This is a genomic window from Parabacteroides sp. MSK.9.14 (assembly GCF_019041495.1).
GTDB lineage: Bacteria > Bacteroidota > Bacteroidia > Bacteroidales > Tannerellaceae > Parabacteroides > Parabacteroides merdae.
The window spans coordinates 1-52,030 of the sequence record NZ_JAHPXO010000035.1 but is presented as its reverse complement, the minus strand read 5'-3'; the positions used below and the strand labels follow the sequence as shown (position 1 = coordinate 52,030).

At 43.8% G+C, this 52,030-nt stretch carries 40 protein-coding genes, 2 tRNA genes and 1 other RNA gene; 22 read left to right on the top strand and 21 right to left on the bottom strand.

The window, feature by feature from the left end; all coding sequences use genetic code 11:
- Positions 1–183: hypothetical protein (locus KTG12_RS16740; RefSeq protein ID WP_216945484.1), on the top strand; the 183-nt coding region annotated here is incomplete at its 5' end.
- On the opposite strand, the gene KTG12_RS16735 is transcribed toward KTG12_RS16740, so the two are convergent.
- Positions 164–1,024, bottom strand: a complete 861-nt coding sequence (locus KTG12_RS16735; RefSeq protein ID WP_005641668.1) for an RNA polymerase sigma factor RpoD/SigA — start codon at positions 1,022–1,024, stop codon at positions 164–166. The genes KTG12_RS16740 and KTG12_RS16735 overlap by 20 nt on opposite strands.
- Before the next feature lie 143 nt (positions 1,025–1,167).
- The gene (locus tag KTG12_RS16730) at positions 1,168–2,739 is read right to left on the bottom strand and encodes a Do family serine endopeptidase (protein WP_022322950.1); all 1,572 of its coding nucleotides are present in this window, start codon (positions 2,737–2,739) and stop codon (positions 1,168–1,170) included.
- Between the two features lie 419 nt (positions 2,740–3,158).
- Here KTG12_RS16730 and rnpB point away from each other — a divergent pair.
- The 3 genes from rnpB to KTG12_RS16715 all read left to right on the top strand — a co-directional run bounded on the left by rnpB (position 3,159) and on the right by KTG12_RS16715 (position 6,360).
- Positions 3,159–3,516: RNase P RNA component class A (gene rnpB / locus KTG12_RS16725), an RNA gene on the top strand.
- A 94-nt stretch (positions 3,517–3,610) separates the two neighbouring features.
- The gene (locus KTG12_RS16720) at positions 3,611–4,969 is read left to right on the top strand and encodes a YihY/virulence factor BrkB family protein (protein ID WP_005647727.1); all 1,359 of its coding nucleotides are present in this window, start codon (positions 3,611–3,613) and stop codon (positions 4,967–4,969) included.
- Between the two features lie 35 nt (positions 4,970–5,004).
- The gene (locus KTG12_RS16715; protein ID WP_005647729.1) at positions 5,005–6,360 is read left to right on the top strand and encodes an MATE family efflux transporter; all 1,356 of its coding nucleotides are present in this window, start codon (positions 5,005–5,007) and stop codon (positions 6,358–6,360) included.
- A 37-nt stretch (positions 6,361–6,397) separates the two neighbouring features.
- On the opposite strand, the gene KTG12_RS16710 is transcribed toward KTG12_RS16715, so the two are convergent.
- Positions 6,398–6,943, bottom strand: a complete 546-nt coding sequence (locus KTG12_RS16710; RefSeq protein WP_022322947.1) for a nitroreductase family protein — start codon at positions 6,941–6,943, stop codon at positions 6,398–6,400.
- Complete coding sequence (locus KTG12_RS16705; protein ID WP_005640882.1) at positions 6,940–7,542, bottom strand: riboflavin synthase; 603 nt, start codon at positions 7,540–7,542, stop codon at positions 6,940–6,942. Before KTG12_RS16705 ends, KTG12_RS16710 begins: the two co-directional genes overlap by 4 nt.
- Before the next feature lie 86 nt (positions 7,543–7,628).
- On the opposite strand from KTG12_RS16705, the gene KTG12_RS16700 reads away from it, so the two are divergent.
- Positions 7,629–7,967 carry a TM2 domain-containing protein gene (locus tag KTG12_RS16700; RefSeq protein WP_005640883.1) on the top strand — a complete coding sequence of 113 codons (339 nt, stop codon included), beginning with the start codon at positions 7,629–7,631 and terminating at the stop codon, positions 7,965–7,967.
- 450 nt (positions 7,968–8,417) lie between these two features.
- On the opposite strand, the gene KTG12_RS16695 is transcribed toward KTG12_RS16700, so the two are convergent.
- The 11 genes from KTG12_RS16695 to KTG12_RS16645 all read right to left on the bottom strand — a co-directional run bounded on the left by KTG12_RS16695 (position 8,418) and on the right by KTG12_RS16645 (position 31,914).
- Positions 8,418–10,064: a diphosphate--fructose-6-phosphate 1-phosphotransferase gene (locus KTG12_RS16695; RefSeq protein WP_022322946.1), complete on the bottom strand. Its 1,647-nt coding sequence runs from the start codon at positions 10,062–10,064 to the stop codon at positions 8,418–8,420.
- A 250-nt stretch (positions 10,065–10,314) separates the two neighbouring features.
- Positions 10,315–10,905: a hypothetical protein gene (locus KTG12_RS16690; protein ID WP_227226101.1), complete on the bottom strand. Its 591-nt coding sequence runs from the start codon at positions 10,903–10,905 to the stop codon at positions 10,315–10,317.
- A 1-nt stretch (position 10,906) separates the two neighbouring features.
- Positions 10,907–11,929, bottom strand: coding sequence for an AAA family ATPase (locus KTG12_RS16685; RefSeq protein WP_122343500.1), 1,023 nt, complete (start codon positions 11,927–11,929; stop codon positions 10,907–10,909).
- On the bottom strand, positions 11,926–13,074 hold the full coding sequence (locus tag KTG12_RS16680) for a DUF262 domain-containing protein (protein ID WP_046451955.1): 1,149 nt from the start codon (positions 13,072–13,074) through the stop codon (positions 11,926–11,928). The genes KTG12_RS16685 and KTG12_RS16680 overlap by 4 nt, the downstream gene beginning before the upstream one ends.
- 118 nt (positions 13,075–13,192) lie before the next feature.
- On the bottom strand, positions 13,193–15,517 hold the full coding sequence (locus KTG12_RS16675; protein WP_005640893.1) for a GH92 family glycosyl hydrolase: 2,325 nt from the start codon (positions 15,515–15,517) through the stop codon (positions 13,193–13,195).
- A 146-nt stretch (positions 15,518–15,663) separates the two neighbouring features.
- Entirely contained in the window at positions 15,664–17,952 is a 2,289-nt protein-coding gene (locus KTG12_RS16670) for a GH92 family glycosyl hydrolase (protein ID WP_005640895.1), read from the bottom strand.
- A gap of 17 nt (positions 17,953–17,969) precedes the next feature.
- Positions 17,970–20,297 (bottom strand): GH92 family glycosyl hydrolase, encoded by a 2,328-nt coding sequence (locus KTG12_RS16665; protein ID WP_005640897.1) that lies wholly within the window; start codon positions 20,295–20,297, stop codon positions 17,970–17,972.
- Between the two features lie 18 nt (positions 20,298–20,315).
- Complete coding sequence (locus KTG12_RS16660) at positions 20,316–21,422, bottom strand: basic secretory protein-like protein (protein ID WP_005651287.1); 1,107 nt, start codon at positions 21,420–21,422, stop codon at positions 20,316–20,318.
- A 1,155-nt stretch (positions 21,423–22,577) separates the two neighbouring features.
- Positions 22,578–24,371, bottom strand: a complete 1,794-nt coding sequence (locus KTG12_RS16655) for a RagB/SusD family nutrient uptake outer membrane protein (protein ID WP_005640904.1) — start codon at positions 24,369–24,371, stop codon at positions 22,578–22,580.
- Between the two features lie 19 nt (positions 24,372–24,390).
- Positions 24,391–27,387: a SusC/RagA family TonB-linked outer membrane protein gene (locus KTG12_RS16650; protein ID WP_005640906.1), complete on the bottom strand. Its 2,997-nt coding sequence runs from the start codon at positions 27,385–27,387 to the stop codon at positions 24,391–24,393.
- Positions 27,388–27,858: 471 nt separating this feature from the next.
- Complete coding sequence (locus tag KTG12_RS16645; protein ID WP_155144333.1) at positions 27,859–31,914, bottom strand: response regulator; 4,056 nt, start codon at positions 31,912–31,914, stop codon at positions 27,859–27,861.
- A 110-nt stretch (positions 31,915–32,024) separates the two neighbouring features.
- On the opposite strand from KTG12_RS16645, the gene KTG12_RS16640 reads away from it, so the two are divergent.
- The 5 genes from KTG12_RS16640 to KTG12_RS16620 all read left to right on the top strand — a co-directional run bounded on the left by KTG12_RS16640 (position 32,025) and on the right by KTG12_RS16620 (position 35,945).
- Positions 32,025–33,143, top strand: a complete 1,119-nt coding sequence (locus tag KTG12_RS16640) for a redoxin domain-containing protein (protein WP_005640914.1) — start codon at positions 32,025–32,027, stop codon at positions 33,141–33,143.
- Positions 33,144–33,261: 118 nt separating this feature from the next.
- Positions 33,262–33,954, top strand: a complete 693-nt coding sequence (locus KTG12_RS16635) for an iron-sulfur cluster assembly scaffold protein (protein ID WP_005640918.1) — start codon at positions 33,262–33,264, stop codon at positions 33,952–33,954.
- Entirely contained in the window at positions 33,947–34,138 is a 192-nt protein-coding gene (locus KTG12_RS16630) for a hypothetical protein (protein ID WP_005640920.1), read from the top strand. Before KTG12_RS16635 ends, KTG12_RS16630 begins: the two co-directional genes overlap by 8 nt.
- Before the next feature lie 8 nt (positions 34,139–34,146).
- The gene (locus KTG12_RS16625; RefSeq protein WP_005640922.1) at positions 34,147–35,148 is read left to right on the top strand and encodes a GGGtGRT protein; all 1,002 of its coding nucleotides are present in this window, start codon (positions 34,147–34,149) and stop codon (positions 35,146–35,148) included.
- A gap of 323 nt (positions 35,149–35,471) precedes the next feature.
- Positions 35,472–35,945, top strand: a complete 474-nt coding sequence (locus KTG12_RS16620) for an Arm DNA-binding domain-containing protein (RefSeq protein WP_224204359.1) — start codon at positions 35,472–35,474, stop codon at positions 35,943–35,945.
- 18 nt (positions 35,946–35,963) lie between these two features.
- On the opposite strand, the gene KTG12_RS16615 is transcribed toward KTG12_RS16620, so the two are convergent.
- Both KTG12_RS16615 and KTG12_RS16610 read right to left on the bottom strand, forming a co-directional pair.
- Positions 35,964–36,398 carry a hypothetical protein gene (locus tag KTG12_RS16615; protein WP_138273309.1) on the bottom strand — a complete coding sequence of 145 codons (435 nt, stop codon included), beginning with the start codon at positions 36,396–36,398 and terminating at the stop codon, positions 35,964–35,966.
- Between the two features lie 9 nt (positions 36,399–36,407).
- Positions 36,408–38,135, bottom strand: a complete 1,728-nt coding sequence (locus KTG12_RS16610) for a serine protease (protein WP_138273306.1) — start codon at positions 38,133–38,135, stop codon at positions 36,408–36,410.
- A 296-nt stretch (positions 38,136–38,431) separates the two neighbouring features.
- On the opposite strand from KTG12_RS16610, the gene dnaG reads away from it, so the two are divergent.
- Genes dnaG through KTG12_RS16595 form a run of 3 tightly spaced genes read left to right on the top strand, consistent with a single transcriptional unit; the run spans position 38,432 to position 42,806 of the window.
- Complete coding sequence (gene dnaG, locus KTG12_RS16605; protein ID WP_138273304.1) at positions 38,432–40,558, top strand: DNA primase; 2,127 nt, start codon at positions 38,432–38,434, stop codon at positions 40,556–40,558.
- 5 nt (positions 40,559–40,563) lie between these two features.
- The gene (locus tag KTG12_RS16600; RefSeq protein ID WP_005647752.1) at positions 40,564–41,490 is read left to right on the top strand and encodes an ABC transporter ATP-binding protein; all 927 of its coding nucleotides are present in this window, start codon (positions 40,564–40,566) and stop codon (positions 41,488–41,490) included.
- Positions 41,487–42,806, top strand: a complete 1,320-nt coding sequence (locus KTG12_RS16595) for an ABC transporter permease (RefSeq protein ID WP_005640935.1) — start codon at positions 41,487–41,489, stop codon at positions 42,804–42,806. The genes KTG12_RS16600 and KTG12_RS16595 overlap by 4 nt, the downstream gene beginning before the upstream one ends.
- Positions 42,807–42,896: 90 nt before the next feature.
- On the opposite strand, the gene KTG12_RS16590 is transcribed toward KTG12_RS16595, so the two are convergent.
- Both KTG12_RS16590 and KTG12_RS16585 read right to left on the bottom strand, forming a co-directional pair.
- Positions 42,897–42,967, bottom strand: a tRNA-Gln gene (locus KTG12_RS16590).
- 36 nt (positions 42,968–43,003) lie between these two features.
- Positions 43,004–43,074 (bottom strand) — tRNA-Gln (locus tag KTG12_RS16585).
- A gap of 224 nt (positions 43,075–43,298) precedes the next feature.
- Here KTG12_RS16585 and rsfS point away from each other — a divergent pair.
- The 3 genes from rsfS (at position 43,299) to KTG12_RS16570 (ending at position 46,635) form a co-directional block, all read left to right on the top strand.
- Positions 43,299–43,658 (top strand): ribosome silencing factor, encoded by a 360-nt coding sequence (rsfS, locus tag KTG12_RS16580; RefSeq protein ID WP_005640937.1) that lies wholly within the window; start codon positions 43,299–43,301, stop codon positions 43,656–43,658.
- A gap of 34 nt (positions 43,659–43,692) precedes the next feature.
- Entirely contained in the window at positions 43,693–45,687 is a 1,995-nt protein-coding gene (gene ftsH / locus KTG12_RS16575; protein WP_119216609.1) for an ATP-dependent zinc metalloprotease FtsH, read from the top strand.
- A gap of 114 nt (positions 45,688–45,801) precedes the next feature.
- Positions 45,802–46,635 (top strand): phosphatidate cytidylyltransferase, encoded by an 834-nt coding sequence (locus KTG12_RS16570; RefSeq protein ID WP_005640940.1) that lies wholly within the window; start codon positions 45,802–45,804, stop codon positions 46,633–46,635.
- Here the strand turns inward: KTG12_RS16570 and KTG12_RS16565 are convergent.
- Positions 46,622–47,356: a porin family protein gene (locus tag KTG12_RS16565; protein WP_022322930.1), complete on the bottom strand. Its 735-nt coding sequence runs from the start codon at positions 47,354–47,356 to the stop codon at positions 46,622–46,624. The two genes, KTG12_RS16570 and KTG12_RS16565, sit on opposite strands and share 14 nt — an antisense overlap.
- A gap of 153 nt (positions 47,357–47,509) precedes the next feature.
- Here KTG12_RS16565 and KTG12_RS16560 point away from each other — a divergent pair, with 153 nt between their 5' ends.
- Complete coding sequence (locus KTG12_RS16560) at positions 47,510–47,680, top strand: DUF362 domain-containing protein (RefSeq protein WP_005640945.1); 171 nt, start codon at positions 47,510–47,512, stop codon at positions 47,678–47,680.
- Between the two features lie 101 nt (positions 47,681–47,781).
- Here KTG12_RS16560 and KTG12_RS16555 read toward each other — a convergent pair whose 3' ends face one another.
- Positions 47,782–48,144, bottom strand: a complete 363-nt coding sequence (locus KTG12_RS16555) for a DUF3276 family protein (protein WP_036724656.1) — start codon at positions 48,142–48,144, stop codon at positions 47,782–47,784.
- A gap of 224 nt (positions 48,145–48,368) precedes the next feature.
- On the opposite strand from KTG12_RS16555, the gene nusB reads away from it, so the two are divergent.
- The 5 genes from nusB (at position 48,369) to KTG12_RS16530 (ending at position 51,890) form a co-directional block, all read left to right on the top strand.
- Positions 48,369–49,295, top strand: coding sequence for a transcription antitermination factor NusB (gene nusB / locus KTG12_RS16550; RefSeq protein WP_005640949.1), 927 nt, complete (start codon positions 48,369–48,371; stop codon positions 49,293–49,295).
- A 62-nt stretch (positions 49,296–49,357) separates the two neighbouring features.
- On the top strand, positions 49,358–49,669 hold the full coding sequence (yajC, locus tag KTG12_RS16545; protein WP_138273301.1) for a preprotein translocase subunit YajC: 312 nt from the start codon (positions 49,358–49,360) through the stop codon (positions 49,667–49,669).
- A 12-nt stretch (positions 49,670–49,681) separates the two neighbouring features.
- The gene (locus tag KTG12_RS16540; protein ID WP_005640954.1) at positions 49,682–50,695 is read left to right on the top strand and encodes a hypothetical protein; all 1,014 of its coding nucleotides are present in this window, start codon (positions 49,682–49,684) and stop codon (positions 50,693–50,695) included.
- Positions 50,688–51,317, top strand: coding sequence for a dephospho-CoA kinase (coaE, locus tag KTG12_RS16535; protein WP_138273300.1), 630 nt, complete (start codon positions 50,688–50,690; stop codon positions 51,315–51,317). The genes KTG12_RS16540 and coaE overlap by 8 nt, the downstream gene beginning before the upstream one ends.
- 129 nt (positions 51,318–51,446) lie before the next feature.
- On the top strand, positions 51,447–51,890 hold the full coding sequence (locus KTG12_RS16530) for a DUF5606 domain-containing protein (RefSeq protein WP_022322926.1): 444 nt from the start codon (positions 51,447–51,449) through the stop codon (positions 51,888–51,890).
- Positions 51,891–52,030 lie beyond the last annotated feature (140 nt).

Genomic DNA, 52,030 nt, shown 5'->3' with positions numbered 1-52,030 from the left:
TTTTTATCTCTCACTTTACAACAGTTTATGGATATACGGAATGATTTTATAGATCTTTATAATGTACATGACAACCATAAGCCTAAACCTAAAAAAACAAGGAAAGCCCCTATCCTGACGGATAAAGGGCTTTTTAAATCCTTTTGTCTTCCTCCGGAGGAGGTTAACCTAAATACGATTTGAGGAGCTTGCTACGCGTACCTTGTCTTAGTCTTCTAATTGCTTTTTCCTTGATCTGGCGGACACGCTCTCTTGTGAGGCCAAATTTGTCGCCAATCTCTTCCAATGTCATTTCCTGACAGCCTATACCGAAAAACATTTTGATTATCTCACATTCTCTTTCGGTTAATGTAGCAAGGGCTCGATCAATTTCTTTTGCCAATGACTCGTTCATTAACGACCGGTCTGCGATAGGAGCATCATCGTTAACAAGCACATCCAAAAGACTGTTGTCTTCGCCTTCCACAAACGGAGCATCTACCGAGATATGTCTTCCTGACACTTTTAACGTATCAGAAATCTTATCCACCGGAATATCCAGTTCGTCTGCAAGTTCTTCAGGAGAAGGTCTGCGTTCGTTTTCCTGTTCGAATTTAGAGAAGGCTTTGCTGATTTTATTCAACGACCCCACTTGATTCAACGGAAGACGTACAATTCTTGACTGTTCTGCCAAAGCTTGCAAAATAGACTGACGAATCCACCACACAGCATAGGAAATAAACTTAAAACCTCTGGTCTCGTCAAATTTTTCAGCCGCCTTAATCAACCCCAGGTTACCTTCATTTATAAGGTCCGGTAAACTTAACCCCTGATTTTGATATTGCTTAGCTACAGATACAACAAAACGCAGATTCGCTCTGGTCAATTTTTCCAATGCTCTCCGGTCGCCTCTTTTGATAGCCTGTGCCAATTCTACTTCTTCTTCTACTGTGATCAGATCTTCACGGCCTATTTCCTGAAGATACTTGTCTAGAGAAGCGCTTTCGCGATTGGTAATGGACTTTGTGATCTTTAACTGTCTCATCCAATGTTTTTATATTGAGAATATCAGGGTGCAAAGATAATATTATTTTTATTGACAGAATTGGCTGGATGCACCCTACACCCAGCCAATTATAAACCTTTAACAATCTTCCCGCCAAATAAGACAAATATAACGTTATTTTATTATTCAGCCAGGTCTATAGCATATACTTTCGTACGTCCATTCGGGTAGAAACCTTTTACTACGATATAACGATCGTCCTCATTTCCTTTCAAAACCTTGTCAACTATTTTCTCAAGTTGTTCAGGAGATGAAATCTTCTGATCGTTTACAACCATGATAATGAAGCCTTTTTTGATACCGGCATCTTTCAGTTTACCATTCAACAAACCAGTCACTTCAATACCATAACTTACACCTAATTCACGTTTCTGTTCGTTTGTCAACGCGCTAAAAGCGGCTCCTAAAACTTCAGCACTGTCGGCGGCTCCTTTCACTACAGCCGTACTACCCTGTGCGTTACGAAGTTCCACATTAAATGTCTTGGTGCTACCATTACGGTCTACAGTAACCTGTACCTTGTCACCCGGACGATATTTACTAATCTGTTCCTGCAAAGCATTCGCAGATTTCACTTTTGCACCATTTACAGCAACAATCACGTCACCTTTTTCAATTCCGGCTTCCTTGGCAGTACTGCGATCTGCGAAATCAGCCACACACGCACCTTCGGAAACTTTTATCTTGGATTTCAAGGTGCTCAGCTCTTCTTTCTGTTTAGCCGGCAAGTTCGGATAGCCCAGCATGTCGGCGATGTCACCCACACTCATAATTTGGACACCCAGGATTGCACGCTGCACCGTACCATACTGCTTCAAGTCGTTTGCCACTTTCCCTGCAATACTGATAGGCACTGCAAACGAATAACCTGCAAAGTTTCCTGTTTCGGAATAAATAGCAGTATTAATACCGACCAACTCACCTTTCGTATTCACCAGCGCTCCCCCACTATTACCGGGGTTCACGGCTGCATCGGTCTGGATAAAGGACTCGATCTTGCTCTTGTCTCCACCTCCCATCGAGATACCACGCCCTTTTGCGCTCACAATGCCAGCCGTAACCGTAGAAGTCAAATTAAACGGGTTACCGACAGCCAACACCCATTCCCCAACTTTCAGTTTTTCAGAATCACCGAACGGAATGGTTGGAAGATCTTTCGCATCGATCTTAAGCAAAGCGATATCTGTCGTCGGATCGGTTCCAACCAATTTGGCTGCAAACTTACGATTGTCATTCAATGTCACTTCCAGCTCATCCGCTCCATCGATCACATGATTGTTCGTTATAATATATCCATCGGTCGAAATGATCACCCCGGAACCGGCCCCGACCCGTGGTTGCGGTTGCGGGCGTTGGAACCCTCCACGTCCTCCGAATCCGAAGAAATACTCGAATGGATCGACATACTGCGGCTGATTGCCTCCGTCGGCATATTGTTTGGCATTTGTCGTGGCCTTAATATGCACAACGCCATGAACCGTACTTTCTGCAGCCGTAGTAAAATCCGTATTCTCTGCAGCAACCGTGTTATAACCGGCTAACCGGATCGGCTGGTTGAAGGTATTTGCTGAGCCGGAAGTGCCAAATACCGGTTGATTCTTATTAATCAGGTAAGCACTCGTCCCAACAGCCGCCCCCGCACTGATTGCAGCCACGAGAACTATACCAAGCACATTTTTCCACATCTTTTTCATACTCTCATTATTTTATCAAACATTTAAATTTAACATTTTTCTTTCGACAAAGAAAAGTCAAAAATCGTGCGATTATTCCATTTGCAACTATTTTTTTATCACTTTTAACGGCACTCTGCAAGGGCTTAACTGCGATTAACAGTACTGTGTAATGCAAAGTACCTTTTTAACAATCAACTGTCTGCCAAATGGTCATACATTCAATAATATAACAGCAGGAAAGGCAGAATGTTTCCCATGAACCTGCCATCAGATATCTATGTAATTTATTTTCAACAATGTCGAACATATACATAGCATTATCGAAAACAAATTAGACTGGAAGAAAAGTAAAAGAGAACTATATCGAACCATTTTGATGTGGTTATCCCTATTTTCAATTTTCAATTGTCGATTAAAAGAATTACCTTTGTCGCATTGCAGTCTGCCGGTCTGTCGCTCGTCCTTCAGGACGGGAGGAACGTCCGGGCAACAAAGAGCACCATACTTCTTAACGGGAAGCTGTCCGTAAGGGTAGAGTAGCGTAACAGAAAACGACCGCCGGCCTGTCCGGTAAGGGTGAAAAGGTGAGGTAAGAGCTCACCGGGTCTTATAGCAATATAGGATGCCGTACGCCTTATGGGTTGTAAGGTCATGTATACCGGCGCATGTAGGATTGCTCGTCCGATGCCGGGGGGTAGACCGCTAAAGCTTACTGGTGACAGTAAGACGAGATAAATGACAGACGCTCCCGTGCAAACGGGAGTACAGAACCCGGCTTATAGGCAGGCTGCTTTTTTATAATGTGCCAGTATACCAATTCAACAATATGCCAATTAAATGGTTTTCTATCGGTATATTGGCACATTTAATTTATTGGCACATCATATATATGAAAACAACCGGTAAAAAGACGCTCGGAGAACGGATCAACGCCCTACTGACAAGAATGATCCGTTTCGTCACTTACGACATTTGGCGGATCACCGAAAATGAAGTAAGCGGACTGAAAGAGCTTTATATCAACATCATCAAGACAATAATTCTTGCAGTCAGGGGGTTTCAGAGCGAGAATCTTCAAACGAAAGCCTCCGCCCTCACCTACAGCACCTTGCTATCCATCGTGCCTCTCCTAGCGGTTCTGTTGGGGATAGCCAAAGGGTTCGGCTTCCAAAACACCGTACGCCAGGAATTGTTCGACTATTTCCCCGGACATGAAGTGGAATTGACCAAGGCTTTCGAATTCGTGGAAAGTTATCTGGAGCAAGCACAAGGCGGCGTAATCATCGGGGTCGGCCTGATCCTGCTATTTTATACAGTTGTCAACCTGATCTCATCCATAGAAGACACGTTCAACGACATCTGGCAGATACAGAAATCACGTCCGTGGTATCGGAAGTTATCCGATTATCTGGCCTTGTTCCTGATTTTACCGGTACTGATGACGGCTTCCAGCGGTTTATCCATCTTCCTGTCCACTTTGCAGAACTCATTTATCAGCCAGTACTTTTTCTTTACTCCACTGGTCGAACTGATACTGAACATAACTCCCTACCTCATTACGATCCTGGCATTCACAGGACTTTATATTTCATTACCCAATACGAAAGTACGGTTTGTAAACGGCCTCGTGGCTGGAATCCTGTCAGGCATCGCATTCCAATTCTTCCAGTTTATCTACATCAGCGGGCAGATCTGGGTGAGCAAATACAACGCGATCTACGGTAGTTTTGCCGCCTTGCCCCTGTTGTTGCTGTGGTTACAATTGTCATGGCTGATCTGCCTGTTCGGGGCGGAAATCTCGTATGCTTCCCAAAACGTGAAGAAATTCAGTTTCGAGCGTGACAGCAAGAACATCAGCCGGCGATATAAGGATTTCCTCACGCTGCTGATAGCGTCCCTGATCGTAAAACGGTTCGTAAAAGGAGAAAAGCCTTATACGGCAGATGAATTGTCAGACGCTTACCGCATACCGATCCGTATCACGACACAGATACTCTATCAACTGACCGAACTGCACATCATTATCGAAGTCAATTACGGAGATGACGAACGCGTCGTTCACTACCAGCCGGCCATCGACGTAAACAAGATCACTGTCAGTTATCTACTGACACGCATGGACGAATACGGCTCGGAGAACTTCAAGATCGACACGTCCAAATTGTTCAGCAAGGAATGGAAAGCCTTGCTGAAAACCCGCGAGGACATGATTAAGGCGAATGACAACATTTTGTTGAAAGACCTTTGAACAATTGACAATGGATTATTGACAATTATTAAGGGATGGATAAAAGAAAAGGGAATACAGATCTGACAGAAGGGAAAGTATGGAAAGTGATCGTTCGCTTTGCAGTGCCGTTGCTGGTCGGAAATCTGCTGCAACAGTTCTATAACATAACGGACAGCATTATTGTCGGACAGTTTCTGGGAAAGGAGGCACTGGCAGCGGTATCGGCTTCCTTTTTCATCTATTACTTCATCATTTCGCTCGTGATCGGTGTAGGAAGCGGTACTACGGTAGTCATTTCACAACTTTTCGGAGCCAAACAGTATCAAAAGGTACAACTTGCGTTTTCCTCCTTCTTCATATTCATGTTAGTCGGAGGAATAATACTATCCATTGCAGGGATTATTTTCGCCGAGCCGGTTTTCCGCCTGACCAATACGCCGGAAGAGGTTATTCCGCAAGCGGTAGCCTATTTTCGCATTTACATAGGAGGAACATTCCTGTTCGTAACCTTCAATAGCATCATTTCGATTTTGCGAGGCGTGGGCGAGTCTGTTCGCCCAATGCTGTTCATTCTGATTACGACAGTCCTGAACATTGCGTTCGACTTGCTCTTCATACTCGTATTCAAATGGGGTATAGAGGGAGCTGCTCGTGCGACTGTCGTTTCGCAGGGAATCGGTATGTGTATAGCCCTGGCGTATGTAAACAATACGCACCCCTTGCTATCCATCAAAAAGCAAGATATGCTGTTCGACTGGAAACTGTTCAAAGAGAGCTTAAAAATCGGACTGCCGACAAGCGTACAGCAATGTGCGATCGCCCTCGGACTGATCGCATTGCTGGGAATCGTGAATAGTTTCGGAACCAATACACTGACAGCTTACGGTGCCGCCGGAAAGATAGACACGATCATCACTCAGGCTATCCTCACCCTATCAGGAGCGTTAGCAGCTTTCTGCGGACAAAATATCGGAGCCGGGAGACTGGACCGGGTGAAAAAGGGAGTACAGTTTACGATGTACACGAATATAGCCCTGGGACTATTAACTTTTGCCGCCGTCTATCTATTCGGCAACGAGATGATGAGAATTTTCACGAAAGACATAGATGTCGTGGCGATTGGAAAAGAATATCTGCTAATTATCGGTGGTTTCTTCATTGTACATGGGGCACTGAACGTGTACAACGGAGCACTCAGGGGAGCTGGAGATACCTTGTTCCCAATGATAACCAGCCTGGTCTGCCTCTGGCTGATCCGTATTCCCCTCGCCTATTATCTCAGTTCATGGTTGGGACGCAACGGAATCTGGTGGGCGATCGGTATCAGCATCACAATCGGACTAATCGTGACCTTCGTTTATTATAAGATGGGGTTCTGGAAGAGAAGAAGGAGGATTTATGAATTATGATTTCCTGTTACACTGCATAAATCATAATCCATAAATCTCAGTACCGATTATAGCTAATCACTTCTTTCAGATCTTTGCGTTTCTTAGGTCTGTCCGGTTGGGTAGAATAGCCGATAACGATGTCCAGCAAAACACGTTTGCCGGAAGGGATATCCAATAGTTTACGAACTTTCGTTTCATCAAACCAGCCGACAATACAACTCCCCAACCCTTCATCTTCGGCAGCCAGCACAAGGTGAGCGGCCGTTATGCCGATATCCAGATGGGAGAAATTCTTGTCCTTGATCCACGAGCCGATACCTGCTGTCAGATTCGGCCTCTCCTCCACGACCAAGATATGTACGGGCGCCTGTTTGGTGAAATGGTTCATTCCCAAAACACGGTTCGAAGTTGCGTCTGCCACCCGATTCTTCAGTTCGGGATCATCCACCACAATAAAATGCCAAGGTTGGGAATTACAAGCAGACGGCGCGATACACGCCGCCTCCAGAATACGCTGTAATTTTTCCTTTTCCACCGGACGCTGCGGATCAAAAGCCCGGTCACTTTGGCGCCGGCTTGCTAAAGAGAGGAAATCTTTCATTTGAACTGCATCATCTTACTGATATACTTACCGACAATGTCGAACTCAAGATTGACGACCGTACCTTTTTCGATCTGGCAGAAGTTGGTGTTGTCATGCGTATACGGAATGATCGCTACCTGAAAACTATTCTGCTTCGAATTACAGACAGTCAGGCTCACACCATTGACACAGACGGAACCTTTCTCGACAGTTATATATCCCTGCTGCGCCATCTCTTGGTCGAACGGATATTCGAACGTATAATACCAGCTTCCATTTGCATCTTCCACACTTGTACAAACGGCAGTCTGGTCGACATGCCCCTGCACGATATGTCCGTCCAGACGTCCGTTCATCATCATACTGCGTTCCAAATTCACGAGTGAACCTGGTTTCAGCAGCCCCAAGTTGGAACGTTCCAGAGTTTCTCGCATGGCTGTAGTTGTGAATGTATCCCTATCTTTGCGAACCACAGTCAGGCAAACGCCATTGTGGGCCACACTCTGATCTATTTTCAATTCATCGACAAAAGAACACTTCATAGTGATATGAATGTTGTCTTTATCATGCTCAATCGCCACGACCTGAGCTGTTTCTTCTACAATTCCTGAAAACATAAGATTGTTGTTTTAATGATTATCGAAGTCCAAAGATACGGAAAAACCTTATATTTGCCACATATAACAATAATACTTAATATTATATGGAAGCAGATAAAGTAGACAAATTTCTTCTTGCCAATGAAAGCAAATTTCCTGATTATGAAATTCCTATCCATCGACTGCTCGACCTTCCTCCTGAAAAAGAGGCGATTTTAGCAAAAAACCATTTCAAAAGCCCGATCTGTATGTTGTCCGTTTCTTGTTTCTTAGGATACTTCGGTTTGGATCGTTTCCTGATCGGGGACTGGGGTAAAGGTATCATTAAACTGCTCACAGGCGGTGGTCTGGGAATCTGGTACATCATCGACTGGTTCCTGATCGTGAGAGCGACAAAGAGGAAGAATATGGAAAGATTAGAAGAGATCATAAATCACCCCTAACTATCATTTTAGCTGTTTTACCAGACATAGAAGTACGCTAAAAGCATTAAAAGTGGAACGTTTTCAGAAAAGAATAAGCCTTTTCTGTCGAAACACGTTACTTTTTAGACAAAAGATGCCTGATGTTTTTCTCAAAACGCCCGTCAGAGCGCCTTTTACACCCCCATCTGAAAGCTATCGAAACCCTGGTCTGCAGATAACTGAGATCCGGATCTCGACAGACAAAAGCAACTACATATCTGATAATAAACCATATAGTACGCGTAAAAAAGCGATCACACCCATGATAGTACAATCATAGAAAAACAACTGTCATGCCAACTATCATTTTATGTAGGGCTTGACATTCATAGTTTCAACAGCAAAGCATGATAGTATGACAATAAAATAGAGGTAAAGCTAAGTGCCTTACCTCTATCATTATTGATTGATTATATATCGTCAGATATATTATTGAGCTTGTTCCAACTGCAATGTCTTAGTCGGTTCGTCGCAAACTTCAGTCGGACCAAAATACTGGATAGGACCAGGATAAACATAGCTTGTCGTCATAGCCCATTCATCGCGGTTAGCAGCAAATTTCTTGAAAGGAGCACCGTCGAGCTTAACCAAAGCTTTCTGGATAACAGGTTTCATTTCGCCGTGGCGTTTTTCCATGTTCATCATCATAGTTACAGGGATACCACCAGCGATCCACTTGTCAGCCGGAGCTGTCGTGTTGCGTACGGAAGACATATAACCTGTCTTGCCGGCGGCGATCAGGCAAGAAGCCGTATAACCCAAAGAATAGCAGTAGTCCGCATCATAGTTGGATGGAGCAGCGCAACGGCCTTCGTAACCGAAGAAGTGGTGCTGTGCAGCAAACTTGCCGACATATTTGCCTTCGGCCTTCCATTCTGCCAACTTCTTGCCAACCATTTCTGACAGCAATTTTTCTGTTTCGATCAGAGAAACCTGTACGTTTCCATGCGGGTCGCGATCGAGTGACAACTGACGTGCCACACCTTCCGGCAGGGAAGCATACAAGTCGGAATTTTCTTTTGTCAACTTGCTGATGATGTAAGCACGTTGTTCGCTCTTCTTGATCATCTTGAATTCGGCATCGTGTTTAGCAAGGAAGTCGTTCAGCTCAGCGATCAGGCGTTTCATAGCCGGAACGAATTCGATCAGACCTTCGGGAATCAGCACCGTACCGAAGTTGTGGCCTTCGGCAGCACGTTTTGCTACAATTCCGGCGATGTAAGTCACGATATCGTCCAAAGACATGTTCTTTTCCTCAACTTCTTCGGAGATGATACAAATATTCGGCTGAGTCTGCAAAGCGCATTCCAAAGCGATGTGAGAAGCAGAACGTCCCATCAGCTTGATGAAGTGCCAGTACTTCTGTGCCGAGTTGCAGTCACGCTGGATATTACCGATAACTTCGGAATAAACCTTACAAGCCGTGTCGAAACCGAAAGAAGTTTCGATCTGCTCGTTCTTCAGGTCACCGTCGATCGTCTTCGGACAGCCGATTACCTGAACACCGGCCCCCGTAGCCTTGTAGTATTCGGCCAGTACGCAAGCATTTGTGTTGGAGTCGTCGCCACCAATGATAACCAGTGCCTTGATGTCCAGTTCTTTCAGAATTTCCAGCCCCTTGTCGAACTGTTCTTTTGTTTCCAGTTTGGTACGGCCTGAACCAATCATATCAAAACCACCCGTGTTGCGGTACTCGTCAATAATGTCAGCAGTCAGTTCCATATATTTATGATCGATCAGACCACCAGGTCCGAGGATAAAGCCATACAGACGAGAAGCTGCGTTGTTAGCCTTGATACCGTCGAACAGACCTGCAATCACGTTATGACCACCAGGAGCCTGACCACCGGAAAGGATCACACCGACATTCATTGCCGGCAGTTCTTTCTTTTCGTTGCTCTTTTCAAAAGTAACGACAGGCATTCCGTACGTGTTCGGGAATAACTTTTTGATTTCGTCCTGATCGGCAACTGATTGTGTATACTCACCATCTACGGCTTTTACAGCTCCTTTCAATGCAGCGGGAACCTTTGGCTGGTAAGCTGCTCTTGCAATTTGTAATGCACTCTTTGTCATTTCTTAATCTGATTTATTTAGAAAGTATCTGATTCCTAATTAAAGGCGGTGCAAATATAGAAATTTTTCTGTATTCGCGAAAGAAGATAATACGATATAGCCCTTTATTCCGCATTTTTCTTCAGCCATTCACCAACAGCCTGTTTTCCTGAACAGGCCTAACCACATAAGTCAGTTCCTTACCCGTCAATTCCAAATACATAAAACCGCTGGATAAGATGATTTCCATTTTATTATCAATCACGATATATCAATCATGATGGGTCAACAGTGAATCATCCAAGGAAAAAGACCATTGAGGATTATACTTTTGCAAATCAGCAACAGCACTATCATTCAAATGCTTCGAATGATAGACGAGTTCTACTTTTTTGTTTGGCAAAATCAATTTCAAGACATCCTTGCAGGCATTCAGGTATTGATCGTACAGGCATATCTTTTTCGCATCCTGGCATAGTGCTCTTATGTGCCTGATCGCCTTATCTCTATGGACATTTCTATAAAAACAACCGGTGATATGGCTACTGATCTGATCGGACATGATATTGACATACGGATAATCTGTTCTGTCATCACATAATATCAATTTATAGTCAGTCTTTCTTGCCAGTTCTTCCAAAGTCTGCTTTGTTAACCGGGCATACTTTAAAGAGTCATAAAGACTTTTCGACACACGATCGCCAATCCCGATATCATCTAATTGTCTGGTATTGGTCAGAAACTCGCCACAACGAAACTTAAGCAAGTGCAAGATTATATCTTTATCATAGTCCTGATGCTCCTTAAACAAATAATATTGCTTATACAAAGTATCAGACAACACAAAACTATATTTCCCCATATTATTCCATTTCAAGCAGTTCAGCTAAAGTCGCATCGAAAAAACCTTCCGGGAAGTCACGAGTAAACTTGCCATCCTCTTTAAAGCCAAGTACAATGAACGGATTCTGGATGCCCTCTTTATACAAAATGGTCACATCATCTTTCAAAAAACGCTTTTTATAAATCTCATAACCGACCTTATATATAAGGTGTTCGCAATGTGTTTCTATGATTACCTGTATACCGGCTCTAACAATAAAGGCCAAGAATTCACCAACCTTTGCCTGGCTGGCCGGATGAAGATGGATTTCCGGATTTTCGATAAGAATAACATCATTCTTTTTTGCCCGCAAGCACATGATCAACATTTTGGTAAGATAACTTACGCCAGCTCCCAACTGGAAAGGCGAAATATTCCCCAACCCATCACTTTTATACTGTACCTCGACCACATCATCCAAACGGCGTTCCGTCTGCAACTCCGTCGGTATATCTAAAATATAAGACAACCAATAATTCACCTGAGCAGATAAAGTATAAGAGGAATCATCTTTAATCAATTCCGGCATTAAAGGATTAGATTTTTCTTTTTCAAATGAACCTACTATATACTCACCGACTACGCCCACTTTAAACTGTGGCGAAATTTTGGAATGCAACTCCGCCCCGATTCTATTGGCAGACAAATAGTATAAATTTTGCTCTATGTCGATCGGCATGCCGGCATCCTCTTCCGAAGGAAGAAAAACCAAAGAGAGTTCATTTGTTCCGTGATAGGAAATATGCACATTATCGATATCGATATCGACCCTGACACTTTTTGCATTATAATACTTATTTCTAATCGTATCGAATGTCAGATTCACAATAGTATCCAGTAAAATTTGTCCATTTTTTCCTATCCTGCGAACAGGAAGTAATACCGACTGTATCAAACTTGACTTACCTGCCGAGTTAACACCCGTTACAATTGTAAAAGGCTTTATCTCCAAGTTCTCATCATGAAGACATTTATAGTCTTTTATTTGTATATGTTTTATCATAACTGAATCCTGTTTATTATTTTATCCATTCGATCAAACCTGAAAGAGACACTTGTAGTCGAGTCTATATTACCGGAAAAATAACGGGAATCATCAAACTCTTCCTTTACAGATTCTATATCCAGTATGAGTCTTGACGCCCATGTGTAATCAATTTTCTCAGGGACAAAAGAAAACAAATAACTTAATGCCTCAAAAAGAGGCATGTTTATAGGTCTTCTAATCCCATTTCCCGAAAAACGAAAACCATTTTCTCCTAAAAGATCATAACTGATCTGCATACAGCGAATAAATAGATTCTCATAATCTACAATCAATTTTTCAGGTGCATTATCATTCACATAAACCATAAAACGAGCTAGAAAATCATCTATATCCCCCCGGTATTGGAGAGCCGGAATATCTTTAAACTCTCCACGATGCAACATCAGGAAGGCCATTGCCCGTAAAACGACATATTGGTCTTTCATCCTTTCTTTATTAATAGAACGCCCTGTCGCAATCAAAAATTCGGGAGAACAGCAAAGTTTATCCAACATCCGTGTGCAACGTCCACGGTATAAGGCATTCCTCATTTCCTGCTTATTCAACGGAGTTCCTCCGCGATTTACCCGATCAAAGATATCATACTTTACCCGCTCAGGAGTCGGAGGCTGTATAATATAAAAAAGTAATTGAAAGTCTTCAATAACTCCCTGTTGCTTCAAATCCAAATCCGCAAAACAACATCCATTAAACTGCTTCAATATTCTCAGATTATTCAATTTGAACTTTCCTTCCAGAAAATCCAAAATAGCACTTATCCTTTGTCGTCCGTCAACAACTTGCTTCTTCCCATTCTTATCCTCAAATAAATACATTAATGGTATAGGAATTCCCATTAGGATCGATTCGATCAGCTCGGACTTCTGCCTTTGTTTCCAGACATCATGCCTCTGGAAATCCGGATCAATTATTAATTCTTTCCGCTTCAGGCAAAGTGTATGCAAATGCATAATACTATATTGAGCCTTTTCCACCCTCACTTCGGCATTCGGATATATGGTATATGAATCATCTCCGTTTATTGACAGATCGGCTTGTTCCACATCGCTAACCACATTTTCATCACTGTTTATTATTGATGCTTCATCTTTTATATCCATATTTCCCATATATTTATCCTGATTTACGATTGAGCAATAGTCTTTAAATTAATAAAGAGATAAATGTTTCATGCAAAGATATTGAGATTTATCGGAAAATCGAATAGAAATCGTCCATTTACTTGCTATCAGATATCTGGTAAAACATCGTTTTGCCCGGTGACGACAACGAGGCGGGACGGGCGTCCGCCGAAACGGCACGTTTGTAGTTCGGTTTGCCGCTCATCACAAAGTGCAGGGTAATTCCTGCTTGCACATCCTCATAGGTCAGATATGATTTATCATATTTCTTTCCGTTGACATATAGCTCCTTGATATAAACGTTCTCTTCCGACCAGTTTTCCGTGGTCATCTTTATTTCCTTTCCGTTGCTCATCCGGATCGAAAGCGCCTCTACACAAGGGGAGCCGATGTTATAGATATTGCTGGAAGGGGCTACCGGATAAAAGCCTGCGCAGTTGAACATATACCAGGCCGACATCTGCCCGCAGTCGTCATTCCCGCTCAACGATCCCGGTTCATTTCCATAAAAACGAGCAACGATCTCCCTGATCCACTTCTGGCATTTCCAGGGTTTGCCTAAATAGTTGTACAGATAAGCGATGTGGTGGCAAGGTTCGTTGCCATGCCAGTAGCCACCGATACGCCCCTGGATGTCATGCGCTCCCGGAATATCGTCCGGCAATTCGACCGTAAAGAGATCGTCTAGTCGCTTCTCGAAAAGTTTCTTCCCTGCCAAATTGATATATCCCTGCACATCATGCGGAACTGTCCATGTATATTGCATTGTAAAACCTTCGGTAATATCTCCCCAACCGTTCACCGATCCCGGTCCTTGATAAGCTACCGGAGTAAACGGAGTACGCCAATTACCCTGGCTGTCACGACCACGCATATACTTCGTTTCCGGGTCGATCAGAGTCTGATAAGAAAGAGAACGATTCAGAAAATACTGATAATCGTCCATCTTGCCCAAAGCTTTGGCAGCCTGTGCGATACAATAGTCGTCATAGGCATATTCCAATGTTTTGGAAACCGACTCCGCCTCTTTGTCAAACGGGACGTAGCCATTCCGCATATAGTCGGGCAAACAGTCGTAATGTTCGTTCAAGGCAGTCGTTTTCATCGCCTCATACGCCCGTTCGTAGTCGAAACCTTTCACACCTTTGACGATCATATCCGCCAGGACGGAGACCGCATGATAGCCGATCATGCACCAAGTCTCGTTTCCGTAAAAAGACCAGATCGGGAGCATTTTCTCCACGCTCTTGTCAAAGTGGGCCAGCATCGAATTGGCGATGTCGGCATTTATGTCCTGATGCACTAAATTGAACCAGGGATGCAAAGCCCGGTAGGTGTCCCACAAAGAAAAAGTCGTATAGTTGGTAAAGCCTTTCGCTTGCTCGATATTCTTGTCCAACCCCCTGAAACGGCCATCCACATCCTGGAAAACAAACGGATGGAGGGCGGCATGGTAGGCAGAAGTATAAAACGTTTCCTTTGTCTTCCGGTCGGTAGTTATCCGGTATTTTTGCAATTCTTTCTCCCAAAGTTCCTCCCCTTTCTCTTTGAGGCTGTCAAATGTCAGTCCGTCCAGTTCCTGCATATTCATCTTCGCCCCGGAGGTACTGACGGAAGAGATGGCCGTTTTCACGATCACTTCCTCCCCTTCCCCAGTTGCGAAAGAAAGGCAAGCCATCAGGTTCTTCCCCCAAGCCTCACGGTCGCTCCTGAACCGGGATGTATTATAGATCACCGGCTTCTTGTCCTGCATGAAGCGCAGACCCGTCAATTTTCTGGAAAAGACAGCTGCAAAATAGACATGGCGTTCAGGTCCCCACCCTTTCACCAACTTATAGCCAGTGATGGTCGAATCGTTTTCCATGCGCAGGTTGGCCCATTCGCACGACTGCCAAAGCGTATGGTTCATATCAATCATGATAAATGATTTTTCCGATTCGGGATAAGTAAAACGGAACATGCCACTCCGTACCCCTGCCGTCATCTCCGCCTTCACGCCGTAGTCTTGCAAGCGGACGGCATAATAGTTCGGAGTAGCCTGTTCCTCGTCGTGCGTGTATCGGGAACGATAGCCCTCATCGGGATTCTCACGGCTTCCGGGTTCCAGTTTCATCTCTCCGGTTCCGGGGATAAACAGAAAATCTCCCAAGTCAGGAATACCGGTCCCGCTAAGATGCGTCAGGCTAAAGCCCAGGATAGAAGTGTGGTTATATTTATAACCGGCAGCCGCATCATAATATTTAGCATCCGTATCCGGGCTGATCTGGATCCCTCCGAACGGGATCTGCGCTCCCGGATACACATTGCCATAACCATCCGTTCCTACCAGCGGATTGACGTATTCCGTCAACTTTTCATTCTGTGCCGTGCCGGATAAGGCGGCACACGACACAGCGATCAAAGTACAAATTCGTAATTTCATATTCAAACTATTGTCGTTATAAATAAAAAGGACTATCTGAAACAAGGTCCAAATAGCCCTTTTGATTATAGTTAGACTGAAAGTCCTATTATAATTAAGTGCTTATGTTAATATTAATGCTTCCAGCCATCTATATGCAATCTTATTTATTTTCCCAATTCATTGGAGAATGAGTAAGGAGCGTCACTGTCCTGCGTACCCCGGCTCTTGTTCGGTGTGGCCGACATATTATAAAGAATGTTCATGCCACGCATCAGGTCGCCATGTATCAGATAATTCTTCGTATAGTTCTTGCCATTCACTTTCATAGACGAGATGTAACGGTTCGCCTCGCCATTATTGTTGGCCTTGATCACGACCTTCTTGCCGTTTTCCAGATTCAGCGTCACGCTTTTGAACAGCGGAGACCCCAAGATATACTGGTCCGTACCCGGACAAACCGGATAGAAGCCGAGAGCCGAGAATACATACCATGCCGAAGTCTGTCCGTTATCCTCATCACCGCAATAGCCGTCGGGAGTCGCGAAATAGAGCTTGTCCATCACTTCACGCACCCAATACTGTGCTTTCCAGGGTTCGCCGGAATAGTTGTATAGGTAGATCATGTGCTGGATCGGCTGGTTGCCATGCGCATAATTACCCATATTCATAATCTGCATTTCGCGGATTTCATGGATCACGCCACCGTAATAACTGTCATCGAACAAAGGCGGGACATTGAATACGGAATCCATCATGGCATTGAAACCTGTCTTTCCTCCCATCAAGTCGATCAGTCCCTGCGGATCATGGAAGACCGACCAGGTATAATGCCAACTGTTACCTTCCGTAAAAGCGTCTCCCCATTTCAGCGGATTGAAAGGAGACTGGAACGAACCGTCCTCGTTACGGCCACGCATCAACTTGGTTTCAGGATCGAATAGGTTCTTATAATTCATAGCATGTTTCGCGAAAACGGCAATTTCGGATTCAGGTTTGCCCAAAGCCTTACCTAGTTTATAGATAGCCCAGTCATCATAAGCATATTCCAACGTACGAGCGGCACTTTCGTTGATTTTCACGTTATAAGGCACATAGCCCAATTTATTGTAATATTCATATCCCAGACGTCCGGTCGATTTCACCTTCGGATGTACACTGTTAGCCCCATGCACGACAGCCTCCCAAAGCGTCTCGATATCATATCCGCGAAGCCCTTTCAGGTAAGCATCCGCCACAACAGAAGCCGAGTTATTACCGACCATGCAGCCACGATGTCCCGGACTTGCCCATTCCGGCAGGAAGCCGCTCTCCTTATAGGTATTGGCAAGCCCCTCCTGCATCTTCGTATTCATATCCGGATACATCAGGTTCAAGAAGGGGAACAGGCAACGGAACGTATCCCAAAAACCGGTATCGGTAAACATATACCCCGGCAGCACTTCTCCGTTATACGGACTGTAATGTACAACTTTTCCGTTTGCATCAAGTTCGTAGAAACTGCGCGGGAAAAGTAGCGAACGGTACAGGCAGGAATAGAATGTGCGTAGTTTGTCCACATCGTCGTCTTCCACGGCGATACGTCCTAAAGTTTCATTCCACACTTGGCGACCAGCCTCGGCTATTTCGTCAAACGAACGATCGCCCAATTCTTTCAGGTTCAGTTCAGCCTGTTCAGGGCTGATAAAAGAAGAAGCTACGCGAGCATGGACAATCTCGCCCTTGCGGGTGGAAAAACCGACAATGGCACCGGTATGGTTCTCTTTCGCTTCAGTCTCGCCTTTGCGGATCTCATCATCACCGACAGTCGCCTTATAAGTAAAAGGCTTGTCAAACACGACGACGAAATAGTTGCGGAAGTTCTGAGGCACCCCTCCGCTGTTACGAGTCGTATAGCCAATGATCTTGTTTTCTTCGGGTATGATCTTGACATAAGAACCACGGTCGAAAGCATCGACAATCACATACGAGTTGTCCGATTCGGGGAAAGTGAAGCGAAACATGGCGGCACGTTCCGTCGGCGTGATTTCCGTCACAACGTCATGGTCAGCCAGATACACCCGGTAATAATTCGGTTTTGCCACTTCCGCCTTATGGGAAAACCAGCTGGCACGTTTATCTTGGTTAAACACCACTTTACCGGTAACGGGCATAATGGCAAACTGTCCGTAATCGTTGATCCAAGGGCTGGGTTGGTGAGTCTGCTTGAAACCACGGATCTTGTCCGCGTCGTATGTGTACGCCCAGCCGTCTCCCATCTTTCCGGTCTGTGGCATCCAGAAATTCATACCCCAGGGCATGGCAATTGCCGGATAAGTATTACCTGTCGAGAGAGAAATTTTCGACTGGCTCCCGACCAGCGGATTCACGTAATCCACCAGGTCCTTTTTGTCAGCCGCATCCACCGTAAAGAGGCTGCTGCAAAGCGTAATCGCTAAAATTAATAATTTCTTCATGGATAGAATATGTTTAATTAATTTGAAGACAAAGAATAGGGTCTGTCTGTCCCGTTAAAAACACGTTTTTTATTAGGAGAAGAGGTCATTTCGAACGTCAGCGTACCACCATCCATAATGTCCTGCTGAGTAATGAACCCTTTCGTATAGGGCTTGCCATTCAACTTGACCGACTTGACATAACGGTTTTTGTCGCTCACCTTGTCGGCCTTTACCTCAAAAGTCTTTCCGTTTTCCAGCATAACCTTCATATAAGGCAAGTAAGGAGCTCCCAGCACATACTGGTCCGTACCCGGACAAACCGGATAGAACCCCATCGAAGACAGGATATACCAGGCAGACATCTGGCCGCAATCGTCGTTACCGCACAGGCCGTCGATATTATTGCGGTACATTTTATTCATGATTTCACGCTGCCAATATTGCGTTTTCCAAGGTTGCGAGGTCCAGGCATACAGGAACGGGATATGATGGCTCGGTTCGTTGCCATGCACATAGCCGCCCAGCAAGCCTTCCTCCGTCACATCCTCGGTCTGGGCGAAAAACTCGGCAGGCAGGTGCATCGTAAACAGGGAATCGAGCTTGGAGACAAAGGACTTGTCGCCTCCCATCAGGCGGATCATATTGTCCACATCCTGCGGCACATAGAAAGAATAGTTCAAGGCATTTCCTTCGATAAAACCTTCACCATGCGTGTTCAGCAAGTTGAAATTCTCTTTCCAGCGTCCGTCGGCATAACGAGGACGGGCATAGCCCATATTCGTATCAAAAACATTCGTATAATTGGCCGCCCGTTTTTTATACGTATCGGCAACAGAACGGTTGCCGGCCAAAAGCGCCGTGTGGTAGATGGTCCAGTCGTCATAGGCATATTCCAACGTCAGGGAAGCGGCGCTACCGTTATGGTCAAGTGCGACATACCCTTTTTCCATATATTCGCCGGTCCCGTCCAGGTAAGGGATCGTGGAACTGCTCACCATCGCTTTCAAAACCTCTTCCTTGTCTAACGGAAGACCTTTCGCCACGGCATCGGCCAAAACGGAAACGGAATGATATCCGATCATGCACCAGTTTTCATTTGCCATATGGCTCCAGATAGGCAAAGCCTTATGCACGCTTTGCTCGCAATGCTTCAGCATGGAGCGGGCGATATCCGTATTTACCCGGCGGTTGATGATGTTGAACAGCGGATGCAGGGCACGATAGGTGTCCCAAACGGAAAAGACCGTGTAGTTCGTGAAATCGTCCGCCTTGTGGATATTATGATCCAACCCGCGATACTGTCCGTCCACATCCGTATAGACACAAGGATTGATCATGGTGTGATACAAAGAGGTGTACAGCATCGCCAACTGGTCGTCCGTACCATTGGCTTCGATAACGGACAATTCCTTATTCCAGGTTTCACCGGCACGAGCCGCCAACCGGTCGAAACTATAGCCGGAGGCTTCAGCCCGCAGATTTTTCAAAGCGCCATCCGTGCTGACTCCCGAAAGCGCCACTTTCACTTCCAATTCCTCGGAAACCGCCGGATCGAAATCGAAATAAGCAACGATCTTGCGTCCGCCTATATCCGGAAAGTTTTCTTTCATATTGAATTTGCCGTATCCGCCCCGGTAATTAACTTTTGCTTTTTCCTCGCATCCGTAATGAACGACCGGTTTGGAGAAAGACATGGCAAAATAAGTATAGTTGGTACGCGCCCATCCGTTCGTGATACGATAGCCTGTGACCAGCGTATCATTTTCGACCCGGATATTCGTCCAAAGGACTTTTCCGTCGTAATTGTAGATACCATGAATCATATCCAAAATGATTCGCTGGTTCTTCGCTTCTTTCGGGAACGTATATTTATGCACACCCACCCGCTTGGTTGCCGTCAGTTGTGCTTTCACGCCGTAGTCGGCCAGCATCACTTCATAGTAGCCGGGACGGGATACCTCCGTATCGTGTGAGAAACGCGAACGGTAGCCGCCATCCGGGTCGGTTGCCGTTCCGGGATTCAGTTTCAATTCGCCGGTAGCCGGCATAATCAGGATATCGCCGAGGTCGGAATGTCCGGTTCCGCTGAAATGCGTATGGCTGAACCCGACGATACTGCTGTCCTTATGTTGATAGCCGGCACAATATTCATAGGCACGCGGCTGATACTTGCCATCCACGTTATGAGGGATCGTGTCCGTGTCCGGGCTCAACTGGACCAGTCCGAAAGGCACGCAAGCCCCCGGAAACGTATGTCCCATCCCGTTTGTCCCGATAATCGGATTCACCAATGCTGCCTTATCTTGGGCGGACAAGTTCCCAAAGATCAGCAAAGCTGAAAATAAAAGAATTGTCTTCTTCATGATATCTTGTTTCTATATTTATTTTGATAAAAAGGCTTGATACTCATTCCACAGCCCTTCAATGCTGGCATCATCGCCGAACATACGCTTCATCGCCTTGTCGAAACTCCATTCGTCGAGGTCGCGGACCGTCTCATGGAACTTGCGGATGGCATCCGGGTCTTTGGTCGTCAGCCATTGGATAAAAAAGCCGGTCGTACGATAACCGTCCATCCAGTTACCGCCCGGTTTACGGGTACTCATATCGAAATATCCTGCTTGGGCACGGACTGCATCCGCCAGCCCTTCGATACAAGCCCAGAATGTTTTGTTGGTTGAATAGGAACCGATTCCTTTCGGTTCGAACTGATAGGCGTGTACCAATTCATGAAACAGGACACCACGTGTTTCAAAGTCGAGCTTATAGAGGGATTCGTTCGCTGATTTCTCAATATGCTGAGTGCTGTAAACAATCGAGGTATTGGCCGGATTACCACTCTTGGCTGAAACTCCGTCATAATCTTTCAACGTATAATGAACCTTTTGAACATCATTCATCGTATCTTTTGCCGAATAGAAAAGAATTTCGGCTACCTTTCGAGCGTGATAACGTATGTATTCGTCCGGATTCTGGACAAGATCCGCATAAATGGCAGCCCCCTTAGTTTCCGGATCAATCACTTCGTAATCGATTTCCGGATATTTGAAATCCTCCCAGCCGGCATTCAGATTCTCATCGAACAACACCACATCTCCCAACACCAATGTATCACCAACTGCCGTAGCAGCTTCCAGCATATACTGTTTATAATTGGAAGGTTTGGTTATCGAACAAAGAATTTCCTGATAGCGGGAACAGAACGTCTGGTCTTTCCGTTCATCCACAACCACCCAGTTCTTCCCGTCATAGGAACCTTTCAATGTCCAGGCAGACGGATCGTGAACAGGCGTCTCGCCGGACGAATAGATTTTATAACTTTGGATGGGAACAGTATATTGTTCATCAAAAATCACTTTATTTACCCCTTCCGTTCCCACGAAACAGGTTGTCGGATTCCCATCTGACAATTCAGGAACATTCACCGGTAATTTTGCCTGACAAGAACACAATAATAAACTTATCGATACTAATATATAACTCTTCATGCTTTCAAAAATATTTCAGTTTTTACTTATTCGACAACTTAATGAAAATACTCCGCTGGAAATACTAAATCATCTCCAGCGGAGATTAAAACTAAAAACACAAACTCCCCATTATTTTTTACATCAGTGAAAAATTCTTTACTTTACCAAATTCATCACAATATTAAAAATTCTCCTCTATACAAGAGTAACACTCAAATGCCAAAAGAATACCACAATTGACATTGATCAATTATGATACTATTTAGGAAATCTACGACACCTTCTATACTTTGTAAAGACAAACCAGAGCACCAAAATCATAAAGCATCCATCTGTTTTCGTCACCGATACGGACTAATTACATAACTGTTTTGCAAAACCAACCATCATACTACCATATCCGTCTATATACAACTTTAAACCAATAAGTTACAGCATGACAGTTGCCGTTTTTTACTATCATTCATCTGTCATAACCATCATGGCGAAAAAACGATAACATCCAGTGTATCAATTATACGACAATAACAGAGACCGTCCGGGAACAGGTACAAAACATGTTAAAACAGCTTCATTTTTCATCAAGACCGGCTTTTCTTTTGTCAAAAACGGCTTGAAGAGCCGCTTGAGACCCGGGTGTAAGAGCCACGGAGACCCGGGTGTGGGAGAGGTGCAGACCCGGGTCTGTGCAAGGCCTTTCCGTGGATGCGTGGATGTTTATCCGCCATGCCGTGGGTGTTTTTATGCCTCGTTTTTGCATCTTGTCCGGCAAACAAGGTCGTTTTAACACAAAAACGTTCTCGTTTTATCGATGACCATTTGGGCTTATATAAATGCAAACATCCCATTATCAACCATATAAATAAACCGACAAGTAAAAATCATGATAGATGCATGATGGTAGAATGATAGTGAAAAACAGCAACTGTCATACTTTAACATACTGTAAAGCAACAGTTAACAACCAGAAATGACAGTATGATGGTTGGTATGCGAAATTTTCATAAGGGAAAAAAGGTGATCCCGGATAGTAATTTTGGTTGCCCTAAAAACAAACAAGCCTGCCAAGAAAAACTCAGCAGACTCGTTATATTATTCTGAAAAAATAGCCTATTATAATTAAGTGCTACATTAATATTCAAAATAGCCATTCTTTCAGTCAGCCATGCACCATTATTCCCAACCCGGAGTTGTCTGTTTCAGGATCGGACTTGCATTCAGTTGGTTTTGAGGAATAGGGAAATAGCTATATTCTTTGTCTGTAGCATCTTTTCCCTTATTCCACCATTCTTCATGGAATTTATTCCAACGAATCAAATCAATACGGCGGCGGCGTTCACCGATGAACTCACGTCCCCACTCATCTAAAAATTCAGAATCCGTCAACTTATCCAGATTTGCCACATAGCTATATTTCGACCATTCTTCCGCAGGGTAATTTCTTACCCGTACATAATCCAATAGTTCAGCTGCTTTTGCCTTATTTCCTTCCCTGTAATAGCATTCTGCCAATGAGTAATACATTTCAGACAAGCGCATCTCAGGAGTAGACTGAGAACGGAACAAACCATCATGATCCGGTAAATAAGGGAATTTATTGAAACGGAAACCGGAATTTTCTTCACCGGTAGTCACCTGAGAACCTTTCGCGATCACATCAGCATCATTACAAATGAAATATCCCCCACGGGCAGCAGCATCCAACAAGGCTTGTTTCTTGTTTTCGGCGTTCAACGACTTATCTTCTGAAAAACGTCCTACCTGGTCGACAAACACCAACGGGAAACCCATCCATTCTTCGGAGCCATTCACATTTTCATCTGTAAAACCATATTGCTTCGACTCGTCATATTTCATCTGTGCCCCTTGCAAGAAGAAACCTTCATAACCACCTTTCGCATCTGTCGTATGGAAAGGAATTACACGATAGTCACACTTCGCATATTTTTCAAATGGATTTCCGAGTCCGCTGGCAAACTGATACACATTTCCTTGGAAGTCACGAGAAGGCTGCAAATGGATACCGTTGTTGCCACCACCATCGCTACCAATCGTCTGGGCTGCAGAATAGTGCATACCATCTGCCCACATCGTCTGTTGTTCCAAACGACCGCGTTCGTGCCAAAACTCGAACATATTCTCAGGAGACTGATATTTATTGATACCAGAACGGAACGGATCACGATAATCTTGTTGGTTTATGCTGTATGTACCATATTTACCGGCAATAATATCTTCCGCCCATTGCTTACAATCAGCATAATGATCCTCACCAATCCACACCTTGGCATTCAAATAAAGACGAACCAACAAACCGGCTGCCGGTCCCTGTGTCCAACGTCCGAGACGTTTTTCTTTCGGCAATGTAGGGATACATTCTTTCAATTCCGACTCAATGAAATCATAAACCTCTTTTGCTGTACTCTGAGGCACGATTTCATCAGAAGCCTGTTGTTCCGTAGCGATTGGAACCTGACGGTAAAAATCCAACAAAAACATGTAGTACCAAGCCCGCAATACACGTAAGTCACTATAATAAGCAGCCTTCTCTTCATCAGTAACACCGATCGCACTAAAATCAACCGTATTGAAATCACGCAACACCGTGTTTACCTGACTGATACACTGGTAAGATGCCACCCAAGCACCGTTGATCTGTCCTTGAATATAGTTCCATTTATGTTCGTGCAGGCGAATCCATTGGCCATCGTCATATCCGTGCCGTCCTTTCTGTGTCCAGACAAAATGGTCACCTGTCAATTCCTGCAACTTCCAGATATCACCGCGCCACGTAACATTGTCACTATGTTCGAAACAACGAACCACGGCAGCTTCAACAGACAATTTATCCGTATAATAATTGTCTCTCACTAAATCTGAATATACTTTTTCTGTCAGATCCGTACAAGATGTCATGGCAAGAGCACCCAACAAACCTGCAGCACATAATAATTTAATTTTTTTCATGTTCTGTCTCTTAATTTAATTAATAAGTGATTTGTACGCCAAATGTCAGATTCCTTGCGGTCGGATAGACCTCCATTCCACCGATTCCCGGCCACAAGCCTGTAGTCGTCACCGTCGTCGGATCTACCCCCGAATACTTAGTCAATGTAAACACGTTCTTCAACGTACCATACACACGTAAATTAGAAATCCACTTCGTATTCAATTTCGGAGTCCAACCCAATGTGATATTGTCCAAACGTAAATAATTACCATTCTGCAAGAAATAGTCACAAATCACTTTCGGGCCTTTGATATGAGCATTTTCTTCATAAGCGGAAGATAACTTGTTATCGCCGGAAACCACTTGCAGACCATAATACATTTCATACTGGTTCATCACTTTATAGCGAAAACGTCCACGGAAGAACAATGACAAATCAAAGTCTTTATATCTGAACGTATTTCCCCAAGACAACTCCCACTTGGGAACACCTGTTCCATCCAGATAAACCTTATCCTGTTCATTACCATCGGCTCCCAACTTCGTTACTCCACCTTCTTCACCTTTTTCCCAAATCAGGATATTACCTGCATCATCGACACCTGCATAACGGAATCCATAAAAAGAACCTATCTCGATTCCGTCTTCTAGACGCTGAGCCGAACCAGGATTACCCGGAGAGGGGAATCCATCACCTTCTATATACCCCAACTGATACTTTTCGTTAGAGAATGATTTCAGTTTGGATTTTGTATAAGCCAAATTCAAATTTGTAGAATAAGAAAAATCTTTTGTTTGTACTGCATCCCAATTCACTTGGAACTCAAAACCTTTAGATGTAGTTGTACCCACATTTGCATAAATTTTATCATGCAGATACGGTGGCAAAGGAACAGGATATTCACCGATTACATCACGACCTTCACGAATGAATGCATCAAAGCTACCCGACAGACGAGAGTTAAATAAAGTATAATCAATACCCAAGTTGTAAGAAATCTGTTTTTCCCAAGCCAAATCATAATTTGGGTTATTACCTGGTCCATACCCCATGATAAATTTACCATAAGTATCACTATAGTACTGTCCGAATCCAGAATATTTGGCCTGTGCCGTATAACGGTCGAACCCGGAACGTCCGGTTACACCATACGAAAAACGAAGTTTTAAATCGTCAACGGCAGAACTGTTTTCAAACACCGGCAATTTGGACACACGCCAAGCAGCCGATGCTGCCGGGAAAAGTCCCCATTTATGATCTTCACCAAACTTAGAGTTACCTTCATGGCGTAAAGATCCTGTAAACAAGAATACGTCATTCCAGTTATAATTAATACGCCCCAAAAACGCGATTGTTTTTTCTTCTTCTTTATGGGATTCCATCCCCAAGCGGCCATTCACCTTTTCGTACTCACCGCCTTGAAGATAGTTATATAAGAATGCATCGGAAGGAAAATCACGGTTCGATGCTGAGAACCATTCGTAATCGAATTGCTGATAGGAATAACCGCCCATAATTTTGAAATCATGTTCATCATTGATTTTGAACGAATAATTTCCCAACCATTCCAATGTCCAATCTGTCCAAGCTTCCTGTTTCAAGAGTGCATAACCATTATAATTTCCATTAATACAATCTTTATGTGTCTTGAACTTATACTGAGACTGTTTCTTGTTATGTCCTTGGCGACCAAGCTTTAATTCTGTATTCAGATTTTTCAGAATGTTCAGTTTCAAGTTCAAATCGATTGTGGAATATTCCTGTTTTGCACCATTCTCCTGCTCCGTCAAATTTTTGACAGGATTAAAGGAATAACTATTACCTTTGAATGCATCCATCTCATCCACACTGAACGTCGGATTCAACTGAACAGCCTGCTTGAACGAAGCATAATCCGTATAATCTTCGTCAGCTATACGATAAGAGAAATTACCGCCTACTTCCAACAACCCCTCCAAAGTCGTATGCTTAAAGTTTCCACGTAAACCGTATTCTTTACGATCAGAAGCGATATCCAATCCTTCCTTACCTTTAAAGTTAGCAGACATACGGAAAATAGTTGTTTCGCTACCACCGGACAATGAAATATTGTGATTATGACCAAAATTATTTTTATTGATCAACTCATCATACCAATTGGTTCGATGCCCGTAATCAACAGCACCTGTAACCTTGTCCAAATAGGCTTCTGCATCCAAAACATCCGGTTTGCTTGCCACAAAATCATGTTCGACATAGCCATCATACGTAATGGTCGTCTTACCCGCCTTTCCCTGTTTGGTCGTTACTAAGATTACACCATTTGCACCACGAGAACCATAGATAGCTGCAGCAGAACCATCTTTCAATACGGTAATAGACTCGATATCCGACTGTGCCAAATTACGCAAATCTCCTCCCGGCATACCATCAATCACAATCAACGGACTGTTACCGGCCTTCAAAGAAGAAGCTCCACGCACTTGAATACTACCACTCGTATTCGGGTCAGCAGCGGCAACACTATTAACCACGACTCCGGCTACTTTTCCATCCACCATCTGCATCGGATCATTCACGGCACCAGCCAAAAAATCTTTGCTACTTACACTCGTAACTGCCGTAGTCAAATCCTTCTTCACAGAAGAACCATAACCGACCACCACTACTTCCTGCAAGTTCTCTGTGTCTTCTTGCAATGTAATATTAAAGGTTGTCTGACCTTTTACCGGCACTTCCAATGTCTTAAAACCGATATAAGAGATTTGCAATACAGCATCATCCGGTACATTTTCAACAGTAAATGTACCGTTCACATCGGTAATGTTACCGATCGTTGTTCCTTTGACGATCACATTGGCACCAATAACAGGGTCTCCAAAATTATCGACCACAGTACCCGTCAAAGTCCGACCTTGTTGTATAACCATCACTTCACGATCCAATACCGGAACAGCAAATGCGGCATTAACAGAAAAAGCAGACATTAATAAGCATAAGGCTGAGGCCTTCACTATCCCATTTGGGGATAATAGCTTAGATTCATTCATCATTTTTTTGCTTTTAATTTAACATGAACACATTAAAATTCAGAAAATTGAAAGAACTATCTTCCAATCTATATTTTTTAATTTTATTTTTTGTAATTCAATGACAATATTAGCCGATCTTAACACAATTACAGTAACACAGGGCAGCAAAAAGAGTATCATATTCAACCTATGACCGATTATGACACTCTTTTGTACAATCAGGACACTACACAAAAAAACAATAAAAGATTATTTCGCATTTGTAAAGTCTGTCGACAGATCAACCCCTGCATCCAAATGACACGCCAAACACTTGACATGTAATGACACTCCAAAATCGGAAAGACAAGAAAAACGACAATTCAAGACGAACCGATATTTCAACAGAAATAGAAATATGACCAAAAAGGGGGTATTGTCTGCTTTATCCAATTATATCGGATAAACCGAATTAAAGACTACGAATAAAAATCAGTTACATTTGGAAACGCCCTATTGCATCCGTCGATACTCTCCCGGTGTAACTCCGTATTTGGCTGAAAACTCACGATAAAAATAGGACTTGTTGGAAATTCCGACCTGATAGATGATTTCTTGCACACTCAGGTTCGTCGTGACTAAAAGCCGGGCAGCATGCATCATGCGGTAGTCCTTGATAAAATCACTCGGTGTCAACGGTGAAATTTTTTTAAAACGGCGATACAAAGCACGGGTATTCATGCCTAATTTGTCGGCTATAAGTTCAGGACGCAACGTATCCTGAGCAAGGTTTTCCTTAATTATAGCTGTCACGGAATCCATAAACTCCTTATCTTCCTGATGGATCAACTGGCCGCCGGACTGCTCATAAGCGCTTTCCGGAGAATAATAATAGTCTTTCAGTTCTTTTTTATTCGCCATCAATCTGTTCACAACGGAATGGAGCACTACGGATGAGAATGGCTTGGTCAGGTATACATCGGCACCCAGATCCAATCCTTCCGCCTGTTCGCTTTCCGAGACTTTTGCCGATACTACGATTAAAGGTATATGCCGGGTGAACTTATCAGACTTGATACGGCTGATCAACGCAAACCCATCCATACTCGGCATCATGATATCCGTAATAATCAAATCAGGAGTTTGCTGGTCCATCAAGGCCAAAGCCTCTTCTGCATTAAATGCCTCCCGAACGGCATATTCGGACGATAAAGTTTCCTTAATCAGCCAAACGATATCCCGGTTATCATCAACCACCAAGATAACCGGATTACCGATATTCCCAGTGGTTTCGACAGTGGCTTCGGCAGCCACTGGTTGTGCAACCGGAACCTCTTCATCGGCTTGTTCGTCTAAATCCATTTCCTCGACCTCCAGATAAGGCAACGTAACGATAAATCCGGCAGATTCCCCCTCCTTGCTTTCCACATTTATCTCACCACGAAGCAACTGGACCATACTATGGCAGATGAAAAGTCCTAATCCGTTTCTGGAAGTCATCTGAGTATAATTATTTCCATCCAAATCTCCTAAGATATGAAAACGATCAAAAATCGTTTTCAAGTCAGCTTCCGCTATCCCCTTACCCGTATTATATACCTTTATTATCAGAGACTCATTTTCTATCCGGACAGAAACATCAATCGTACCTTTCTGTTCCGTGTATTTGAATGCATTCGACACCAAATTGCGTATAATCTTTTTCAAACTGGGTACATCCGTATTCCAATAAACCGGTTTATCAACATCACTGAAGGTAAAATTGATCCCGTTCTGCTCCGCAACAGGTATAAACGATTCGCATTGCTTCCGGATCAAACTGCTTACGGACACCCGTTTGATCTGTATATGACTGAATCCGACCTCCTCGATCTTTCTGATATCCAAAATTTCCTGGATCAACTCATTCAGATTTGTGACATTCTCACCCAGGATACGGGCATACTTCTCCAATTTCCCATCAGCCAATCGGTCAGCGGATATCTTGATATAATCATTTACGCCATTAATCAAAGTCAAAGGCGTACAAAGCTCATGCGTGATGTTGGCAAAGAAATTCAACTTCGCTTCATATAGTTTTTCTTTTTGCTCTTCTCTGATTTTCCGGGCGACTTCGGCCTGTTTTTCCACAATCCGGCGGCGCAGCCAATACACGATACCCAAACATATGGTCGCCAGTACCAAACCATAGGCAATCATGGCCCAAGAACCGCGATACCAGGGAGGCAACACCCGTATATGCAAAAAATACTCCTTGGCATCCGAATCGAACACATCATTCTTGTAACGGACTTTCAAAACATAATTGCCATAAGGTAACTTCGTAAAAACAACCTCGTTATCTTTCTGCAGTTCGGTCCATGATGTATTATAGTTTTCCAATAAGTACGAATACTCATAGTTTTCCCCGTGTATATAGTCGGTCGCCACAAAAGAAATCGAAAATGTGGATATGTTGGGGGGAATGGTCACATATCCGGTTTTCTGATCCGTATAGTCATACAAACTATGCGTTTCATGCCCCATCTTCATTTCAAAAAAATGTAAGGCCGGCTTATAATTCTCCTGCCGGTCGTTTTGCGGATCTACCCATATCACCCCGTTAATCCCACCGAAGAACAGTTTTCCCGTGTAAGGGCACTTCCAATAAGCATCATCCGAGAATTCCGTCACATCCAGATCAGGACTTTCATAATTATGAAAAAAACGATTGTGAGGATTATATTTGGTAAGTCCCTTATTCGTACTCAGCCAAACACAGCCGTCAGAATCTTCCAGAATACCGTGAACCATATCATTCTTGATACCGTCGATCCTGCTATATTGGCGTACTTCCGCCGGGTTCCCAGAATGTAATTTCATCTGTGTCATACCAGAACTCGCCCCCAGATAAAAAGTAGAATCCTTGCTATAACACATACAAAGCACATCCCCTACCGCCCGGTTACCGGCATTATTCATCGGAATAAATTCGTATTTCTTAGTCAACAGATTAAAACGAACCAATCCATATCCCCCACGGCTCCCTAAATAAAGAAGAGAAGCCTCATCATCATAACTCATTGAATGGAACTCATTACAAATCTTTCCATCCTTTTCAAGGATAAAAGACTTTACATATTTAATCACAAGCTCCCCCCCTTTTCTACCAATAACAACTTCCAGCAAACCATCTCCGGTCGTTGCCATCCATAACGTCGAATCATTCACTTCACGGATGGCATGGACATATCTGATCTTTGTATCAACAAGACTTGCCATCGTATGGACTTTCTTGTCCACTAAGGAATAATATGACAACCCCGGTCCTTCTGTCCCGATCCACACCCAGGGATAATAGTTACTTTTACGGAAACAATAGACACGATCACTAGACAAGCCGCTCGATGTTGTGAAGTGTTTGACTTTCTCGGCTGGTATTTTTCCTTTTTCATAGGAATCATAATCTTCCACACGCACAAAACCATTTCCTTTAGTTCCGAACCAAATTGTTTTCTCATCCTCGGTATAGATCGAACGGACCGGATTCCGCACGACAATCGGCAAACTCTTGAGTTGAATCCCTGAAAATCGGTTATACTTGTCATAATACATCCGGACTCCCTGCCCGTCCGTCCCCACCCATAGGATATCCTGCTTCCGGTCAGGTAAAACACAAAATAGCCCGACATCAAACCTCAATGCCTCTTCCTGATTATCGATGTTTAGCAAAAGCCCGTTCCTGAAAACCAAGTAGGGGACGGAATGAAACAAAGCGATACGGGAAAGCTTTCCATATTGCTCCATCCAGCCGGTAAGGTCGGCCAGATACTCTTTCCTGCGATCTTTCATCCGGTAAGAATAAAAGTGGTTTTCCATATCCACATAATACAAAGTGCCATCGAGGTAATAAGCACGGTCAATTTCCTTTTCATGAATCGGAGTTTTCTTTATGTCCAATACCAAGGGAAAAGACTCAAAATCCGGACAAATCTCAAGCAGGCAGCCATCGGCGTCAAGAATAAAGAATTGCCTTTCTCCGTTTGCAAACAAGACTTTGGATACTTCTTCATTCATTCCCTGTACATGTACATCCTGAAAAGAGCCGGTTTCGGGAGAATAGCAGGAGATAAAATCTTTTTGCTTTATGAGCAGTGTATTACCAGCCGAATCAGACACCACATTCAAACATTCGGGATATTCCGTGTAGGACTCCGTCACCTTCCGGTCTTTCAGCGAGAACCGATTCAATCCCATAGAAGTCGATACCCACAGAAATCCATCCCCACCATACACGATTTTATTGATGATATTACTGCATAAGGTATTCTTGTTATTCGGTTCAAAACGAAATACATATGTATTCTTGCCGTTATACAGATTCAAACCGTCGTAGGTACCGATCCACATATAACCGTTCTCATCCTGATACATGTCAAGGATAGCATTATTTGACAAATCTATATTATTTGCCATATGCAGGGAAATCCCCGCAGACACCGGACAAGAAAAAAGGAACAAACAGACAATAACAGCCCTTACAAAACGAAAAAACGCCGCATATCTGGTATCTATATAGGATAAATTCATAATAACGATTATTAGGCCACAAATATAGCAAATAATGTGTCAATTTTTTCTTACTTTTGCACCAAACGTCTGTAACTAATAAAGTATTAATCGTTTTAATACATAAATATATGAAAAAGTATCTTCCTATCGCCGCTTCCGTCCTGCTTCTTGCAGCTTGTAGCGAAAAACCGGGTTACGAAATTACCGGTACCGTTTCAAACAGTGATTTGAATGGTAAGTATGTATATCTCTATGAATATGGGGTAAAAGATGCTGCACCATTGGACAGCGCCTTAGTACAAAACGGATCTTTTGCTTTGAAAGGCACACAAAACGCTCCTGCCCTCCGTACTCTCCGTTTTTCGGAAGAAGTGGTTGAACCGGTGCGTGTCGCTCCCGGAGAAAACGCTCCGTTCATGGCAACATTCGTACTTGAAAACGGAAAATTAGCAGTCGTGCTGGATTCTACTTCCACTGTTAGCGGTACTCCCGAAAATGACGCACAAAAAGAATTGCAGGCCAAAATCAAAGACTTACGCTCTGGTATAGACAAATTGGTCGCCGATATGAAGTCAGGCGATGAAAACCTGATAAAACAGGCGGAAGCCAAATATGAAGAGATCGACCGTAAGATTACGGAAACCGTTGTCAACTACATCCTGGCTCATACAGATAAACAGTCTGCCGCCAAGAACCTCTACGATTTCCGTTACAACATCGACGAAGAGCAGCAAAATGAAATCATCTCCAAAGCAGATTCTTCTTTCAAGTCCGTTCCGGGAATCAGCTATATGATCGATCATCTGAATGTTTTGAAAAAGGTAGCCATAGGACAGAAGTTCACTGATTTCGAAATGCCGAACGCTAAAGGTGAGGTGCACAAACTTTCCGAATACGTCGGTAACGGCAAAGTCGTCCTGATTGATTTCTGGGCATCCTGGTGTCCTCCCTGCCGTGCAGAAATGCCGAATCTGGTCAAAGCCTACAAAGATTACAAGGACAAAGGATTCGATATTGTCGGTATCTCGTTGGACAGCAAAGCCGATGCGTGGGCCAAAGGCGTAAAAGACCTAAACATCACCTGGACACAACTGTCCGACTTGAAAGGTTGGCAGAACAGCGGTGCCGCTCTTTATGGTGTCAACAGCATCCCTCATACCGTACTGGTTGACAAAGACGGTACAATCATCGCCAAGAACCTGCACGGTCAGGAGTTGGAAGATAAAATTAAAGAAGTTTTGAAATAACCGGTCCTGTTGCACGGCTGAATTTTAAATTTTATCTTTGTGCGGTCTTTTAAAAGCGATCTTACATTAAAATTAGCATAAAGTTTTATTATCACTTTAATATAATAAATTAGCGATTATGATTTATTCACATGAAGTTCAACACATGTGTGTTGTAAAGAAGGGAGCTAACCACCAGTGTGCTCCGATTCCTGAAGAAGGAAAGTGGGTTAGAGCAACTCAGATTTCTGATATTTCTGGTTTGACTCACGGTATCGGTTGGTGTGCACCGAAACAGGGTGGATGTAAGCTGACTCTGAACGTTAAAGAAGGAATTATCCAGGAAGCACTTGTAGAAACTATCGGTTGCTCTGGAATGACTCACTCTGCTGCTATGGCTTCAGAAATCCTGCCGGGCAAAACACTGTTGGAAGCATTGAACACTGACCTTGTTTGTGACGCTATCAACACTGCAATGCGCGAATTGTTCCTGCAGATCGTTTACGGTCGTACACAGTCTGCTTTCTCTGAAGGTGGTCTGCCTGTCGGTGCCGGTCTGGAAGACTTGGGTAAAGGTCTGCGCAGCCAAGTAGGAACCATGTTCGGTACATTGGCAAAAGGTCCTCGTTACTTGGAAATGGCAGAAGGTTACTGTACTCGTATGGCTCTCGATGCTGACGATGAAGTAATCGGTTATGAATTTATCCACTTAGGTAAATTCATGGATATGGTGAAGAAGGGTATGGATGCTAACGAAGCACTGGAAAAAGCCAAAGGCTCTTACGGTCGTTTCAAAGAAGCTGTAAAATATATCGATCCTCGTAATGAATAAGAAGACACTGACACGCGTCCTTCTCGGGCTGATCGCTATCACCACAGTGGCAACGGTTATCGCTTACTTCGTGATTAAGCCGGACCGTCCCTGGATGGCTTTTTATGTGGCCTGCTGCGGCGGTGTACTTGTTTTCAATTTTCTGATATCTTTATTTCTGGTAAATAAGAATTTAAAAAAGTAAAAAATAATATGGCTTTATTTGAAAGTTATGACCGCCGTATCGATCATATCAACGCGGTTTTAAAAGAATATGGTATCAACGGTATCGAAGATGCAAAGGCTATCTGCGACGCTAAAGGTATCGACCCTTATACAATGTGTAAGGAAACACAACCTATCTGTTTCGAAAATGCTTGCTGGGCTTACGTTGTAGGTGCTGCAATCGCAATCAAGAAGGGCTGCACCAACGCTGCCGAAGCTGCTGAAGCTATCGGTATCGGTCTGCAGGCATTCTGTATCGCCGGTTCTGTTGCCGACGATCGTAAAGTTGGTATCGGCCATGGTAACCTGGCAGCTCGTTTGCTTCGTGAAGAAACAAAATGTTTCGCATTCCTGGCTGGTCACGAATCTTTCGCAGCAGCCGAAGGTGCTATCAAGATCGCTGAAATGGCAAACAAAGTTCGTAAAGAACCGTTGCGTGTTATTTTGAACGGCCTAGGTAAGGATGCTGCTAAAATCATTTCCCGTATCAACGGCTTCACTTACGTTCAAACTCAGTTCGACTATATGACTGGTGAAGTAAACGTAATCGAAGAAAAAGCATACTCAAACGGTCTGCGTGCAAAAGTTAAGTGCTACGGTGCTGACGACGTTCGCGAAGGTGTTGCCATCATGCGTAAAGAAGGTGTTGACGTGTCTATCACAGGTAACTCAACTAACCCGACTCGTTTCCAGCACCCGGTTGCAGGTACTTACAAGAAAGAATGTATGGAAAACGGTCACCCGTATTTCTCTGTAGCTTCAGGTGGTGGTACAGGCCGTACCCTGCACCCGGATAATATGGCAGCCGGTCCTGCTTCTTATGGTATGACCGACACGATGGGCCGTATGCACGGTGACGCTCAGTTCGCTGGTTCTTCATCCGTACCTGCTCACGTTGAGATGATGGGATTCCTGGGTATGGGTAACAACCCGATGGTAGGTGCTACTGTTGCAGTGGCTGTTGCTATCGAGGAAGCTATGAAGAAGTAATTTAAGTTATTTCCAAATATATAAACTCCTGTAATCGTTATGGTTACGGGAGTTTTTTTGTTTATTGAAATATCTTATATGCTTCTTCTTTCTTACCCAATCAAATACTTCTTTAAACTGGTTATAAGAAATACTCAAAATTTCTTCTATCACCTTCTTTTTCCCATAGGAAAGATTCACCGTTTTTCCTTTCTGAAACGAGTAAAATTGAAGATATTTTGCAGCCAAATCACAGCCATTTTCCATTTTTCCCAAAATGGCTGCAAATTTTAACATAACAATCTAACACATAGCATTATACAGATTATTCAAAGGACTTCTAAATGTCTAATTTAAAGATTAAACAAATGGTTAGAAGTTCATTTTCCACTCTCTTTTTTATAAGAGAAAACAGAGTTAGAAAAGACGGTACTACAATTATTGAAGTATTGATTACCGTAAATGGTGAAAGATGTGGCTTTTCTACTGGCAAAAAGGTAAAAGCCACATCTTGGGATAAAACCAAACAACAAGTAAAAGGTAAAGATGAGGAAGCCAAAAGTCTCAACAACTACCTGAAAGCCGTAAAAGCCAAACTGTATCAGAAAGAAGCGGAATTGTTGGGTAGAGGTTTTATCATCACTGCTAAACTTCTATGTGAGGCATATCAAGAAAAGATCGAATCTCTGAAAGAGAAAAGTTTGTTTGAGGTTTTTACAGAACATAATCACGAACAAGAAAAATTAATTGGTAACGGAGGCTGTAAATTAAACTGTGTTAGCAAAGTTAATACTTTGTTCCTTGCTGACACAGTTTAATTTACAGCCTCACGCAAGCTAGTTCCTAACCAAAGTATATTTATATCCTGTTTCCGAGCAGTCTTGCAGGATAAGAGTGTCTCCTTTGATAGACACAGGATAGGCAGGGTTGGTCTCGTAGAAGACATCCATCAGATAGGCTTCATATCCGGCCCCCGTATCCGCTTTGCGCCAGTTCAAAGCCCCCGGTTCGGCTTTGCCGTCCTCCGTCCAGACATATTGGTCGTCTGCAAACTTGATGAAAGTATTCTCATATTCGCAGAACTCACGGGCGTTCTTGCCACTCACCAGTTCCCATTCTCCGTTGACCAGCGTCTTGATCTCCGGCAGATCCTTATCGAACAACGTTACATTCACGCTCTCCGCATCCTTCTTTTTATTGCTCTGACAAGCCGTACCAAACAGCAGGACAACGACAAGCAGCAACGGCAATACATCCATCAGCTTCTTCATATCACTCACTTATTTACAATGTTCCTTTATCAACTTTCCAGCAAGCGGATCGCCCAATTCTTTAGCTTTGTTGAATGCTTCGCAAGCCTCTGTTTTCTTCTTCAAACGGACGTAACAAACGCCCCGTAAACGATAACAGGCTCCGAAATCTGGAGCAATCGCGATTGCCCTCTCTATACTTTTCAGTGCATCTTCATACTTCTGCTGGCGAACATAGATGGAAGCTTCTTCCGCATAGTAGTCGGGCGTGCTGGGACTTCCCTGTATAGCAGCCTGGATATCCTTCAAAGCTCCCTCCAAGTCACCCGCACGGAACTTGGCTTGTTCGCGCAGGAAGAAGAAGTTCGGAAGCACCTGTCCACCAATCAGTGTATAATAGAGGTCATAATCAGCGATAGCCTCCGTGTATTGTGCAAGGCGCAGGCGCCAATTGATCCGTTCCAACACATAAGCTGCCGCCTCGGCATTCATATTTGTCCCACATTTCTCGATCGCCTTGTCGAGCAGGTCGATAACATCACCGATATTAAAACCGGTAACCCGTTCCTTTGCCTTTGCAGCCAAATAATAAGAAGAAGCAGAGGCGACATCGCTGTTGTTAACGATCATGTACTCATCGAATGCCTGCTGGAACTCTCCTTTATTGAACAGGATATCCGCCCTTAATTGGTGATAGGCTGGCAGGTTATCCTCTTCGATCGCCTTGTCCAAAGCCTCCATAGCGGCTTCGATTGTCCAAGCTGGATCAGTCAGCGTACTATCGGCCGAAGCAACACCGTAGATCAACTTAGCCTGGTTATACCAGAAATCACCTTTCTTATCGCTACATTTAGAAGCGGTTTTTATGTCGTCCAGTGCCTTTTGCAAATAGGTTGCCTGTTCAGCCATAGAGTTAGCCAATTCCGCACGATTGTAGGCATAAAGATCAGAACGGTTCAGATAACCGTCGGGAGCATCCGGGAAGGTGGTGATAAAATCGTTGACCGTTTCCAAGCGTGCCTTTGCGTCCTGCGTGCCACTGATCAAGTAAAGAGCTACGGTTGCTTGGTCCAGTTCCTTCGGCCATCCTTTCGGTATATTGATATTGCGGTATGCAGAACTCAGATAATCAGCAGACCCTATTGACAAGCTACCTGCATATCCAGCAGAAAGGCCATAGCAAATATCTTTCTTTCCACCTGCATCCGCTTGTGCCAGCCCGAACACTTCACCTTCGGGAGTCAGCAACGGAGCATTGAGTTCGTTTTCTTCCAATGCGACTGCCATCTTGTAATATTTATACGGATCTTTCAGCTTACTTACTTCGGTAATAACACCAGACTTAAAGGTGGCGTTCTTGCCGGTAGAGTATAATAGCAGATAGGCATTCGTCCCGTTTGCCACCGGCTCAGCAGCAATCGGCAGGAAAACAGCTTTCTTCGGCACTTCAACCTGAAACTTTACAGCGTCATACAGTTCGTCTGCACCCAGGATATTCTTAATCAGAAATGTTTTTCCCTCAAAGTCTGTGATTGTTGCTTTCTCGGCACCCTTAAAGATATTGTATGCAGAGACAGCCTCGCCTGTTTCGGAAATAAAGAATCCCGTACTAGTTGCGAGCTTATTTCCATCCTTTCCATAAGTGGTAATTGTAAAGACCGCTCTCTTGGCTTTGTTCATCCATTTAGGAGCGTTTTTCTGTGCTGCCGCCGAGAGGCACAAACAACTGATCAAAATCAAATGTAGTATTCGTTTCATTTCTTTTTCATGTTATCAGATACAGACGCAAAAGTAAGTATTTATCTTAGAATATACGCATCATGGTGTTAAGAAAGCTAACTTTAAGACTTCAAGGAACGTGTAAAAACAAATTACATGGATCAACACGGTTTGTCTGTTTTTTGTTTTTATAGACAACCTATAATAAGATTTTTTAACACACAGTCAACCTATCTCAGGACGAGACAAAATTATAAATAGAGAAACAGGTTGTCATTATATAATTCAAAAATCACAAATCTTCTTACCTTTGTACATAAAAAGTAAGAAGATTTATGATCGATCAACCTACCATAGACCGGATACTGGATGCTGCAAACATTGTGGACGTTGTTTCCGAATTCGTTACCCTTCGGAAACGAGGCATAAACTATGTAGGGTTGTGTCCTTTCCATAGCGACAAGTCCCCCTCTTTCTATGTGTCGCCAGCAAAGAATATCTGTAAATGCTTTGCCTGCGGCGAAGGGGGTACGGCTGTTCACTTCATTATGAAGCATGAGCAGCTTTCTTATTATGATGCGCTTCGCTTCCTTGCCAAAAAGTACAACATCGAAATACAGGAACGGGAACTGTCGGAACGCGAAAAGCAGGTGCGCAGCGACCGCGAAAGCATGCTGATCGTCAATAGCTGGGCGCAGAAATACTTCACGACCCAGCTCTACGAACACCAGGAAGGCAAAGCCGCCGGCCTGCGCTACTTTGCCGAACGTGGTTTCCGGGAAGATACCATTCGCAAATTCCAGTTAGGCTACAGCCTCGACCAACGGGACGCCCTGTATAAAGCCGCAACAAAGAGCGGTTACAAAAAAGAATTTCTCGAAAAGACAGGTTTGGTGATCGCCTACGACAACGGCGGGGTAAACGACCGTTTTCGCGGGCGTGTCATTTTTCCGGTCCATACGCTCAGTGGAAAAGTCGTCGCTTTCGGAGGACGTGTCCTGAAGAAAGACGAAAAGACAGCCAAATATGTCAACTCGCCCGAAAGTGAGATTTACCATAAGAGTAACGAGCTTTACGGGATCTATTTCGCCAAACAGGCGATCGTAAAGGCTGACCGCTGCTTCTTGGTGGAAGGCTACACGGATGTTATTTCCATGCATCAGGCAGGGGTCGAGAACGTGGTCGCTTCATCGGGTACAGCCCTCACACAAGGACAGATCCGCCTGATACATCGCTTCACTAGCAATATCACGGTCTTGTATGACGGTGATGCAGCCGGTATCAAGGCTGCCTTGCGTGGTATCGACCTGCTGTTGGAGGACGGCATGAATGTGAAAGTGGTGCTCCTTCCGGACGGAGAAGACCCCGACTCCTTTGCCCGCAAGCACAACGCGAGCCAGTTTGCTGAGTTTATCCGGCAGAACGAAACCGATTTCATCCGTTTCAAAACGCGCCTGCTATTGGACGATGCAGGAACGGATCCGATCAAACGGTCGGCGCTGATCTCCGACATTATCCGGACGGTGGCCATCATCCCCGACAATATCGCCCGCTCCCTTTATATCCGGGAATGCAGTACGATGATGGAAATAGACGAGATGCTCCTGTTGAACGAAGTGAACAAAATCCGCCTCAACAAGGAAGAAAGGCAAGCGAACACTCCGTCCTCCCCCATTCCGGCTACTCCCATCAATATCCCCGAATACCCGAATATTCCCGGTTACCAGCCCTACCCGGAAGAGACGCTGGCGGAACAACCGCAGGAAAGTCCCCTGCCTCCTGACAATACGATCCCGCCCCCCCCACCAGAAGAATACAGTCCCGATGACGGAGGAGGCAGCATGCCGCCGCCAGCGCCTTTCACGCCGCCGGCAAACATTCCGGTAGGGCCGAAGCGTTCGCCTTACGAGGCATACGAAGTCGCCCTGCTGCGCTACATCGTGCGTTATGGCGAACGTATCCTGTTCCAATATACGGACGAAGAGACGAACGAGGATGTCGTGATCCGCGTTTCCGAATATATCCGTTCCGAGCTGGAACGCGACGACCTGACCTTTTATACTCCGCTCTTCAAGAGTATGATGGATGAAGCGGCCGATCGCTGCCGGTCCGAAGGGTTCATCGCGAACCGGTATTTCCTCGCCCATCCCGACCCGAACGTGAGCCGCCTTGCCGCCAACCTGATCAGCGAAAAATATCAGCTAAGCAAGTATCACACCAAATATCGGGAACTGGAACAGGAAGAAGACAAACTCGACCAGTTGGTAATCCGGGAATTGTATGCTTTCAAGGATGCCTATGTACTCTCTCAAATCAAAGAGATACAGGCACAGATCAAGAGTATGCAAAACAACGAAGACATGGATCAGGTTTTCGAGCTGATGAAAAAGCTCACGCGCCTGAACGAAATAAAGAATATATTAAGTAAAGAATTGGGAGAAAGAATCATATTAAAAATGTAATGCCTATGAATTTTTTAGAAACGGAAGACGTGGTAAAACAATATGCCAACCACCTCGCCCTCGACAAGGTCAGCATCCAAGTTCCCGAAGGGAAAGTCTTCGGCTTATTAGGGCCGAACGGAGCCGGCAAAACCACACTGATCCGTATCATCAACCGCATCACGGCCCCCGACAGCGGCCTTGTCCGTTTTAACGGACGTGAATTTCAGCCGGAAGATATCTACCAGATCGGTTACCTGCCGGAAGAACGCGGCCTGTATAAAAAAATGAAAGTCGGTGAACAAGCCATCTACCTAGCACAGCTCAAAGGGCTCTCCTACCAGGAAGCTCGCATACGGTTGATACGCTGGTTCGAAAAATTTGATATCATGCCCTGGTGGAACAAGAAACTGGAAGAGTTGTCCAAAGGGATGCAGCAGAAAATACAATTCATCATCACCATCATTCACGAACCGAAACTTCTGATCTTCGACGAACCGTTCAGCGGATTTGACCCAGTGAATGCCGAATTGCTGAAAAAAGAAATCCTCGAACTCAAAGATGCCGGACACACAATCATCTTTTCCACGCACAACATGTCGTCTGTTGAAGAGATTTGTGACAATATCGCCTTGATCAACCGTTCTCAAGTTGTGCTTTCCGGCAATGTAACAGAAGTGAAAAGCCGTTTCCGGACAAACAATTTCACCCTCCGTTTCCATACCGGATCAGGGAAATTGCAACCCATCCCGGAAATGTTCAGCCTGCTGACGGAAAAAGACCTGGCCGGAACAAGCGAGGTACGCATCCATAAAGAGCCGGGTATAACCAACTCCGCCCTCCTCTCTGCATTGGCGGGACAGACTGAAATCATTTCTTTCACGGAAGAGATCCCTTCGATGAACGACATATTTATTAACACCGTCTCCGGTACAAATACTACGCAAGCATGAATAAGATAGGACTTATAATAAAAAGAGAATACCTCCGCCGTGTCAGCAAAAAATCGTTTCTGTTACTGACATTCCTGACACCGTTCCTGTTTGCCGCGCTGGTGTTCGTCCCGCTTTGGTTATCCACCATCAAAGGAGATGATGTCAAACAGGTGGCGATCAGCGATACGACAGGCAAATACGCACCGCTGTTTAAAGACACAGAAGAATACACCTTCATCACCGAAAAAGGTTCCAGCCTGGAAGAATATCGTAAAAACCCGGATAAAGAAATTTTCGCTTTCTTGAATATAACAGACGACTTGTTACAAAACCCAACCGCAGCAACACTCTATTCGCAGAAACAAATTCCGATGGGACTGAAAAACACCATCGACAAAACACTGTCCGAATACTTGAAAGACGAGAAACTCGCTTCTTACAACATCGACAACCTGAAACAGATCATCGAGGACAGCAAAATCAATTTCAATATCAAAACCATCAAATGGGATGAAGACGGAAGTGAAAAAAGCACTTCGGCCGAGGTTGCCTCTATCTTAGGCATGATATTGACTTTCATTATCTATATGTTTATCATCATGTACGGTGGAATGGTCATGCAAGGAGTGATGGAAGAAAAGACAAACCGTATTATCGAAGTGATGATTTCGTCCGTTAAGCCATTCGACCTGATGATGGGAAAAATCATTGGCATCGGTTTCGTCGGCCTAACACAAGTATTCCTGTGGGGAATCCTGACAACGGTCTTGGTATCGGGGAGCCTTTTCTTTTTCGGTGGCAACACGTCACCTGAAGATATGATGACAGCACAGATGACGGCACAAGGCATAAACGATGTGGCTGCCGGTTCTTCCGATATCAGCATCCAGGTGCAAGAAATTATCAATTCGATCAACTTCGGTATGATCGGCACCTGTTTTGTCCTTTATTTTATCGGTGGCTATTTACTGTATGCAGCTCTATTTGCTGCAATCGGAAGCGCTCTGGAACAGCAGGAAGACACTCAGCAGTTCATGACTCCGATTATGCTTTTGATGGCGTTCAGCTTGTATGCCGGAATCTATAGCATGAATAATCCAGACGGCCCGCTGGCATTCTGGTGTTCGATGATCCCGTTTACCTCCCCTATCGTGATGATGGTCCGCTTGCCGTTCGACATTCCGGTATGGGAATTGGCTCTTTCGTTTGCTTTGCTGTTTGCCACAGCTATACTTATCATCTGGTTCTCGGCCAAAATTTACCGTGTAGGTATTTTAATGTATGGAAAGAAACCGAGCATCAAAGAAATGATCAAATGGGTAAAATATAAATAAAACTACCACGGCGATCGTTACGATCGCCGTGATAACGTAAAATATATGTATGAAAAAAGCCTGTCACTCAAAAGAATGACAGGCTTTTTGTTGTTCAACCAGGGCTCGAACCTGGACTAACAGGACCAGAATCTGTTGTGCTACCATTACACCATTGAACAATTTCCGTTCAACAAAGATGACAATTAATTATTTCGTTGTTCAACCAGGGCTCGAACCTGGACTAACAGGACCAGAATCTGTTGTGCTACCATTACACCATTGAACAATTTCAATTAAGCTTGTCAACTCTCTTGTTGTTAGCGAGTGCAAAAGTACATACTTTTTCAAAATAAACAAACGATATGGTAATTTTTTTTCATTAATAAACTTTTTTCTTTTTCTGCTTGTTTTGATTTTGCAAGTATATACATATATTAATAGAGGGAAATCACCCACATAATAAATATAAGAAGTATATTTGCGACTTCGAATATTACTCAATAAAAAATAATGGATCAAACAGAAGCATTAGTTAAAACGATTGTAGAAGGCCTACAGGAAAAAAAAGGCAAAAACATTGTAACCGTAGACTTAACCCAATTATCCGGCTCGATCTGCCAATATATGATAATCTGCGAAGGAAGTACACCTACCCAGGTTTCCGCATTGTCTGATTCAGCTTGGGATTTTGCCCATCGCAAGGCAGGAGAAAAACCGCTTTCGATAGATGGAGCACAGCGTGCCGAATGGATCGGGATGGACTATGGCACGGTTCTTGTACACATATTTTTACCGGAACTTCGCGAGTTCTATAATCTGGAAAATCTTTGGTCAGATGCCAAAGTGACTCAGATTGTAGACCTCGACTGATGACCGATCTTACATAGTATAGAGATAATCACATATGGAAAATAAAAACGACATGTTTAACAAAGCACCGAAGAATAATAAGCAAAAGATGTTCAAGTTTAATCTTTATTGGATGTACGGGCTCATCTTCATAATGCTTTTTGCTTTGTATCTGACAAACGACTCTTCGGCATCTAAAGAATTAGGCTGGACCGAGTTCCAGAAATTAGCACAGGAAAACGTATTCGACCGGATGGTCGTCTACAACAAAAAGAATCTGGTTGAAGCAACTGTAAAAGACGGACGGAAAGGTCTGGTGTTCAGAAAAGACAGTGCGACATTGGGTACAAACCCGAAAGTGTATGTCAAAATACCGTCGGCCGATAAATTTTCAGACTTCTATGACAAATCCGTTGCCGAAAATCATATCACTACGCAAGTCAGCTTCGAAGAAGGCGACGACGCGATCTGGAATTTTCTTGTTTCGTTCGGTCCGATCCTGCTGATTATCGTCGTATGGATCTTTCTGATGCGACGCATGTCAGGTGGTGCAAGCGGTGGTCCCGGCGGAGTATTCAGTGTGGGAAAAGCAAAAGCACAGCTTTTCGATAAAGATAACGACCGAAAAGTGACCTTCAAGGATGTCGCCGGCCTTGCAGAAGCAAAACAGGAGGTGGAAGAGATCGTTTCCTTCTTGAAAAACCCCGAAAAATATACGGAATTAGGAGGTAAAATACCTAAAGGAGCCTTACTCGTAGGCCCTCCAGGAACCGGTAAAACATTATTGGCTAAGGCTGTGGCAGGAGAAGCAGATGTTCCGTTCTTCTCCCTGTCAGGCTCGGACTTCGTAGAAATGTTTGTCGGTGTGGGAGCATCTCGCGTACGTGACTTGTTCCGCCAGGCAAAAGAGAAAGCTCCTTGTATCGTATTCATTGACGAGATCGATGCCGTCGGTCGTGCCCGTGGTAAAAATGTAAACATGAACAGCAACGACGAACGTGAAAACACATTGAACCAGTTACTTACAGAAATGGACGGTTTCGGTTCCAACAGTGGTGTTATTATCCTGGCAGCTACGAACCGTGCCGATATCTTGGATAAGGCTCTACTTCGTGCGGGACGTTTCGACCGCCAGATTCACGTGGAATTACCCGACTTGAACGAGCGTAAAGAGATATTCGGAGTGCATCTGCGTCCGATCAAAATCGACGAAAGCGTCGATGCCGAATTCTTGGCACGCCAGACTCCCGGTTTCTCCGGTGCCGACATTGCCAATGTCTGCAATGAAGCTGCTTTGATTGCCGCTCGTAACGGTAAAAAGTTTGTCCAAAAAGAAGACTTCATGAATGCGGTCGACCGTATCGTCGGAGGTTTGGAGAAACGAACTAAAATAACAACTGCGGATGAACGTCAATGCATAGCCAACCATGAAGCAGGTCACGCAACCTTGAGCTGGCTGCTAGAACATGCCAATCCGTTAGTTAAAGTCACAATCGTTCCGCGAGGCAAGGCATTAGGCGCTGCCTGGTATTTACCGGAAGAACGCCAGATTACCACCCGTGAACAATTGCTGGACGAAATGTGTGCCACGCTCGGCGGCCGCGCAGCTGAAGAACTTTTCTTGGGAAAAATATCTACCGGAGCATCTAATGACCTCGAACGGGTGACTAAACAGGCTTATGCGATGGTCGTCTATTTTGGTATGAGTAACCGACTGCCGAACTTGAACTACTACGATTCAAGTGGACAAGACTGGGGTTTCACTAAACCGTACAGCGAGGAAACAGCTCGGATGATCGACCAGGAAGTACAGGCCATTATCAATGAACAGTACGAACGAGCCAAAAGTATTCTGAAAGAACATGCGTCAGGCCACAATACGCTGGCTCAGGTATTGCTGGAACGGGAAGTAATCTACACGGAAGATGTCGAACAGATCTTCGGCAAGCGTGCTTGGGTTTCCCGCTCGGAGGAGATTCTGGAGCTGCAAGAGAAAGCAAACGGTAAAAAGGCCGAAGAAGCAAAAGTTGCCGAAGCTGACAAGCAGTAAGATAACATAAACAATAAAAAATTCCATGCTCACTAAATTTGAAACAGATGGGCATGGAATTATTATTTTAATTATATTTGTACTTGAATAAATCAATAAAAAAACACTATCGTCTTGAAAAATTTGATTATACGGGCGTTAACCGGCATTATATTCGTTGTGGTACTAATCAGTGCCATTTATATTCATCCGATTTTTTTCCTTATTCTTTTTTGTATTATAACAGGATTGACCCTTTGGGAATTCGGAGGTCTGGTCAAACATTATGAAAATGCGAATCTGCAACGGACCGTGAATGTGCTCGGAGGAGTATATCTGTTTATCGCCACCTTCGTTTATGCAAACGGGTTGACAGACGGAAAGATATTCCTTCCCTATCTACTATTTATCATGTTGACAATGATAGCTGAACTCTACTATAAGGCACCGAACCCGATTAATAATTGGGCATTTACGCTCTTTGCCCAGGTTTATTGTGCCGGCTCCTTCTCCATATTGAATTTCATCGGCGCAGAACCGGGGACACCTGGTGTCATGAGCTACACGCCGCTCTTTATCATGGCGATCTTTATTTTTGTCTGGCTGGACGATACCGGAGCATACTTGGTCGGCTCCTTGATCGGAAAACATAAATTATTTGAACGGATTTCTCCCAAGAAATCATGGGAAGGCTTTTTTGGCGGATTGATCCTCTCCTTGGCTTCCTCACAGGCATTCGCCTGGTTCGCCCCGGAAATAAACCGGATGAATTGGTTGGGACTGGCAGCCACGGTTGTCCTGTTCGGAACCTGGGGAGACTTGATCGAATCCTTGCTGAAACGTACACTCGGAGTAAAAGACTCTGGCAATGTATTACCAGGCCACGGAGGAATGCTAGACCGCTTCGACAGCGTTATGCTAGCTGTTCCCGCCAGCTATATCTATATCGAACTATTCATTCGAAATTAAAGGTGAGCGTCACCATCCGGGAAGTTGCTTTAGACAAGGAATTCGGATACTTGATCAATTCCGGATCTGTCAGATCACTTCGGTCTTTCTCCAACAGGTCTACCAGACCGAAACTAAACTTAAGTTCCGGACATAATTTGAAAAACGGAAGATAAATATCACATCCGATACCAAACTCGACACCGAAATCCGTTCCTTTCAACAGGATCGGATTTCCTTTTTTACGCCCCAGATCGAAAGCACCATAAATACCGCCAATCAGATAAGGACGATAGTTATTCACACGAAAAGCGCTATACTTCACATCGAGCGGAAACGTCAGATAGTTGGAACGGACAGAAGTGGAATACATGCTTACCACCGGATTTTCATCTGTACCCTCCACTCCTTCCATTTCAGGACGGCGGAACACAAATTTCTTGTCACCGAAATGGATAGTCGGCGTAAAACGCAGATTGAAATATGGATTCAAGTACATATCCCCGATGACCCCGACACTAAAACCGGGCGAATAGCTCGGAATCTCGGCATACCAGGTTTCACCGTTTGTTGCCACACCGGTATTAGTCAATATCAAATCCTGCGCATGCAGACCTACATGAAATCCCAAATGAAACCATTTCAAATCCGCATAGGGCTGGTTCTTCACCTTTTCTTTCTGCGCCATTACGGCAGTTACAGACAGAAAGAACACACATATAATAAATAGTAGACGTCTCAATTCTTTTCGTAATTTTGAATTTATAACGGGAAAGAGTCCGACTTATTGCAAAAGAGTATTTATTTGTAAAAAAAAGGAGGAGTTCTTTTTTTAATTCAAAGAAAACTCTATTTTTGCACGAACTAATAGTTATCAATTTAAACGTTTAAAAAAATGGCTTACGTAATTAGTGACGATTGTATCGCTTGCGGTACTTGTATTGACGAATGTCCGGTAGGAGCAATTTCAGAAGGCGATAAATACAGCATCGACCCTGAAATGTGTACAGATTGTGGAACTTGCGCAGATGCTTGTCCTACTGAAGCAATTCATCCGGCAGAATAAACCGCAACATCGATAGGTTTCCTTTACAGGACCTATAAAGATAAGGGGCTGTTTCCTTTCGGAACAGCCCCTTATTATTTTCTCATTCTCTACCGACTTCGTCAAAATTCGATATTCAGTTTGATCTCATCCGAGTCGCTTTCCTGCCGACCTTCATCCGACATCGTCTCCTCCGGCCTTTCATCAGCTCTACATCGTTTAATGTAACTGATTACATCATTCATTCCATCCATGAACTTGTCAAAGTCTTCTTTGTACAGAAAAATCTTATGTTTCTCAAAAGAAACCTGCATACCATTCTTCGGCTGCACTTTTTTACTCTCCGTCACAGCCAGAAATAAATCGTCTTTCAGATTCTTCTTTACATCCAGATAATAAATTCTTTTTCCTGCTTTAATGGTTTTAGAGTATAAGATCTCTTTGTCACCACCTTCAACCTGTATTTTCTTCACCGAGTTTTCCATTATAGCAAACATTCGTTAAACAACCACCCATTTATCATAACTTGCCTCAAATATGTGCATTTTTTTTTAAACAACAACTATTTTAACGCATGAAAATGCATATAAAGAATCGGAATATTATGAAATAATAAATAACACACATAAAATTAAGCGAAGCGACGAACTTTTATCAAAAGAATGACTAACTTTGCAGCCAAATTTATAACAAGTAGTTCCTTCAAACGATGATCAACAGAATTTTAATCCGCATTAAAGTTTTACAGATAGTATATTCTTACTATCAAAACGGAAACAACGACCTCAAAGTAGCGGAAAACGAATTGCTTTTCAGTCTTAGAAAGTCTTATGACTTATATCATTATTTCCTTCTTCTAATTGTCGACGTCACAAACTTACAAAGACGTATCTTGGATGCCCGTAAGAACAAGTATATGCCGACAGAAGCCGAATTGAACCCCAATACCCGACTGATAGACAACCGTTTTGCCGCACAAATAGCCGAAAATGAAGCACTTCGGAAATACGTGGCCGAACAGGGGCTTTCATGGGATAATGATGAAGATTTCATCAAAATGGTACTCGACCTGATCTTGTCGTCCGAACAATACGGGGAATATCTGAATAACGAAAATGATTCATACGAGACAGATAAGGAATTCTGGCGCATCGTATTCAAAAAACTAATTTGTGGCAATGAAGCGATCGACGATTATCTGCAAGATAAAAGCATTTATTGGAACGACGACATCTCCATCGTCGAAACTTTTACGCTGAAAACAATCAAACAATTCGAAGAAGCAGCCGGAAGCAAACAAAAATTGCTGCCGATGTTTAAAGATCTCGAAGACCAGTCTTTCGCCATTAAATTATTCCGCCAATCATTGATGAAAGGAAGCGAATTCCGTGAACGTATCAACAAACACATGAAGAACTGGGAAACCGAACGCATAGCCAATATGGATCTTATCATCATGCAGGTTGCACTGGCAGAAATCATGACGTTCCCGACAATTCCCATCAACGTAACGCTGAACGAATATATTGATACGGCCAAATACTACAGTACCCCGAAAAGCGGAACATTCATCAACGGTATTTTAGATTCTGTAGTCAACGAGTTAAAAAAAGAAAAGTTATTGCTCAAAGATTAATTATTATCCTTACATTTGTGTCAGTATCGAATTGATATTAACTTATTAATGTTTATAGTTATATGAGCTTACTTACTATTTTACTTCAGGCCGTCGGCGGAAGTCAGCAATGGTCTGGTATTTTAATGATGGTTGTTATTGTTGCGATCTTCTATTTCTTTATGATCCGTCCGCAACAAAAGAAACAAAAAGAAATTCAGAAAGCCCGCGAAGCCTTGAAAGCAGGAGACAAAGTGATTACTGCCGGAGGTATCTACGGAAAAATCAAAGAAATCGGTGACACATATATGTTGATTGAAATTTCTGATGGTGTACGCATCCGTGTAGACAAAACATCCGTGTTTGCATCTGTAGAGGACGCACAGCAAAAATAAACAACGGAACATATGTCACGACTTGGACAAATCAAACAAACATTCAAGTCTGTCCGGATAGAGATTAAGGCTTTTCTTCGCCGTCAACAGTGGAAAGAAGCCTTGATCTTTTTCTGTTTTATACTGTTGGCTTTCGGCTTCTGGCTTCTCCAAAGCCTGCAACAGGAGTATGAAATAGATATCAGGATTCCGGTCAAGTACAAGAATGTGCCGCCAGATATATCTTTCACGGAAACACCGCCCGAAGCCATTACAGTCAAAGTGAAAGACAAGGGGAGTGTATTGCTGAACTACTCCTTCGGACGTTCGTTTGCCCCAATTGAGGCCAACATGAAGACACAGTCGGAAAAATCCGGTAAACTGATCATTAACCGGAAAGATATCGAAAACGAAATAAAGAAACATCTGATTGCGACCACATCCCTGCTCAGCTTCGAACCCCAACATATCGATGCTGCTTACAGCAAACGCATCAAGAAGGAGATACCAGCCGTATTCGAGGGAGTTGTCCAAACAAATGCCGGTTTCAAAGTTTCAGGTGACATATCCATTACTCCCCGCAGCATCAACGTCTATGCCAGCGATGTCGTTCTGGACACCTTGAAAGAGATAAAAACAATCTATACCGAGATCAAAAAAGGAAACAAGACCGTCACACGTACCGTCCAACTGGAAAAAATAGACGGGGTTACTCTCGAACCGACAAGTGTAACCGTTACGATCCCGATAGAAGAGTATACAGAAAAAACGCTGGAAATACCTGTTATCTGCACCAATCTGCCGCCCCATTACACCCTGCGCATGTTCCCGGCTGTCGTGAAAGTGAGCTGCAACGTCCCTCTTTCGCGCTTCAAGGACGTCTCGGCAGATGATTTCGAAATACGAATCTCTTTTGCAGATTTAGAACAAAGCGCTTCAGGAACATTGCCTTTACAACTGAACAAAAAACTGAGCTGGGTGGATGTAGCTACAATTTCACCAGACCGGATCGAATTTATATTGGAACAAACAAAGTCAAATGATTAAGATTGGAATCACCGGAGGAATCGGAAGCGGCAAATCAATGGTAGCCGCACTATTGGAAGTATGGGGTATTCCTGTGTATATAGCCGATACAGAAAGCAAGCATCTAACAGCCACTTCTCCCGTTATCCGGGAAAAGCTGATTACCTTGTTCGGCAAAGAACTTTATACAGCCGACGGTTTGGATAAAAGACGGCTCGCTTCCCATATTTTCGGAAACCCGGAACGGCTTGGACAAGTGAACGCGATCATTCACCCAGAAGTGAACCGTCATTTTCTTGCTTGGGTCGAAAGACTGAATACCCCGGTATGCGCCATCGAATCAGCCATTCTTTTCGAATCGGGCTTTAACCGGATTGTCGATACGACGCTGATGGTCTATGCCCCGATGGAAATACGCATCGGACGGATACTCGAACGCGACTCTGTTTCCCGAGAAGAAATTATACGTCGCATCGAAAGCCAGTTGCCGGACGAAATGAAAAAAGAGAAATCGGACTACGTGATCTTCAATGACGGAGAACAAGCTTTACTTCCGCAAATAACCGCTTTTCTTGCAGGACTAAAGATAAAAAACATTGACTTTCAATTCTATAATAAGCATAAAAACAAAAATATTCAGTAGATAGAGACATTTATGCTTAGTGAATAATCATTAGAAACAAGAAAATATGTTCAAAACTGCCGAAAATTCCCGACAGTTATACTACATTTGCAGCACAAAAGTTAAACACTATTAGAAAAACAAAGTATTATGTTGAAGACGATTTTGTCTATCTCGGGTAAACCGGGATTGTTTAAATTGGTTTCCCACGGGAAAAATATGCTAATTGTTGAGTCGTTAGCAGACAAGAAAAGAGTTCCTGCATACGCAAAAGATAAAGTAATTTCTCTGGGAGATATCGCTATCTACACAAATGAAGCAGAAGTTCCATTGCATGAAGTTCTGACCAACGTCAAAAATAAAGAAAACGGGCAACAAGCATCTGTTTCCACATCCGCCAAACCAGACGAACTACGTGCTTATTTCGCCGAGATTCTTCCCAATTTCGACCGTGAACGTGTATATCCGAGTGATATCAAGAAATTGATCTCCTGGTATAACATCCTGATCGGCGCAGGCCTCACAGAGTTCACCCCAGAAGAATCGGCAACAGAAGAAGCTTCGGTTAAAGAAACGAAAAAAGAGGAAGCTTAACCAATTACAGTCGAATCAAATACAAAAAAGAGATGTACCAGATAGTCCTGTACTTCTCTTTTAGGACATTCATTAGGAATATTCGGTAAATGTTCCCACAAAATACATGGCATATGAAGATGATAGAGTATAATCACTTC

Excerpts from the sequence above, each read along its gene's own strand:
- KTG12_RS16720 (WP_005647727.1), top strand. The coding sequence starts at position 3,611 with ATGAAAACAACCGGTAAAAAGACGCTCGGAGAACGGATCAACGCCCTA.
- KTG12_RS16600 (WP_005647752.1), top strand. The coding sequence starts at position 40,564 with ATGAATTTTTTAGAAACGGAAGACGTGGTAAAACAATATGCCAACCAC.
- KTG12_RS16735 (WP_005641668.1), bottom strand. The coding sequence starts at position 1,024 with ATGAGACAGTTAAAGATCACAAAGTCCATTACCAATCGCGAAAGCGCT.
- KTG12_RS16620 (WP_224204359.1), top strand. The coding sequence starts at position 35,472 with ATGTCTAATTTAAAGATTAAACAAATGGTTAGAAGTTCATTTTCCACT.
- KTG12_RS16555 (WP_036724656.1), bottom strand. The coding sequence starts at position 48,144 with ATGGAAAACTCGGTGAAGAAAATACAGGTTGAAGGTGGTGACAAAGAG.
- KTG12_RS16610 (WP_138273306.1), bottom strand. The coding sequence starts at position 38,135 with ATGAAACGAATACTACATTTGATTTTGATCAGTTGTTTGTGCCTCTCG.
- KTG12_RS16625 (WP_005640922.1), top strand. The coding sequence starts at position 34,147 with ATGGCTTTATTTGAAAGTTATGACCGCCGTATCGATCATATCAACGCG.
- KTG12_RS16560 (WP_005640945.1), top strand. The coding sequence starts at position 47,510 with ATGGCTTACGTAATTAGTGACGATTGTATCGCTTGCGGTACTTGTATT.
- KTG12_RS16640 (WP_005640914.1), top strand. The coding sequence starts at position 32,025 with ATGAAAAAGTATCTTCCTATCGCCGCTTCCGTCCTGCTTCTTGCAGCT.
- KTG12_RS16685 (WP_122343500.1), bottom strand. The coding sequence starts at position 11,929 with ATGATAAAACATATACAAATAAAAGACTATAAATGTCTTCATGATGAG.
- KTG12_RS16680 (WP_046451955.1), bottom strand. The coding sequence starts at position 13,074 with ATGGATATAAAAGATGAAGCATCAATAATAAACAGTGATGAAAATGTG.
- KTG12_RS16650 (WP_005640906.1), bottom strand. The coding sequence starts at position 27,387 with ATGATGAATGAATCTAAGCTATTATCCCCAAATGGGATAGTGAAGGCC.
- KTG12_RS16705 (WP_005640882.1), bottom strand. The coding sequence starts at position 7,542 with ATGTTTTCAGGAATTGTAGAAGAAACAGCTCAGGTCGTGGCGATTGAG.
- KTG12_RS16715 (WP_005647729.1), top strand. The coding sequence starts at position 5,005 with ATGGATAAAAGAAAAGGGAATACAGATCTGACAGAAGGGAAAGTATGG.
- KTG12_RS16615 (WP_138273309.1), bottom strand. The coding sequence starts at position 36,398 with ATGAAGAAGCTGATGGATGTATTGCCGTTGCTGCTTGTCGTTGTCCTG.
- KTG12_RS16665 (WP_005640897.1), bottom strand. The coding sequence starts at position 20,297 with ATGAAGAAGACAATTCTTTTATTTTCAGCTTTGCTGATCTTTGGGAAC.
- dnaG (WP_138273304.1), top strand. The coding sequence starts at position 38,432 with ATGATCGATCAACCTACCATAGACCGGATACTGGATGCTGCAAACATT.
- KTG12_RS16540 (WP_005640954.1), top strand. The coding sequence starts at position 49,682 with ATGTCACGACTTGGACAAATCAAACAAACATTCAAGTCTGTCCGGATA.
- KTG12_RS16700 (WP_005640883.1), top strand. The coding sequence starts at position 7,629 with ATGGAAGCAGATAAAGTAGACAAATTTCTTCTTGCCAATGAAAGCAAA.
- KTG12_RS16655 (WP_005640904.1), bottom strand. The coding sequence starts at position 24,371 with ATGAAAAAAATTAAATTATTATGTGCTGCAGGTTTGTTGGGTGCTCTT.
- KTG12_RS16675 (WP_005640893.1), bottom strand. The coding sequence starts at position 15,517 with ATGAAATTACGAATTTGTACTTTGATCGCTGTGTCGTGTGCCGCCTTA.
- KTG12_RS16695 (WP_022322946.1), bottom strand. The coding sequence starts at position 10,064 with ATGACAAAGAGTGCATTACAAATTGCAAGAGCAGCTTACCAGCCAAAG.
- KTG12_RS16595 (WP_005640935.1), top strand. The coding sequence starts at position 41,487 with ATGAATAAGATAGGACTTATAATAAAAAGAGAATACCTCCGCCGTGTC.
- yajC (WP_138273301.1), top strand. The coding sequence starts at position 49,358 with ATGAGCTTACTTACTATTTTACTTCAGGCCGTCGGCGGAAGTCAGCAA.
- coaE (WP_138273300.1), top strand. The coding sequence starts at position 50,688 with ATGATTAAGATTGGAATCACCGGAGGAATCGGAAGCGGCAAATCAATG.
- KTG12_RS16730 (WP_022322950.1), bottom strand. The coding sequence starts at position 2,739 with ATGAAAAAGATGTGGAAAAATGTGCTTGGTATAGTTCTCGTGGCTGCA.
- KTG12_RS16645 (WP_155144333.1), bottom strand. The coding sequence starts at position 31,914 with ATGAATTTATCCTATATAGATACCAGATATGCGGCGTTTTTTCGTTTT.
- KTG12_RS16670 (WP_005640895.1), bottom strand. The coding sequence starts at position 17,952 with ATGAAGAAATTATTAATTTTAGCGATTACGCTTTGCAGCAGCCTCTTT.
- nusB (WP_005640949.1), top strand. The coding sequence starts at position 48,369 with ATGATCAACAGAATTTTAATCCGCATTAAAGTTTTACAGATAGTATAT.
- KTG12_RS16530 (WP_022322926.1), top strand. The coding sequence starts at position 51,447 with ATGTTGAAGACGATTTTGTCTATCTCGGGTAAACCGGGATTGTTTAAA.
- KTG12_RS16635 (WP_005640918.1), top strand. The coding sequence starts at position 33,262 with ATGATTTATTCACATGAAGTTCAACACATGTGTGTTGTAAAGAAGGGA.
- rsfS (WP_005640937.1), top strand. The coding sequence starts at position 43,299 with ATGGATCAAACAGAAGCATTAGTTAAAACGATTGTAGAAGGCCTACAG.
- KTG12_RS16630 (WP_005640920.1), top strand. The coding sequence starts at position 33,947 with ATGAATAAGAAGACACTGACACGCGTCCTTCTCGGGCTGATCGCTATC.
- KTG12_RS16710 (WP_022322947.1), bottom strand. The coding sequence starts at position 6,943 with ATGAAAGATTTCCTCTCTTTAGCAAGCCGGCGCCAAAGTGACCGGGCT.
- ftsH (WP_119216609.1), top strand. The coding sequence starts at position 43,693 with ATGGAAAATAAAAACGACATGTTTAACAAAGCACCGAAGAATAATAAG.
- KTG12_RS16660 (WP_005651287.1), bottom strand. The coding sequence starts at position 21,422 with ATGAAGAGTTATATATTAGTATCGATAAGTTTATTATTGTGTTCTTGT.
- KTG12_RS16690 (WP_227226101.1), bottom strand. The coding sequence starts at position 10,905 with ATGGGGAAATATAGTTTTGTGTTGTCTGATACTTTGTATAAGCAATAT.